This window comes from Paenibacillus shenyangensis, from assembly GCF_000346635.1.
GTDB classification, from domain to species: Bacteria; Bacillota; Bacilli; order Paenibacillales; family Paenibacillaceae; genus Saccharibacillus; species Saccharibacillus dauci.
In genome coordinates, this window is record NZ_AOIG01000008.1 from 115,343 (window position 1) to 173,013 (window position 57,671).

At 46.2% G+C, this 57,671-nt stretch carries 45 protein-coding genes and 1 pseudogene (1 of these 46 cut by a window edge); 8 read left to right on the plus strand and 38 right to left on the minus strand.

Annotation, left to right across the window (positions count from 1 at the left end; all coding sequences use genetic code 11):
- The 8 genes and pseudogenes from H065_RS0107245 to H065_RS0107280 form a co-directional block, all read right to left on the minus strand.
- Positions 1 to 758, minus strand: partial view of a TDT family transporter gene (locus tag H065_RS0107245; protein WP_017812366.1) — the 5' portion only. Its footprint begins 370 nt before the window's first position; the window shows 758 of its 1,128 coding nt (coding positions 1–758); the start codon lies at positions 756 to 758; its stop codon lies beyond the left edge, outside the window.
- An 87-nt stretch (positions 759 to 845) separates the two neighbouring features.
- Positions 846 to 3,266 (minus strand): molybdopterin-dependent oxidoreductase, encoded by a 2,421-nt coding sequence (locus H065_RS0107250; RefSeq protein WP_017812367.1) that lies wholly within the window; start codon positions 3,264 to 3,266, stop codon positions 846 to 848.
- Positions 3,263 to 3,760, minus strand: coding sequence for a hypothetical protein (locus H065_RS0107255; protein WP_017812368.1), 498 nt, complete (start codon positions 3,758 to 3,760; stop codon positions 3,263 to 3,265). Before H065_RS0107255 ends, H065_RS0107250 begins: the two co-directional genes overlap by 4 nt.
- Positions 3,761 to 3,973: 213 nt before the next feature.
- Positions 3,974 to 4,177, minus strand: a pseudogene (locus tag H065_RS0107260) (PfkB family carbohydrate kinase); the annotation flags it as partial.
- A 12-nt stretch (positions 4,178 to 4,189) separates the two neighbouring features.
- Complete coding sequence (locus H065_RS0107265) at positions 4,190 to 5,185, minus strand: Gfo/Idh/MocA family protein (protein WP_017812370.1); 996 nt, start codon at positions 5,183 to 5,185, stop codon at positions 4,190 to 4,192.
- Positions 5,186 to 5,503: 318 nt separating this feature from the next.
- A complete protein-coding gene (locus H065_RS0107270) occupies positions 5,504 to 6,400 on the minus strand; it encodes an aldo/keto reductase (RefSeq protein WP_017812371.1) in 897 nt (298 codons plus the stop codon).
- A gap of 211 nt (positions 6,401 to 6,611) precedes the next feature.
- Positions 6,612 to 7,946: a branched-chain amino acid transport system II carrier protein gene (brnQ, locus tag H065_RS0107275; protein ID WP_017812372.1), complete on the minus strand. Its 1,335-nt coding sequence runs from the start codon at positions 7,944 to 7,946 to the stop codon at positions 6,612 to 6,614.
- A 361-nt stretch (positions 7,947 to 8,307) separates the two neighbouring features.
- Positions 8,308 to 9,180 carry a helix-turn-helix transcriptional regulator gene (locus H065_RS0107280; RefSeq protein ID WP_017812373.1) on the minus strand — a complete coding sequence of 291 codons (873 nt, stop codon included), beginning with the start codon at positions 9,178 to 9,180 and terminating at the stop codon, positions 8,308 to 8,310.
- 248 nt (positions 9,181 to 9,428) lie between these two features.
- Here H065_RS0107280 and H065_RS0107285 point away from each other — a divergent pair, with 248 nt between their 5' ends.
- Positions 9,429 to 10,487: a pectinesterase family protein gene (locus H065_RS0107285; RefSeq protein WP_017812374.1), complete on the plus strand. Its 1,059-nt coding sequence runs from the start codon at positions 9,429 to 9,431 to the stop codon at positions 10,485 to 10,487.
- A 51-nt stretch (positions 10,488 to 10,538) separates the two neighbouring features.
- Positions 10,539 to 13,679, plus strand: coding sequence for an Ig-like domain-containing protein (locus H065_RS25460; RefSeq protein WP_017812375.1), 3,141 nt, complete (start codon positions 10,539 to 10,541; stop codon positions 13,677 to 13,679).
- A 158-nt stretch (positions 13,680 to 13,837) separates the two neighbouring features.
- Here H065_RS25460 and H065_RS0107295 read toward each other — a convergent pair whose 3' ends face one another.
- Positions 13,838 to 14,296 (minus strand): hypothetical protein, encoded by a 459-nt coding sequence (locus H065_RS0107295; protein WP_017812376.1) that lies wholly within the window; start codon positions 14,294 to 14,296, stop codon positions 13,838 to 13,840.
- Between the two features lie 322 nt (positions 14,297 to 14,618).
- On the opposite strand from H065_RS0107295, the gene H065_RS0107300 reads away from it, so the two are divergent.
- A complete protein-coding gene (locus tag H065_RS0107300; protein ID WP_017812377.1) occupies positions 14,619 to 14,987 on the plus strand; it encodes an iron-sulfur cluster biosynthesis family protein in 369 nt (122 codons plus the stop codon).
- Positions 14,988 to 15,129: 142 nt separating this feature from the next.
- Here the strand turns inward: H065_RS0107300 and H065_RS27320 are convergent, their stop codons facing one another.
- From H065_RS27320 to H065_RS0107340, 8 genes are all read right to left on the minus strand, one after another.
- Positions 15,130 to 15,795 (minus strand): YdcF family protein, encoded by a 666-nt coding sequence (locus H065_RS27320; protein WP_081604074.1) that lies wholly within the window; start codon positions 15,793 to 15,795, stop codon positions 15,130 to 15,132.
- Positions 15,796 to 16,040: 245 nt separating this feature from the next.
- Positions 16,041 to 18,731: a transglutaminase-like domain-containing protein gene (locus H065_RS0107310; RefSeq protein WP_017812379.1), complete on the minus strand. Its 2,691-nt coding sequence runs from the start codon at positions 18,729 to 18,731 to the stop codon at positions 16,041 to 16,043.
- 39 nt (positions 18,732 to 18,770) lie between these two features.
- A complete protein-coding gene (locus H065_RS0107315; RefSeq protein WP_017812380.1) occupies positions 18,771 to 19,877 on the minus strand; it encodes a carbohydrate-binding family 9-like protein in 1,107 nt (368 codons plus the stop codon).
- Positions 19,878 to 20,107: 230 nt separating this feature from the next.
- A complete protein-coding gene (locus H065_RS0107320) occupies positions 20,108 to 20,770 on the minus strand; it encodes an HAD family hydrolase (protein WP_017812381.1) in 663 nt (220 codons plus the stop codon).
- A gap of 76 nt (positions 20,771 to 20,846) precedes the next feature.
- Positions 20,847 to 21,404, minus strand: a complete 558-nt coding sequence (locus tag H065_RS0107325; RefSeq protein WP_017812382.1) for a GNAT family N-acetyltransferase — start codon at positions 21,402 to 21,404, stop codon at positions 20,847 to 20,849.
- A gap of 255 nt (positions 21,405 to 21,659) precedes the next feature.
- Positions 21,660 to 22,094 (minus strand): MarR family winged helix-turn-helix transcriptional regulator, encoded by a 435-nt coding sequence (locus tag H065_RS0107330; protein WP_017812383.1) that lies wholly within the window; start codon positions 22,092 to 22,094, stop codon positions 21,660 to 21,662.
- A gap of 312 nt (positions 22,095 to 22,406) precedes the next feature.
- The gene (locus tag H065_RS0107335; RefSeq protein ID WP_017812384.1) at positions 22,407 to 23,180 is read right to left on the minus strand and encodes an SDR family NAD(P)-dependent oxidoreductase; all 774 of its coding nucleotides are present in this window, start codon (positions 23,178 to 23,180) and stop codon (positions 22,407 to 22,409) included.
- Positions 23,181 to 23,208: 28 nt separating this feature from the next.
- A complete protein-coding gene (locus H065_RS0107340) occupies positions 23,209 to 23,706 on the minus strand; it encodes a GNAT family N-acetyltransferase (protein ID WP_017812385.1) in 498 nt (165 codons plus the stop codon).
- A gap of 171 nt (positions 23,707 to 23,877) precedes the next feature.
- On the opposite strand from H065_RS0107340, the gene xerS reads away from it, so the two are divergent.
- Entirely contained in the window at positions 23,878 to 24,960 is a 1,083-nt protein-coding gene (gene xerS / locus H065_RS0107345; RefSeq protein WP_017812386.1) for a tyrosine recombinase XerS, read from the plus strand.
- 98 nt (positions 24,961 to 25,058) lie between these two features.
- Here xerS and H065_RS0107350 read toward each other — a convergent pair whose 3' ends face one another.
- The 18 genes from H065_RS0107350 to H065_RS0107435 form a co-directional block, all read right to left on the minus strand.
- Complete coding sequence (locus H065_RS0107350; RefSeq protein WP_238557916.1) at positions 25,059 to 25,601, minus strand: GNAT family N-acetyltransferase; 543 nt, start codon at positions 25,599 to 25,601, stop codon at positions 25,059 to 25,061.
- A 197-nt stretch (positions 25,602 to 25,798) separates the two neighbouring features.
- Positions 25,799 to 26,341, minus strand: a complete 543-nt coding sequence (locus H065_RS0107355; protein WP_017812388.1) for an NADPH-dependent FMN reductase — start codon at positions 26,339 to 26,341, stop codon at positions 25,799 to 25,801.
- Between the two features lie 61 nt (positions 26,342 to 26,402).
- Positions 26,403 to 27,026 carry a molybdopterin-guanine dinucleotide biosynthesis protein B gene (gene mobB / locus H065_RS26905; protein ID WP_017812389.1) on the minus strand — a complete coding sequence of 208 codons (624 nt, stop codon included), beginning with the start codon at positions 27,024 to 27,026 and terminating at the stop codon, positions 26,403 to 26,405.
- A complete protein-coding gene (locus H065_RS0107365) occupies positions 27,026 to 28,327 on the minus strand; it encodes a molybdopterin molybdotransferase MoeA (RefSeq protein WP_017812390.1) in 1,302 nt (433 codons plus the stop codon). The genes mobB and H065_RS0107365 overlap by 1 nt, the downstream gene beginning before the upstream one ends.
- Before the next feature lie 469 nt (positions 28,328 to 28,796).
- Positions 28,797 to 31,463, minus strand: coding sequence for a beta-mannosidase (locus H065_RS0107370; RefSeq protein WP_017812391.1), 2,667 nt, complete (start codon positions 31,461 to 31,463; stop codon positions 28,797 to 28,799).
- A gap of 151 nt (positions 31,464 to 31,614) precedes the next feature.
- Positions 31,615 to 33,273 carry a response regulator transcription factor gene (locus tag H065_RS25475; RefSeq protein ID WP_017812392.1) on the minus strand — a complete coding sequence of 553 codons (1,659 nt, stop codon included), beginning with the start codon at positions 33,271 to 33,273 and terminating at the stop codon, positions 31,615 to 31,617.
- Positions 33,251 to 35,071: a cache domain-containing sensor histidine kinase gene (locus tag H065_RS0107380; protein ID WP_017812393.1), complete on the minus strand. Its 1,821-nt coding sequence runs from the start codon at positions 35,069 to 35,071 to the stop codon at positions 33,251 to 33,253. The genes H065_RS25475 and H065_RS0107380 overlap by 23 nt, the downstream gene beginning before the upstream one ends.
- Before the next feature lie 328 nt (positions 35,072 to 35,399).
- Positions 35,400 to 36,278 (minus strand): carbohydrate ABC transporter permease, encoded by an 879-nt coding sequence (locus H065_RS0107385; protein WP_017812394.1) that lies wholly within the window; start codon positions 36,276 to 36,278, stop codon positions 35,400 to 35,402.
- Positions 36,279 to 36,345: 67 nt separating this feature from the next.
- A complete protein-coding gene (locus tag H065_RS0107390; RefSeq protein WP_017812395.1) occupies positions 36,346 to 37,221 on the minus strand; it encodes a carbohydrate ABC transporter permease in 876 nt (291 codons plus the stop codon).
- Positions 37,222 to 37,447: 226 nt separating this feature from the next.
- On the minus strand, positions 37,448 to 38,758 hold the full coding sequence (locus H065_RS0107395; protein WP_017812396.1) for an extracellular solute-binding protein: 1,311 nt from the start codon (positions 38,756 to 38,758) through the stop codon (positions 37,448 to 37,450).
- Between the two features lie 591 nt (positions 38,759 to 39,349).
- On the minus strand, positions 39,350 to 40,126 hold the full coding sequence (locus H065_RS0107400) for a DUF4247 domain-containing protein (protein ID WP_017812397.1): 777 nt from the start codon (positions 40,124 to 40,126) through the stop codon (positions 39,350 to 39,352).
- A gap of 12 nt (positions 40,127 to 40,138) precedes the next feature.
- Positions 40,139 to 40,654 (minus strand): DUF4178 domain-containing protein, encoded by a 516-nt coding sequence (locus H065_RS0107405; RefSeq protein ID WP_017812398.1) that lies wholly within the window; start codon positions 40,652 to 40,654, stop codon positions 40,139 to 40,141.
- A 54-nt stretch (positions 40,655 to 40,708) separates the two neighbouring features.
- Positions 40,709 to 41,113, minus strand: coding sequence for a DUF350 domain-containing protein (locus tag H065_RS0107410; protein WP_017812399.1), 405 nt, complete (start codon positions 41,111 to 41,113; stop codon positions 40,709 to 40,711).
- Positions 41,114 to 41,301: 188 nt separating this feature from the next.
- Positions 41,302 to 41,973 carry a PspA/IM30 family protein gene (locus H065_RS0107415; protein ID WP_017812400.1) on the minus strand — a complete coding sequence of 224 codons (672 nt, stop codon included), beginning with the start codon at positions 41,971 to 41,973 and terminating at the stop codon, positions 41,302 to 41,304.
- Positions 41,974 to 42,374: 401 nt separating this feature from the next.
- A complete protein-coding gene (locus tag H065_RS0107420; RefSeq protein ID WP_017812401.1) occupies positions 42,375 to 44,072 on the minus strand; it encodes a copper amine oxidase N-terminal domain-containing protein in 1,698 nt (565 codons plus the stop codon).
- Between the two features lie 297 nt (positions 44,073 to 44,369).
- On the minus strand, positions 44,370 to 45,398 hold the full coding sequence (locus H065_RS0107425; protein ID WP_017812402.1) for an NADH:flavin oxidoreductase/NADH oxidase: 1,029 nt from the start codon (positions 45,396 to 45,398) through the stop codon (positions 44,370 to 44,372).
- 403 nt (positions 45,399 to 45,801) lie between these two features.
- Positions 45,802 to 46,524 carry an amino acid ABC transporter ATP-binding protein gene (locus tag H065_RS0107430; RefSeq protein WP_017812403.1) on the minus strand — a complete coding sequence of 241 codons (723 nt, stop codon included), beginning with the start codon at positions 46,522 to 46,524 and terminating at the stop codon, positions 45,802 to 45,804.
- Positions 46,511 to 47,965, minus strand: a complete 1,455-nt coding sequence (locus H065_RS0107435) for an ABC transporter substrate-binding protein/permease (protein ID WP_017812404.1) — start codon at positions 47,963 to 47,965, stop codon at positions 46,511 to 46,513. Before H065_RS0107435 ends, H065_RS0107430 begins: the two co-directional genes overlap by 14 nt.
- Positions 47,966 to 48,278: 313 nt before the next feature.
- Here H065_RS0107435 and H065_RS0107440 point away from each other — a divergent pair, with 313 nt between their 5' ends.
- Both H065_RS0107440 and H065_RS25480 read left to right on the plus strand, forming a co-directional pair.
- Complete coding sequence (locus H065_RS0107440; RefSeq protein WP_017812405.1) at positions 48,279 to 49,469, plus strand: M20 family metallopeptidase; 1,191 nt, start codon at positions 48,279 to 48,281, stop codon at positions 49,467 to 49,469.
- Between the two features lie 303 nt (positions 49,470 to 49,772).
- The gene (locus H065_RS25480; protein ID WP_017812406.1) at positions 49,773 to 50,855 is read left to right on the plus strand and encodes a UCP032817 domain-containing protein; all 1,083 of its coding nucleotides are present in this window, start codon (positions 49,773 to 49,775) and stop codon (positions 50,853 to 50,855) included.
- Positions 50,856 to 50,981: 126 nt separating this feature from the next.
- On the opposite strand, the gene H065_RS0107450 is transcribed toward H065_RS25480, so the two are convergent.
- From H065_RS0107450 to H065_RS0107460, 3 genes are all read right to left on the minus strand, one after another.
- Entirely contained in the window at positions 50,982 to 51,476 is a 495-nt protein-coding gene (locus H065_RS0107450) for a hypothetical protein (protein ID WP_017812407.1), read from the minus strand.
- A gap of 707 nt (positions 51,477 to 52,183) precedes the next feature.
- Positions 52,184 to 52,606: a DUF3221 domain-containing protein gene (locus H065_RS0107455; RefSeq protein ID WP_017812408.1), complete on the minus strand. Its 423-nt coding sequence runs from the start codon at positions 52,604 to 52,606 to the stop codon at positions 52,184 to 52,186.
- A 77-nt stretch (positions 52,607 to 52,683) separates the two neighbouring features.
- Positions 52,684 to 54,042 carry a S1 family peptidase gene (locus H065_RS0107460; protein ID WP_017812409.1) on the minus strand — a complete coding sequence of 453 codons (1,359 nt, stop codon included), beginning with the start codon at positions 54,040 to 54,042 and terminating at the stop codon, positions 52,684 to 52,686.
- 432 nt (positions 54,043 to 54,474) lie between these two features.
- On the opposite strand from H065_RS0107460, the gene H065_RS0107465 reads away from it, so the two are divergent.
- On the plus strand, positions 54,475 to 55,617 hold the full coding sequence (locus tag H065_RS0107465) for a tyrosine-type recombinase/integrase (RefSeq protein WP_017812410.1): 1,143 nt from the start codon (positions 54,475 to 54,477) through the stop codon (positions 55,615 to 55,617).
- A gap of 633 nt (positions 55,618 to 56,250) precedes the next feature.
- The gene (locus H065_RS0107470) at positions 56,251 to 57,483 is read left to right on the plus strand and encodes an MFS transporter (protein ID WP_017812411.1); all 1,233 of its coding nucleotides are present in this window, start codon (positions 56,251 to 56,253) and stop codon (positions 57,481 to 57,483) included.
- Positions 57,484 to 57,671 lie beyond the last annotated feature (188 nt).

Genomic DNA, 57,671 nt, shown 5'->3' on the forward strand with positions numbered 1-57,671 from the left:
GCCGTATCGCTCCAGGCATGGGTTGCCTGAACGACTGCACCGGTAATCGCCAGCGCACCGTACAGGATGCAGTTCGTATCGGTCCAATCTGCTATCAGGCGCTCCGGTCTGCGGCTATAACGATACAGAATCAGCGAAGCACTGATTAGATAAAATAATAATCCGAGCGCAATCATGGATTGATTAAGCCAGAATGCTACATACCCATTACTGAACACTTGATGAAAAAGCAGCACAATCGACTGCGTGGATACGGCTGACAGAAGCAATACACCATGAGTACGGTCATATTGCTTTTGCAGCAAAATCTGGTACCAGCCCAGACACATAAAATACAATAAAAATAACCACAGCCCTGCATTGAGCACAGCTATAATATGAATCGTCTCCTGCACCCAGTAGACACCAAATGAAGCAAATAAATTAATCAGCAGCGTGGACGTACCTGCCACCCAGGTACCGATCGCAAACCGCTGTACCGGATCAGCTAGATGATCCCGGTAAAAGCTGGATCGACGGATCGAAGCAATATAACTTACCAGCAAATATAACCAGATCAGAGCCGTACCGATTACCAGCAGTCTGGTCATCAGACTATGCGGTCCCTGTCCGGACATATGCTGCCATACTCCCTGGATGAAAATACCGAGCGCCATAACAATGCTGCCCGCTGCAGTGGGTGCAACATGTAGATTTTTATTTGCACTAAATGCGACCAGACCCACAATCATGCAGCACAGCAGCAAAATAATCAGCATAGTGATTCTCCTTTATAACAGATATAAGCTCTAGTATATCACATCACCAAGGTAGTGTACTCCCGTATTCCTGTACTGCACGTTGCTCTATCCGCGCTGTGGAATATACGGAGGAATCGGTGCATTAACAACCGAAATCGGTACTTCCAGTGTCTGTCCGCTCTGGATATCGTAAGGGGTAACCAGTCGATTCGCCTGCAGCAGATGCTCGACGGTAAGCTGGTACTGCTCGGCAATATAGTCCGCTGATTCTTCTCCAACTACAATATGCTGCTTGCGCAGTTTATCAATCCGGCAGGCAGCCTGCTTGAATGTCGGCTGCTTGGACAGCGGATCGGTAAAATCGGCAGTGAGATCATTAGCGGATTCATGACCTTCCCAGCTACCATAGTGGAATGGTACAAAGACCAGTCCTTTTTGTACGGCTGTACCGATACGAGCCGGTACTTCGATCCATCCCCGTGGTGAGCTGATCCGTACGACTTCTCCTTGCACGATGGATAATGCGGCTGCATCCTCTTCGTGAATCTCTACATAGGCATTTGGCGCAGCCATTTGTAGATACGGCGAGCGGGCCGTCTTCGTACGGGTATGCCAGTGCCATACGAGCCGTCCAGTGGTAAGCCAGGTTGGATACTCTTCATTGGGCTGCTCAGTCGGCGACAGATAGCGGGTAGCATGCAGGATTGCTTTACCATTTGCCTGCTTGCTGACAAATTCATCGCGGCTTAATGCGCGGCCGCTGAATTGATCCTTGGTATAGCTCTGGGAGTAATCTGCATCCGTAGGGAATTTGTAATCGCTGTATAGACGCGGGGTTCCTGTTGGATGCTGTTCATTGGCCGGCCAGCGCATACCGTTATGTTGCTCCAGCTTGTCATAGGTCATGCCGGTCATATCACATGGACGTCCGCGCGAGACAGTTTTCCATTCTTCAAAGCATTCTTCCGGTGTCGAGTAACCGATCAGCGGCTGACCATCCTTGTCTTTGAGATCCATACGACGGGCAAAGTCGATCAGAATCTGCAGGTCACTTTTGACACCCTGTGGTGCTTCTACGGCTTTGCGCAGTACATTGATTGTCCGGTCGGCATTCTCCATAGTGCCTTCCTTCTCTCCCCAGAGCGCGACAGGCAGGATGACATCCGCCACTTTGGCAGTCTCGGTCAGGAATGGATCCTGAACAACCACGAAGATGCTTTCCAGCGCTTTGCGAGCACGCCGACGGTTCGGCAGGGATACCATCGGATTGGTACCAATATTCCAGAAAAAAGTAACTTTGCCCTGCTCGATCATATCCAGCTGCTCTTCGATTCCTTTTTCGGGACCAGCCGGCAGTGTCGCTTCGTCTACATTCCATAGATCGGCCATCTCTTGCAGATGCTGCGGATTCATTGGATTACGCTGAGCCGGATAGGTACCCACCCCACCTGCTGTACGATTGGCAGAGGAGCTGGGCTGACCCGCCATATGCAGTGGTCCGCAACCAGGCTTGCCAATCTGTCCGCGGATGAGATGCATATTGTTGATGGCTACGCAGGCGGTAGTAGCATCTGCGCTCTGGAACGTTCCCTGCAAAGTCGTTGTTACCATGGATGGCGTCTCTCCCAGCACCCGGGCGGCTTCGTGCAGCTGCTCCACCGGAATACCGGTGATTTGTGAAGTCTTTTCCGGCGTCCAGTCAGCAACCGAATGCTCCATCTCGTCAAACCCAATCGTATACTGTTCGACAAACTGTCGATCAATATTCCCGTTCTTGATCATCAGATGAACCAGTCCATTGAGCAGCGCCACATTTGTACCCGGAATCAGCTGCAGATGCAGATCCGCATGGCGGGCAGTCAACGTGTGACGCGGATCAACCGCAATAATGTAGGGTTTGCCTTCCCGCTGCTTGCGCTGCATGATCCGTTCATGCAGAACCGTACCGGTCTCCGCTACATTATGACCGAACAGCATCAGCGTATCGGTTACGTCTACATCATCAAAGGAAGCCGGTGTTCCATCCGCACCAAAGGACTGCAGCAGACAGAATTCCGTAGTTGCCGTACAGAGACGGGTATTGGCATCCAACAGATGAGTATGCAGACCGGCACGACCGATTTTGGCAATCGTATAATAGTCTTCCAGATATCCCTGACCCGTAGAATAGATCGCGATACTATTGCTGCCCTGACGCTCCAGGGATTCTCTTGCTTTGGAGACAATCAGTTCCATCGCTTCTTCCCAGCTTGCAGGTTCCAGTTGTCCATTATCCCGACGAATCAGCGGTGTCAGCAGACGATCGGAGCTATTGTTGGCGTACCACTGATTTTCACCTTTGGGACCGAGCCGTCCGCGGTTAATCGGATGCTGGCCGTTACCTTTGATACCGACGATCTTATCGTCTTTGACTGCAATATGGCAGCCGCAGCCGATTGAGCAAATATTACAGGTGCTGTACACCCATTTGTCGACTTCACCCTGACTGTATATGTTCATATCTATACGTTCTTTTTGCCAACTCATAGGCTTACCTCCAGATAAAAGGTCGGCACGACATACTTGATCGCTGCCTGACCGTAAATTTCGCGCAGATTCACAGCAATCTCATCCAGCTGCTCGCGCATATGCTTATACCGGCTACGAATCTGTTCGGTATGCTCCGTCTCAAACGAAGGTATCCAATGGACAGCCCGTACCCATGCCCGCATAGTCGGTTCTGCCACTTCATTATTCTGATACAAGATCGATAGGTAGGGACGAATCTGATCAAGAGACAATGCAGACTGATCGGGATGCTGATCGGAATTTGATGACTTCTGATGACTTGCGTTATCGGCGGACGGTATTTGCTCCGAATCAGCGGTCAATACAGGAATCAGTTTTTTTAGCGCTTCCTGCTGTTCTTCAAGCGAATAACGAATAAGTTCAATAAGTGGATGCTTCATTGGAGCTGTCTGCTCCAGTACCTGATTAACATCTTCTGACAGGGCTTCGCAATAAGGCAATAATGGGTTCATGCTGTACCTCCTCTAATAGGCAGAGCCAAAATAAGCCGTTGCACAGGATCGTAATATTTATACAAGGTCATAAGCCATTACCCAAATTTTAAATATGCATACCTCTACATATGTATTCCTGCAACAATAACCGATAGATCTGCTGCTGTTACGGCAGATCTACCGGTTATTTATAAGTGCTCCATTTTACTGGAGTATGAGTGTATTATTCAGTCAGGAGGACGCAGCTTTCACTTCTTCGCATGTTGGCATTCCGCCCTGCGCTCCCAATTTGGTAATCGAGAGGGGAGCAGCACGATTACCAAATTGCAGAATGCCCTGCAGCGAGCGCCCTTCGGCCAGCGCTACTCCAAATAATGCAGCATTAAACGTATCCCCTGCTCCTGTCGTATTCATTGCTTCAACCTGGAATGTCGGACAACTTCCTGCCTAGCGAGCCAGCGCTTTCAATATACGGTCACAGAGTGCCATTGTAGCGATGTTATCCTGACCGCTGGACAAAGGTACCGTTCCCTGATTGCAGCAATCCATAAAATGATTCATCTCGCCAACAAAACCACGCAGATACAGATCACGATAGCTGCCCGACATCGGTGTCGCAGATGGCGTATAGATGGTATCTTGTTCCTGAAGTGATTTCCAGGGCAGATCGTCTGTTACCAGCGACTTATGTATACGCAGTTCATTAATCTCATGAGCAATGGCAAAGCCATTTTCAAAAGTGACCGTCACCTGTTCACTCTCCCGCGACCATGCCGTCATACTCGTAAAGTAGGCGCTGCCAATCACCCCATCATCCATACGCAATGAAATACTTTGCGAGAGATGACCCTGCTCATCCATACTCAGACCGGTGACGTCAACAGCTTCACCGAACAGATAGCGAATCAGATCTATCATATGAATAGCAGCCAGCTTGATAAACTGCTCTTCATTTTTACAAAAAGGAGTGCCATCTACCGCGAAGTTCATCTGAAAAGAACGTACACGTCCCAATTCGCGACGGTCAATCAATTCTTTCAACTGCTGATAGACAGGCGCATAACGCTTCATAAAGCCTACCATCAATATGGAATCGCTGGCTGCAGCGGCTTCGGCAGCCTGTTGGGCCTGTACTGCATTCCATCCAAGCGGCTTGTCGGTATATACATTCTTGCCTGCCTGAAGAGCAGTCATGGTCATCTGAAATTGATCTTCCGGCTGGGCTACAATCACAATATTGCGATAGTGCTCGTTATCCAGCAGATCCTGATACCGATCGTAAGCCTGCCCTTGACTTCCAAAACGCAGCAATGCCTGTTGTGAGCGCTCCAGACTACGTGTTGCGATTGCCTGAATCTCGGCTCCTGCCGCTACGGCTGCCGGATAGATATTTGTTGTTGCATGAAAACCTGCACCTACAAATGCCAAACCTGTTGATTGCATTGTTGTGACCACCCGTCTATTTGAGAATAGTTGCCTTTCAAAATATACCTATACAGATAGTGATTATACAGGAATTTGTTGCGGCCGTCAGGCTGTATGGATTTCCCTGCGCACAGAAAACAGAGCCTTTCGATTGCTTGTGCAGATCCTGCTTGCACAGCCGACCGAAAGACTCTGTAACAACTAATACCGGTAATTATTATAACCATACGTTGTATATGATATACCAGTTCATTCTTATACGACTGGATATAGACAACAGCAGATACAAAATGCACCACTGCTTCAACGATTATATTTATAGGTTATGCATTCATATCAAATCTGTCCAACCCATTCCGATTCGGCAGTAGCGAACCAGCGCTGACGGATATGATCGAACTCCTCCTGCGACAATACGCCATCCGCGATCAGAGCTGCATTTTCAGACCAGCGATTAGGCTTGGTTGTACCAACGATCATCGTATCCACACCGGGAATACTCAGGGTAAATCGCAATGCCTGCTTGATGCTATTCTGTACATCTTTATCCTGAAGGAATGTATAATTCAGATCGCGCAGCCGGTTCCAGTACACAAATGCATAATCCTGCGGTTCTACCTGCTCCCGTGTCCATGCTGCATTGGCAATCGGACGTTTGGCAACAATGCCCATACCACGCTCACGTGCACCCGGAATCGTCAAGGAAATCGCTTCCTGATCGGCAATGTTGACAGATGTCTCCAGACTGTCAAATACTCCTGTCTCAATCGCGTACAGTGCATCTGCACTATCTCCACTGTAACCGATATAACGCGTTTTGCCTTGCTGCTTGGCACGCTGCAGCACTTCAATCACTTCTCCCCGGCGCAGCACTTCTTCCGAGCAGCTATGCAGATGGATCATATCGAGATGATCGGTTTGCAGACGACGCAGACTGCGATCAATGCTCTGTTCCAGCATATTGCGATCCCAGTCAGGCGCTTCAAAGCCGGCTGCATGACCGCATTTGCTGAACAGATAATAATCATCACGCCGGTCTGCTAGTGCGTTACCGATCAACTCCTCGCTATCTCCATAACATTCTGCTGTATCAATAATATTCAGCCCTGCATCCAGTGCACTATGCAAAAGCTGATCAACTTCACTCTGTGAGATACCGCTTCCAATTTCCGAACCGCCAAATCCGAGTACACTTACTTGCATATCTGTATTGCCATATTTACGCTTTTCCATGATGTATAGCCTCCTCCGGTTATGTGGTCTGGAGTGTGTAACCAACTCCCAGAATGGTGCCATGCTGTATGTTCCAAGCTGCTGTACGTTATGTATTACCCTAATTGATGAGAAAATAGTAGTTTTGACCGAATTTATATATAGACAAAAAACCCGAACAGCTCTGAGAACTGTCCGGGCAGTGAGATATACCATAGAAGGCGGCTGTTAATCAGGAATTAACCAGTGAAGAATCCTTGCGGATAATGCTGATTACATATCCTCCTACCGCACCAATGATCGCCGGCAGAATCCAGCCGAGACCAATTGTATACATCGGAAGATAACTTTCCAGAAAATGATCCAGTGCTGCCAGATGGAATGGAGTTGCCTTCAGTCCATCTGCCAGACTGATGATGAAGACGAGCAGCATACTGCCCTGATATACAAGTCGCTCTCCTTTGAACAGGGAATGACAAAATGTCAGGAACATTAGTACAATCGCCAGTGGATAAATAATGGTCAGAACCGGTACCGAAATGGTAATCAGTTCATTTAGTCCGATATTCGCAATTACCGCACTGAACAGACACAGACCAACTACCAGCTTTTTATAGCTAAAGCGCGGCAGCAGTTTGTGAAAGTACGATGCACATGAAGTGATCAGACCCACACTGGTTGTCAGGCAGGCAATCGTGATCATTAGACCAAGGAAGATGCCACCGGATGTGCCAAAGTAATAACTGGACATTCTCGCCAGAATCTGACCGCCATTTTCCAGATAGCCAAAAGCCTGCACACTGGAAGCACTAATATAGGAAAGCGCCACATACAGAACCGAGAGAATCAGTGCTGCAATACACGCTGCTTTTAGGCAAACTGTAACAATCTGCTTGCGGCTCGTTGCTCCGCGCTCCCGGATCGCATTAATGACAATAATACCAAATACAAAAGCTGCCAGCGCATCCATGGTCAGATACCCTTCCTGGAATCCGTTAAACAGCGCATGTGTCATATACTTCTCGGTTGGAGCCTGGAATCCACCGATAGGATACAGCAGTCCTACAATGACCAGTACGCTGATAAAGGTCAGCTTGATGGGTGTAAGAACTTTACCGACAATATCCACAATACGCGCCGGATTCAATGAGAAGAAACAGGTAATCCCAAAGAATATAATCGAGAAAATAGCTGCAGCTGTCGTATACCAATCCGCAGACAGGAATGGCTTGACACCAATCTCGAACGAAACATTACCGGTCCGTGGAATAGCAAACAGCGGACCAATCGCCAAGTACAGTACAGTCGTAAATATAAGACCAAATACAGGATGCACCCGGCTCGCCAGCGACTGCAGATCATCCTTGCCGGAGAATCCCAGCGCAATCACGCCTAGGGTAGGCAGTCCTACTCCTGTAATCAAAAAGCCTATATTGGCCTGCCAAAAGTTAGTTCCGGCAGACTGACCCAGCATGGTTGGGAAAATAAGATTCCCTGCACCGAAAAAGAGCGCAAACAGCATTAATCCAATAACTACGATGAATGAAAATGGTATTTTTTTCTCCAAAGAACGAACCTCCGATAAATCGCTATGCAATTCTATTTGTCATCCGGTCCGGATCTATCTCTCCACTCCTACAGTGCTCCAGGTGCCGGATGCCATGCGTTCGAAATTCTTTTCATTTACGGAAGATACAGCTGTTCCGCTTCAACGCGCCGATGTGTATATGTACACTAACGCCTGATTAACTGCTGCTCCGTTCCTTTTGCCGCCTCCAGATCAATGTGATTAAAGTATATCTCACGCATAAGGTTATATTTTAACTCACTCTGCCCGATGCCTCAATGACAATTATTGAGAATTGCAAAATAATCTTTATCGATCCGACCTTTTATCCGTGCGCTCGGCATCACAATGCAGCAGTCAGCTATTGTATATTCCGCTTCTGTCGGTTCATGATCCGATACTGACTGGGCGTACAGCCAGTTAGTTTTTTGAAGATCACGCTAAAGTTGGCAGTATGTGCATAGCCGGTTCGCTCGGCAATCATGGCGACACTCAGCGTACTATGACGCAGTAGCTCACGTGCTGCACGCAGCCGAATCGTCTGCAAATACTCCCGAAAATGAAAGCCTGTAATCCGTGGGAAGATTCGGCACAGATACGATGGGCTGATATAAAACAATTCGGCGATTCCCTGCAGTGTCAGCGGCTCATCAAAGTGATCATTGATATAGCGGGCAATCTCGGTAATTTTGGTCTCCATGGGATGTATAACTGATGTTACTGCAGCAGGCTGACCGTGCTCTCGCCGTCTTATCCGGTACAAACGAATCAGAAGCCCGGTGAGCAGACAGCGACTGTATTCGATGTATCCGGCGTCCCGGCGCTGCATCTCTGACAGTAGTTCCTGCAGACACTGCTGGACGGCATGTTGTTCTTCGAACGGCAAATGATAGAGCGGATCGCGTCCCAGCTCCTGCAGCGGGAACAATAGCCCACCCCCTTCACGAATAAATTCCTCGGTAAAATTAACCAGAATCCGTTCGCATAATAGCGCATCTGTACTGACGGTACGATGCAGATCGGTAGGACAAATAAAAACCAGATCGCCTTTGGCTGCATGAATAGCCGTCTCATTAATAAAGTAGGTTCTCCCTCCATCCTGTACATAAAAAATCTCGTAGCTAGAATGGGAATGATAACGTGGCATAGCGCTGTAGCCAATCTGCCGCAAATAATGAATGCGCATACTCTCCTGTGGATCCACACTATAACCAACTGCTTCCAGAGTCTCCATCTTCATTCCTCCTTGCGCTTTTACAATCTATTCGTTCCTTTCTTACTCCAGTAAAAGACAACAAAAGCAAAATGTAAGCGTATTCCAGACAAGAAATGCAAAATTTCTTTGTTTTACTTGTACTATAATGGCTCTGTGATCACTTGTAAATTAATGGTTATATTGGCTATGTCCCACCTGCAGGTCTTCCGGAATCCGGCAGGTATCATCTGTTTTGCATTCTTTTATCCCAAAGGAGTTGTATTAGTATGAAATTAAAATTATGGCAACCATCTGCTCGTTCTGCCGGCAAGCGATCCTATTGGAATACATCAATGATTCTGGTGTGCACATGCGCAGTCGGATTATCACTGCTGCCTGTCCAGTCTACCCAGGCCCAGGATCAGCCAGCTACCTCCTCTCTAGTCGCCGACGCCAGTCAGACCAAAACGATTACTGTCGCCCAGGATGGATCAGGCCAGTACAGTAAGGTGCAATCTGCCATCGACTCTATTGCAAGCGGTAACAAATCACCCGTGACTATCTACGTCAAAAATGGAACATATCGAGAAAAGATTACATTTCCAAAAGATAAGCCCTATATTACGTTAACCGGTGAGAGTGCTACCGATACGATTCTTACGTACAGCGACACATCCGCATCTGCTGGCGGAACAACCAATAGTTCCAGCACCTTTGTTATGTCCGATCATTTTACAGCGCAGAATATTACATTTGCCAATACTGCCGGCAAAGACGCCGGACAGGCAGTAGCCCTGTACGTGCGCGGTGATCGGGCGATATTCAAAAATGTGCGGATGCTGGGCCATCAGGATACGCTTTATACACCTGGCAGCGGACGACAGTATTATGAGAATTGCTATATTGAAGGCACCGTAGACTTTGTCTTTGGCAGTGCTACAGCGGTATTCAATAATTGCGAGCTGAAAAGTCTGGGCAATGGCTACATAACTGCCGCGTCTACACCTGTCGAGCAGCCATATGGCTATGTGTTTTTGAACAGCAAGCTGACACGTAGTAGCGCAGTTGGCAATGCCTCGGTACATCTGGGACGTCCATGGCGCCCATACAGCTCGGTCACCTATATCAATACTACGATGGATAGTCATATCCGGCCCGAAGGCTGGAACAATTGGGGCAATGCAGCCAACGAGCAGACTGCCCGCTATTCGGAATATAACAGCAAAGGACCGGGTGCTGCCGGTACAAGAGTAGGCTGGTCCAAACTCCTTTCTTCCAGTGAAGCAGCGGCCATTACCATCTCGTCGGTGCTCGCTGGTAACGACGGATGGAACCCGGCAAAATGATCAGAAAATAATGCGAAGCAGATCATACTCATCAAGTGAGAGGAGAATCCAATGATCCCTATGATTTCACAGTGGACACGCTCCCTGCTGGCAGCAGCCGTAGCCGTCCCGATGATGATTCCTGCTACTGCCGAAGCTGGAGAGACGATTCCCCCAACGGATAACGCATCTGCAATCGGTGCACTTCTTCCTGCTTTTCCCGGCGCAGAAGGTGGCGGCATGTATACAACAGGCGGACGCGGAGGCAGCATTTATGAAGTTACCAATCTGAATGATTCAGGACCCGGATCTTTGCGTGATGCTGTATCCGTAGGCAATCGTACGATTATCTTCCGGATTTCCGGCAATATCCATCTTCAATCCCCGCTCAAAATCAAGGGTTCCAACCTGACGATTGCCGGACAGACTGCACCGGGAGATGGGATTGCCGTGCTGGATTATGATACGACAATTGATAGCGATAATGTGATTATTCGCTATATGCGCTTTCGTCTGGGCGATGCCCATTCTACTGAAAGTGATGCTTTCGGGCTGCGCAAACACCAAAATATCATGATTGACCATTGTTCTTTCAGTAATTCGGTAGACGAAGTACTATCCCCCTACCAGAACGAGAATCTGACGGTCCAATGGTCTATCGCCTCCGAGAGCATGCTCATGTCCCATCATTCCAAGGGACGGCATGGTTACGGCGGAATCTGGGGTGGACGCAACGTTACCTTTCACCATAATCTGATCGCTCATAATGCCAGCCGGAATCCGCGCTTTGCCAGTGATGCCGGCGATACAGTCGATTTTCGCAATAATATTATTTATAACTGGCAGTTCATGGCGACTTATGGCGGTGAAAATATTGCAGCCAATATAGTCGGTAATTACTACAAATATGGTCCTGACACCGCCCGCAGCGTACGCGGTATGATTCGGGATACTCCGTCCGCTACCAGCCAGTGGTATATTGATGGTAACCATGTGGACGGATATCCGGAACTAACGGCAAATAACTGGCTTAGTATGCCGGATGCCCCTCCTGCATCCCGCTTGGACGAACCGGTAACAATGCCCAATCCGATTCAGACCGAGAGCGCAGAGCAGGCCTATATATCGGTATTGGCAGAAGCCGGTGCGACGCTGCCCAAGCGCGATTCGATCGATGCGCGCATTATGAACGAAGTATCCCAGCGCAGTGGCAGAATGCTGAACTCACCTGCCGAAGCAGGCGGCTATCCAGAGATGCTAAGTATTGCTGCTCCTGTAGACCAGGATCATGATGGTATACCGGATGACTGGGAGATTGAGCGAGGACTGAATCCAACTGATGCCTCAGACAGTCTATTGATGGGTACAGACGGATATACGCATCTGGAGAATTATCTGAACGAACTGGCTGACCATGATACATCATTAAATCCAGTAGTCAATATCCGTACTCCGGAGAAAGATCAGCTGATTCAGGCCAATCAGTCGCTGACGGTAACAGCTGACGCCTATGATCTCGATGGCAGTATCGTAAGCGTTGATTTCTATGCCGGTAACAAACGGATTGGCAGGGATACTACTGCGCCTTATGAGTATCGCTGGGATGCCGTACCGGAAGGAACACATTATATAACTGCCCGAGCAGTAGATAATGCAGGCACTGCTACCAGCAGTTCAACGATTACCCTGCATGTGGTCGGACCTGAAGCAGATGACCCATGGACCACAGCAGATATTGGTCAAGTCGGTGTACACGGTACAGCGACAGCTTGGGCAGATCGTCTAATCGTACGCGGCAGCGGTCGTTATGGAGAAGGCGATTCCTTGAGTACCAGTCAGCGGCGAGATGACTTCTCGCTCACTTATCAGAAGTTAACCGGCGATTTTGAAATGATATCACGAATAGATCGTCAATCACGTATCGATAATAATGCCCAGGCAGGCATGATGATCCGCAGCAGTCTGGATGCTGATGCACAGATGGTTGCACTAACCCAATCTACCGTCAAATACGGTCAGGCCGGACGGTTTATTCATCGTCTGAATCCCGGAGCCAAAGCTGTCGACAAGCAGACCGAAGACTTTCTCGCTCCGGGCTATATGAAGCTGGTACGCACCGGAGATACGGTCTATGCTTTTCTCTCCCAATACGGAAAAGAATGGATTCAGGCTGGCTCCGTCACATTGCCTGATATGCCGGACACGATCTATGCAGGTTTTGCCGCTGATGCTGCAGCGATCGATAACGAGATTCACAATTACAATACTGCGCAATTTTCCGATATTTCCATACGTAATCTGGAACATATGCCGTCTGTACCGGATAATGTGTATGGTACAGCCGTCAATAAAGGTATCCAGATTCGCTGGACACCAGTCGCTGAAGCCGATACGTACACTGTTGAGCGTGCCAATGTCGAGACTGGACGTTATACCATTGTCGCCGACAAAGTACAACCGACGGAATATACAGATAATACAGCTGCTACAGGACAGCTGTATTATTACCGGGTCACTGCAGTCAACGCAGCCAATAGCAGTCTGCCTTCGGCACCTGTCTCCGCTGCAATGACTTCCGGAGAACCGGTGACTGCCTACTGGGCACTGGATGATTTTGAGCAGGATACAGCCGGCTCTCCTCCAGCAGGTTATACGCTGGAACCGGCACATCCAGGTACGGACGAGTATCATGTGCTGATTGGCAATCTCACCCCTTCTGCAGATACATCATCCGTAGAACATCCTGCTCTGGGCAGTCAGGGGCTGATTCTCTCGGATAGTGGTAAAGAGACTACCCGGATCACCAAGCGTTTCAAGGAACAGACCGGCCAAGTTATACTCGATACCCGTATTCAGCTGAACGAAAAGGCTTCCTATGACCGAATGCTGCAGCTGCTGAATACACCCGGTGGTTACGCCGCTGTCGCTATTAACGCCGGTCCGCAGGGCTTTTCCTATTATGCTTCTTCCAAGGAAGTACGTCCACTTGGTGACGAGATACCACAGCCAAGAAAGTGGTATCATATTATTGTTATTGCCGATATCGCGAGTCAGACTGCAGACATTTACATGAACGACCAGCTGGTGGCCAAAAAGGCTCCGTTTATGAACAAAGTTGCTACCATTGCTACTTTTACTGCCCAGACGCCGGAACAGGAAAAAGGTAATCTGAGTCTGGATAATGTCTCTATCCACTCTCCTATTCAGCCCTGAAATCAAGCGCATGATCATGTATTGCAGTATAGAGCACCTGCCGGAACCTATCCGGTAGGTACTTTTCATATGCAAAAAAAAGAAAATCCGCTGCCGGACTTTCTTTTATTGGTCGGTATATAGTGTTGTCTTATGCCTCAGTGATCTAATATCGAATCTCAATCACTCATGCCAAAATGCAGCAGATACAGCTTGCCATTGGTGAAGAACAGATAATCGTCCCATTCCAGCTCATAAAAGGAATCCGGTGTACTGGTTACTTTAAATACAGTTACCACATTGCCTACATTCGACAATCCTTCTTTGAGAATATGTATAAAATGACGGCTTCCATGCTCCTGATCGAAGGGGATGACTCCCTGTTGAGCGGCATCCGCGCTGCGCCAGCGATAATACAGCCAGCCAGGCAGCATTTGCAGCAGATGATCCTGCCAATCCTGCAACCGATCCAGACTTACCCGGTCAGGTGTTAGCTGCATATACCCGCAAACACTCTCTACCAATGTGCCAATCGCCGGAATCTCATCCAGATCATAATCGAGCGCACAGTTATCCATCATATTCAGTTGGGCAACTCCCTGTAGATAGCCCCGTATGTAATCCATTGTTATTTTCATAGGCAAAATCCTCTCCCGTCCATCCGTTCCATCACCATGATAAGCTGATACTTGTAACACTATGGCTATGTAATCATAATAGTATTAATAACCCGATTCTCTTCACCAGAAGCGTCAGCTGCTCTATTATACTGCAAAATGACTCGAACAGGATATGATTGCTGCTGTGTGACTATTTGTCTGCACGGGTAATACATATGATTAGAAATAAAAGAATACTAAAAGATAAATAATGTATTGTATACAATTTATATTCATGCTATAATAATATTGTAAACAATTTAATTTTAATAAATTAAATGTAAAAGGACCGGTGATTATCATGAGAATCCAATTAACCGAACTCGCAGATCAGAAATTAAAAGCAAGTCTTGGCGAACAACCAGGTATGTACAAATTACTGTACGATACTGGTGAAGGCTGTGGTTGTGATGGTATTCCGGTACTCCTGATTGTAGATCAGCAGGATGCCAACGATAGTGTGATCGAGACTAATTCCTTGCCTATTTTGATCGACCGTCAGCACGAGATTTATTTTGAAGCTGCAATGTATCTGGATGCAGAGCCTAACTTCACTTCTTTCAAATTGCGCAGTGATTCCATGCTATACAGCAGCAATGTCAAAATCAGAGATCTACGTGGCATGGATGTTCCTGCCAGCACCGCCTCCAACTCCTGTGCACTGCGTTAATAATAATATTTGAAATTCATTCTAATATAAAAGGCATCGGTATAAGAGATTAACTTCTCTTATACCGATGCCTTTTTCGATAACGGATGTTGATTTATTACATATTCAGATGCATTTTCAATCGATAATTCATGATCAGACGTTATACTGTCAGCACTGTTTTGATCATAGCGAGATATTCACGCAGCACACTAACCGGAATCAAGCGCAGCGGTGACGGACTGGAGATGCCATCGTATGCTGTATAGCCCAGATGTTCCGCAATATAACGGGCACGATACATATGATAGTTGCTGGTTACGATAATCGCATTATAGGTACCCGAGGCCGTATCACGATCTGCATCGATTACTTTTTGGCTGAATAGCAGATTCTCGTATGTACTGGTAGAGCGGCTTTCCAGCAGTATGGCTCCAGGTGGCACGCCCTGTTTTAGCAGATAATCCCTCATCGCTACTGCTTCCGGTACGGTCTCATCCACTCCCTGACCGCCGGAGACGATAATTTTGCTATCGCGGTGCTGCTGCCAGTACACCAGACCGGTGTCTACACGTTGACGCAAAGTGACTGGCAGCTGATCTCCTTCTTTAAGCCCAGAGCCTAGGATTAGAACATATGGATTATGGGAAGAGTTGCTATCATCCCGATCAAATTGCGATAACACCAGTGCTTCGCAAATGATGAATGATAGCAAAAACAGACTGAACACTGTTAATAATGTCCATCTTGTGCGTGGATGTGCACGCCATATTTTTTTCAAGCGGTGAAGCTTAAGGGAATGCCCCGTCTTGCTTTTCTTTGACTTCATAATGCTATGTACGCTCCTCAATCCTGCAAGTTCAATTATGATACATATTTTCCTTTTTAGCGTAACACAAGTCTTGTGACTGTTGCCAATCCTGCTCAGACGTGCCTGTGTTTTACAAGGAATTCCTAACGCCAAAAAGCTCTATACCCGGCTGTATGGGCAAGAGCTTTATGTGGTGCCAGCAGCATGGATCCATGGATCCACGTACTGCGTGTATAGGATCTTGCTATTGATCTCTGATCGTGTTATTCATGAGGCGCAGCCAATTGTTCCAGTACCTGCAGCAGGTCACTGCCGGTTCCCAACTTGTATCCCTGCTGGGCATAACGTATATTCTGATACGGGTCTACTACCAGTACGATCGGACGCTGTTCGCCGCGTATCTGCTGCATGGTTTCCTTTAACCCCGATAGCATATTCAGATTCTGATCTACCCGCAGATGTATCTGTCCGGATAGTAGATCTGTCGCTATCCGCTCCTGATCCTGCAATGTTGAAGTCAATACATACACCGGACCACCCCATGCCGACCATTCGGACTCCCGCTCGGATAGTTCTCTAAGCAAATGTTTGGTGGGTTCACGTTCCGGCTCCAGCCAAGTAATAATGCAGCCAGCCGGATGAGCGACAGACTCAGCTTCGTTGCCAGACAATATGCTCTTCACCTGATCCGGCAGCGAAGAATGGATCAGTGGGACCGTGTGCTGTTCACTGCGGAATAGCAGTTCAGCCTTCGTCGTCTGCTCCGGATATACATGGAAATGCATAAACCGTCCCTCTACACTCCCATCGCTGAGACGTGTTCCTGTCGTCAGCCGGTACGCTCCCGGTATGACGTCATACGGCTTGTCGCACATCTCTTTTTCCCCGTATGGAAAATGAACTGTCCGGTACGCTCCATCCTCCAGCCTTGCCAGTGTGAAATTACGATAATATCCGGCTTCTTCATCTGCAGATGCTGCTGCAAGACGGAAAATGACTTTACCTTTGCCGGAAGATACAGAAGTGAATTCAGCAGTATGTTCCGGTTCCGGTCGAATATTCTGAATATCGTTAGCCGCATCTTCAGCAATTCCGGTACTTCGATAACCGTCCACCTCATCTGCTTCAAGGTGCGGCGTAAACTGCACTTCTGTCCATCCACCATGCTGCCAGTACTGCGGTTGCAATTGCAGCGGCTCCAGCCGCGCCGGAATGCCCAGACTGCGGGCAGCAGCAACAAACATCATATCCCGGCTCAGCGCGTCCATCACTCCCAATTGATGGGCACCTGCCGGCGTCGCCATACCGGAATAACGATCCACCTGATTGTATATACGTACTTCAGCTTCCAGGTCGGCAGCCAGCTGCTGTGGATGACGACGATAATCTTCCTGCTTGTCCAAAGACCATAACGACTGAAAATAAGCCCGATATTCAGACAGCATCTCAAAATGAATCCGCGGACACAGCACATAGCGATCAAATCGCTCTCTTTCTGCTTCTTCCAGCGTGGCATAGACTTTGCTGCCATTTAGATGATCCTGCAGGACAGGTTCAAATGTATCCTGCCAATCTTTGGGACGCATCGATTCCAGCAGCCGCAAAGCCAGCGAACGTTCTTCCGATACCGTCTTTTCCAGAAAATCAGCCAGTTCCCGGCTGTTCCCCCTCGCCGTCTCCAGCACTTTCCAGATCCGCTCGGCAGGCAACTGCCATTTCGCTGCCAGCTGAGCGGATTCTTCGCGGTTCAGAAATCCAGCTTCATAGGCAGTACGAAGTGCAATGCCCTCCTGTATGCGCTGCTCATGTTTATGTTTATCCTCTGGAGAGACCGCCTGACCTTCATCGACTGGCGGAGCTACCGGGGCAGTCATTTTCCAGTCTATACTGCCTTCTGCAAAGGATGATAGACCGAGACTCACAGTTACTTCGGATTGATCTCCACGACACCATGTCTCACCCCAGCGCTGACCTGCACGCGCATGAATAAGCAAATCTCCATATCCGGTCGTCAGCTGGGCACGACCGGTGCTGTCACTCTTCATCGTTGCCAGCGGAGAGAATTCTGCTGCATTATACAATTGGAACTGCACTTCTGCAGAGATTGGCCGCTCTTGTTCATCTACGGTATGAACAGTAAGCGGATGAACAGGAGCATACCGCTTTAGCATATTAATTTCTGTATACCATGGATGTCTGGAGCAGACTTCCTCCGGTCCGGTATAGTCTGCAGAGACCCTCGTGTTGACCAGCATTGCCCGGCGCGCCGGCAGCCGGAACCATCCTTCATCCAGTACCGGCTCAGGTTCACAGGCACCCAGATAATGCCATTGTCCATCTGCCCATGTTTCAACCCACGCATGATTGGAATCGCAGTGCGCCCAACGCGGCGTATAGCACTGACGTGCCGGAATACCGATGCTCCGAAGTGCCGTTACTGCCAGCGTGGATTGTTCTCCGCACCGTCCCTGCGCTGTACGCATAATCGTCAGTGGCGAGACGGTACGAATATCCGTACCTACATAGGTAGCTCGTTCATGACACCAGTAATTGGTCTCCAGCACTGCCTCGGTCATCGGCAGATTACGAACCCGATCGACAAGTTCGCTATAAATGATTTGGCTACTATTATCGATATTCTCGTTATTCACACGGTAGGGCAGCACAAAATGTACAAAAATCTCATCCGGTACAGATGCTCCCCATGGCATTTGACTGCGTACATGCAGCGCATGCCGTACATGTCTCAAAAAGTATTCACCATCATAATCGGCCAGATCATGCAGCGGCATATAAGCGTACAGAAACCGAAGCAGCAGCTGTTCTTCATCCGTTAGCGACAGTTCGAATATGCTGAATAGAGATAACTTTCTCCGGGCAGCCTGCTGCCTTTTCCATTCGAACTTGTGATTCACCTTATCCAGATCCAATCCATACGATACAGTCACCGTCATGCAGGTAAGCCTCCTTTGTAAATGAGTATTACGACATAATCATTTTGCTGCCTGCTCCCGCCATACCCAGCCATCTTCACGAATACAGATCCGTGACTCTGCGTCTGTTAGCAGCGCGGATATCTGGAACATACTGCTGGTTGCTTCGATGTTCCATTGCTCGATATCATTCGAGCGCAGCTTCAACTCTCCAATCTGCAGCAGCTCCTCTATACTCGTACAGTAACATTGATGTGTCTGAGCATATAGACGCTGCTTGTAGTAGAGTACACGCAGATCCCATTTGATCTGTTCTGTTTCCAGTTCAGATGGAAGACCATTAGGAGCGTCTGCTGCTATCTGCGGTGCATGTTCTACCGATTCACTTTCTGCTTGTTCTTCATCCTCAAAAACCACATATCCCCATAGTTCCGGATAATGCATATTCACCACACCCTGCGGACTCCATACCCAGTTATCTTCAGGCAGCGGCTTGCCGGTCGCTGGATCGCATCGCTTCACATATTGACCATCTATTACATCCACCTCCCACTCGACCCGGGAAAAGTTCACCCGCCAGTACTCGCCAGGTAGCGGCGGACGTTTCTCTGCTGCACATTCCTGAAGAATTCGCCAGGACAGAGCGATCTCGACCGACCATACCCGGTTGCTGGCTTCAGGATTATTCAGTTCACCATCTACATATACTGCAGTACGCAATCCGCTGATGTCCCACCCATTAACTGCTGGCCCTTCATCGCGATAAGGCTTGACCAGCAGCAGATCCCATACGGTATTTAGCGCATTGATTTCAAATTCATAATATTGATGCGTATCCCCATCCGGATCGATGAATATCTCAAAGTCATTATCCTGAAAAATTACCGAGTCCCTTTCCGTCTGGTTAGCCCATATCTCATTTTCTTCCAGCTCGGCTCCTATGTAAAAGTATTGATCATCCCAGAGCATCTTCACCCGGGTTCTTTTGGCAGGAAGCGGCCTGTGATCTCCTTCTATATCTACAAAATCTTCTGTCCACTCGGCGGTCTGCCAGAAATCCTGATCCAGACGTCCGGTCCATTCACTTGTTCCCGAAGCACGCCTGCATCGATAGATTTTAGGATTGAATATAATTTGCGGCTCAGGAACAGCTGATAATTTGCGCATTCATGTGACCTCCTCTGGGCTGGTTATTGCACTTTTATTTGGCAATAGACATATGGAATACTGCTCATTGTAGGCAAGGATCATCAACGGGTAAATATGGCATTTCTATGATTGAGGATATGTAGTATATGATAATCATCGTTATCGAGTTGTTATCCGTATTATATGTAAGATGTAATATATGTTTAATGTATTGTCCATTGCCAGTCTTATACAAAAAGCTGGATAAACTATAACAGTTTACCCAGCTCCGCAATCGTATCGATAGTGTGTGTCGGTTGTACATGTTTGGCATCGTGCGGACCCAGATGCTGCCTGATCCAGACCGTCTGCATACCGACTTGGATAGCGCCCCCGATTCCGCTGATAGCATGATCTCCTACGTACATGCAGTCAGCAGGGTCTACCTGTAGCTGCTCAGCCGCCTGATAGAAGATTCGTACATCCGGCTTTGCTGTTCCGGCTTCTTCTGCAGTGAGTACCTTATCGAGCTCATCCCGGATCCCCAGTTGAGCCAGTTTCTGATGCTGCAGATCTGCCTGTCCGTTGGTTAACAGGGCGGTTCGATATCGCTGGTGAACATACTGCAGCGTTTCTTTGGCCTGGTGGGTCAGTACAGCACATTGAGCGTACTGCTGTTGACAGAATTCCAATAGATGCTGATCCTCGGGACGCTGTTTCCAGGGAAGCTGGTCAATATACGCGGCAAATACATGCCGCTGCTCTACCGCTCCATGCCAGTCCAAATGTACGATTCGCTCCAGTACATGGCGTCCTTCCTCCAGATACGCCGCGTACTCTTTAGCTAACCGATGAGCCAGTTTTTCCATGGTTTGTCTGCGATCCAGCAGCGTATCATCGAGATCAAAAATAACAGCCTTTATTGAATTCATCGCTTTCCTCCAGCAGCTTGATATGTCTGATTATATATAACCTATTCATATCGTACCCTGTTTTGAAGCCATGTATTCACTTTTGTTGCCTTTCACGGAACTCATGCTCCAGAATACTCATGCCAATAGCATCATGATACTGATAATCATAGTACAATACTTCCCGCTGAATGCCTTCCCTGCTGAATCCGAGCTTTTCGTAGGAAGCAATGGCCCGTTCATTAAATGAATATACCGACAGCTCTACCCGGTGCAGATTCAGATTACCAAAAGCATAATCCAACAGCATCTCCATCGCTTCGGTACCATAGCCCTGTCCACAGTTGGATGATTCAAATATGGCTATCCGGATATGTGCATTCCGGTTGGTACGATCGATATCCATCAGCGAGATTTCACCAATCACCTGTTCTTCAGGCTTGAGTGTAATCAGCAAATCGATCCGGCTGGAATCACCAGCGCTTTCTTCAATAAATTGCGCTACACCTTCACGGGTAAATAGAGCATGGGTACCGGTCAGACGACGCATTTCTTCATTCATCAGTGTCGGATAGTACATGTCGATATCATCTATAGTAAACGTACGCAGATATAGACGCTCACTTTCCAGTACACGCTTGTTGGCTTGCTTCATTCCAGGTAATCCCCTTTATTATGTATTGTTATACTTCTCCCTGTTCACTTCTTCATAGCTTGCTATACATAGATGATATTTTACTTTCTTTTGCATATTTGGGAGAATTCCATCTGCTTACTCAGTGTATCATATTCTTTTGAAGTTGCTCCAGCAAGTTCCCATGGGACAGTATCGCTCCATTGCATGACAAAAACTCTCTGCTATGCTAGCCAGAGAGTTCACTCAATCGATATTGTGAATATGCTGTAATAGTCAGGCCTGCAGCTTGCTGATCAGCTGACGCAGCTGTTGATTCAGTGTCTGCAGTTCTTCACTGGATAATCCTGTTGCATCCAATAGTGACTGCGGCAGACAGCGGGATTGCTCTTGCAGAGCCATTCCCTTGTCCGTAATCTTAATATTTACAACCCGTTCGTCCTCGGTAGAACGCTGACGGGTAATCAGACCATTCTCTTCCATCCGTTTGAGCATGGAGGTCATCGTACCGGAATCGAGATAGATCTCTTTGCCGAGTTCCTTGATTGTACACTCCTGCTTTTCCCATAAGACCACCAGCGTAATATATTGAGGATAAGTTATTCCCATTTCTTCGAGCATCGGCCAGTACATTCTCGTAATGGCTCGTGAACCTGCATAAAGGGAGAAGCAGATATGCTGTTCCAGACCTGTTACACTTGTTGATTCCATTCTTCTCACCTAATTTCTTTGTGTTTGGTTCATCATAAGCAGCACAGTGATTTAATATTATCGTACCGCCACTGTTATATATTGTCAACAATTAATTTGCTTAAAACTTAAATTTTACAAATAATTTATTTTATCAGCTATCACGATATTTTTTATGGATCACTTACTCTGCTGTCAACATTCTGAATGATACAAAAAAAGCCCCTGTTTACGCGGTCATTCCCAATCGGGTTCAAGACTGTGTACAGGGGCTTGTTTATTATATGATTTGCATTATCGAGCACTGCTGTATGATGAGACATGTTCCCATTATTAAAATCCGAATACGGACATACCACCATCGACCATCAGCGTCTGTCCGGTAATATAACCGGCTGCTTCGGAGGACAGAAATACAACCGGTCCTACGAGTTCTTCCAGATTGCCAACCCGTTTCATCGGCGTACGATCCAGAATCTCCTGCATATACTGCTCGTTCGCCAGCATCTGCTCGGTCAGCGGAGTACGGAAATACCACGGTCCCACCGCATTCACCTGGATACCATACTGCGCCCATTCCATGGACAGGATTTTGGTCATCTGGATCAGTCCTGCCTTGGTCGCACCGTAAGCGACACCGGTACGCAGTGCCACCTGCCCGGCTACAGAAGCAATATTGATAATCCGCCCACCGCCATTTTCTTTCATTTGCTCGGCAGCGAGCTGAGATGCGATTAATGCAGAATGCAGATTCGTCTGGACGATCGTGTTCCATTCCGAATCTGTTACATCAAGCGCTTTGCTGCGTATATTCATACCCGCATTATTGACCAGAATATCCGGCGCTCCAAAAGCCAGCTCAAACCGCTCGAACGCATCCTTCATCTGCTGGCGGTCTGTTACATCGGCCACCATGCAAATCGCCTGACGGCTGCTGTGCTTCTCGATCAGCTGCTTGGTAGCGTCAAGATCGGAGCCTGTACGCGAGATCAATCCCACATCCGCTCCTGCTTGCGCCAGCCCGATAGCAAGTGCCTGACCGATACCTTTGCCTGCTCCAGTAACGATTGCCTTTTTATTGGATAATGAAAATGATGGTAAATACATTGTAACGACTCCCTTTCCTGCTGTCCGCTTAATTCTGACGGAAGCTCGTAAAGTATTGACTGGGTCCCCCATGCTCCGGATGAAGAATCTCTTCGTACCGATTGGCTGTATATTCTCCAATCACCCGTCTCCAGAATGCCTGGGCAGCCGTATTATTGTGCACCTGGGTAACTTTCCAGCGGCCCGGATAACGGTTAAAAAGTTCCTCCGCTGCCCAGCGGCCGACCCCTGCACGCCTGTATTTGTGCAGGATAAAAAACTCAGTCATATAGTAGTCACTCTCACTGCTGTCTATATACCGGTCTACCAATGCAAAGCCTGCAATATAAGAGCCCGAATAAATTAGAAAAGGAAATTTGCGCCCCGGATAGCTCCAGAATTCATCCAGTCCCGGATACTCGGGGAAACGTCCTTTGTCATTCAATTCAATATTCAAATAATATGTAAAATCATAAAGATAGAATTGCATCATTTCGCGGATCACCCGCTTCTTGCTTCTCGGTACCAATTCCAGCGCCAGCGCCATCCTGTTCCCTCCGTTGTCTTGTCTAATCGTTGCAATTCGTATATATCATATCAGGAAAAATTTGTATATCACTTCGTGCCTTCTTACCACTATATAACGTTCCTGTATAGTGACGCAAATCATATTCCAGTCATTTTATGGTACAATCGGGACATGAGGTGAGCTAACGACATGACCATACAGAAGATCCATGACCGCCGCAAGCTGGATGAGAAATTGCCATCTATGCCCTGGTATATTGAACAATTTATCAATTACAAATTACCGGACTTGTCTCCGTCCACATTATTGGAATACATACGGGATTATGAATCTTTTTTAAGCTGGATGATTGCCGAAGGATTATCCGCTGCCAGTACCTATGCAGAGGTACAGCTGATCGAACTTGAGACACTGCGTATGGAGGATGTAACCAGCTATCGGCTGTATCTGACAACACGCGCCGAGAGCGCCAATACCCGTGTCACCGTATCCCGCAAGCTGTCTTCGCTGCGTTCATTGTTCCATTATCTCAGTCAAATTGCCGAGGATGAAGACTTCTATCCGCTTCTCAAACGCAATATTATGGCCAAGATCGAAGTTAAGCGCCTGCACAAGCCCAAGGACACTGCCGCCAAGCTCAAAGGCAAAATTCTCGAAGATGAAGAGTTGCTGGAATTTGTCGGCTATATTCTGGAAGGTCATCGTGAGACCATCGCAGGCAACAAGCAGGCACTCTACTCCTACGAGCTCAATCGTGAGCGGGATGCCTGTATTGCCAGCCTGATTCTTAACTCCGGTCTGCGCGTATCCGAAGTGGTCAATCTGAATATGAATGATCTGGATCTGAACCAGAAGATGCTGTATGTCTCCCGCAAAGGTAATAACGATGAGACGTTCAAGACACCAGTCTACTTCCGCGAGCAGGCACGGGATGAACTGCAGACGTATCTGCAGCTGAGGGAATCCCGTTATCGTACACCGCGTAATGAACAGGCGCTATTCGTCGCCAAGCCAAATGGCCAGACATCAGGCAACCGGATGACCAAGCGAGCGATTCAGGCGATGATTATCAAATACGCCAAATACTTTGGCAAACCTTACTTGACTGTACACAAGCTACGGCATTCTTTTGCTACTGATTATTATTTGCAAAATGATATCTACAAAACCAAGGAACAACTCGGTCACGCATCGACCGAGACGACCGAAATCTACGCCCATCTCACTGACAAGACAATGTCCGAAGCGATTGAGAAGCGTAACGAGGATTAATAGCTATATTGCCCATTATAAAAGTCTGCTGTTACAACAAATACTCAACTGTACCGGGATATTCAATCCTCCTCTGTCCACAAACAGCAGGAGGATTTTTATTTGCCGGTTATATCGATAATCCAGATCAGATGATCTGCACCTGGTCCCCATTGATCTTTCAGTGTATACGCAGGTTCGCCAAATCTACGCTTCCAGATACGCTGGGCGATTGGGTATCCGCTGTCCAGACAGAACTGGCTGCAGCCTTGCTCATGTAAGAATGAGACTATGCCGGTTAGCAGCCGGGTGGCAATTCCTTGTCTTTGTGCTTCCGGATGTACCAGAATCGTTCCTACTTCGGGCAACTGCTGATATTCAGGGCTGATGCTGCTACGAATTAGATCGTTGGCAGTACCGGCTTCAATCGTTCCTATGATTTGTTCTCCTCGCCAAGCTGTCAGAAAATATCGCCGCTTCCCCTGACTGCGCAAATCTTGTGTGAGGTAGAGTAGTTTGTTACGTATTTCCGCTTCCAAATCTTCCTTTTGTTCCTGAATGTCATTCTGTATAAACGTATCTGTAAGCACAAGGCGAAAAAAGGAAGCTAACTGCTCATAGTCTTGAACCTTCGGTCGACTAATTACGATTTCCTCCATCATGTTCTCTCCTTCTTTGCTTTATAGGCTAAAAAACGGCTTATGGAAGAGGTTTATTTCTCCTGATTCTATACAAAAAGCTGCCAGATTAAAAATCATGGCAGCTTTTCAGCTTTTATACAATTTCGCTATCTGTTCTTGCAGATGTCATACCATACAGTCTGGTTATGATCACGCATAGATTGACAGAGCAGCAGATTTTAGGACTGGGCGTTTTTCAGCTTCTCACCCAGTGTAACAAAAGAAGCAACGGCAGTACGAATACGCAGTTCTGTGCCTTCATCCACCGGGTCACCGTTTTCATTAAACTCACGCAGTGATCCACCAATCGAGATCCATTCCGGGCAGTTGATACCATGCAGGTTGCGTACGATATTTTGCAAATGCAGCAGAGAAGCTGTTCCAATCAGACCGCCTGCCGAGTTGGCAGACAATACGACTTTGTTGTTAAAGTATTCGCTGTTCAAAAAGTCGAGCGCATTCTTCAGTACACCGGACAGCGAACCGTGATATTCCGGCGTCGCCAGTACGAGAGCATCGGCGCTTTTGGCAGCGGCAGCCAGCTTCAGCACTTCTTCATGACCGTAAGCTTCACCCGGTCCATAGAGCGGCAGTGCATGTTCCTGCAGATTGAATACTTCAGCCTCATGGCCTTGTTCGGTCAGCAGTTTGGCAATATAGTGACATAGTTTGGTAGTTGATGCGTCCGGGCGCGTACTCCCGGCGATAAGTGTAACTTTCATGGATAGATTGTCCTCCTGGATCGTAGATTGGCAGCAGCCTGATTTCATTCACACTTATTTGTTAGTGCTTGGCATATGACATTATGTAAGCATTCAGTGCAACGAATAATTCCATAATACCATCTTTTCCAGCCGGAATAATAGGTGTTTCTTTCAAATTTAAAGTTTCGCCGGGTGTCTGCATAGCTGGTTCATTATTGTTCTCATTTCCGGATAACAGCGTTGTCCATTCCTCCGGCTGCAGGCGGGTATAGATCCAATGAAGCCCTGTCAGCTGTTCCAGTAGGGGTAAATCCGACTCACGAGCCATCAAGGCTACTTTGGGATAAGGCTCCTGCTTGAACCCTTCGACCAGAATCAGATCATAACTATCTATAGATGAGGAGGACAGCTCTGCAACCAGCTGCTGCAGCGTCGATGACTGCTCACGAATAATAGCAGTGCGGGTAGGCGAAGTAATCGCCACCGCGGCTGCACCAGCTTCGGTATGGGCAAATGTATCCGTACCTCGATGATCCATCTGAAATTGATGAGCATCATGTTTGATCACTGCCACCCGCATACCCTCTGCAGCCCAGAGACGAAGAAGTTCGGTGATAAGAGTCGTTTTGCCTGAATTTTTGTAGCCGACGATCTGGATAACCGGCGGCTGTGAAGCAGGTATGCTCTCTGAAGCTCCGTTCATTATTGCACCGCCAGCTTCAGCACCGATACAGGTGTACCAGCGGGCATAGGTTCTGTCGTAGGCGGAATGACAATCAGGCAATCGCTATCCTTGATCGTGACCATTACATTGGATTCATCAAGTAATGCCGGATAAGCGATGACCCGTCCATTTTCCACATCCACATGACCACGTACAAAACGGGTAAAGCTGTTGATCTTGCTATAATCACGTCCCAGTTCAGCGGTCCATTCCGGCAAATAGTCCCGTGTACTGTTCATCATCTGCCGGATCGTCGGACGCACAAGCAGCTCGCAACCGACAAAGCAAGCTCCTGGGTTACCGGATAGCGCAAACAGCAGCTTGCCATCCTTGACTGCACCGGTAGTGACACTGCCGGGACGCATCGAGATTTTGTTAAATAACATCTCTACTTCGCCGCTGCGTACCAGATCCCCCATAACATCATAGTCGCCCACCGATACACCGCCGCTGGATACGACCAGATCATATTGCGCCAGCGCATTCATCATCATCGTACGCGCCAGTTCCAGATCATCCTCTACTGCTCCCAGCAGATGCGGTTCACCACCTGCTGCACGAATCTGCTCAGCCAGCATCAGCGAATTGCTGTTACGAATTTTGCCGGGTTCAATCGGTTCTTCGACCGATAGAAGCTCGGTTCCTGTCGAAAATACCGCTACCTGCGGACGGCGGTATACCGTAACCGTATGTACGCCAAATGTAGCCAGAACCGATATTTCGCCAGCTCCGATACATACACCCTGCTGCAGCAGCATATCTCCTTCTTTAACTTCCAGGCCGATCGGCGTAATATTTCGGCCTGCTTCGACCTGACGTTTGAGACCAACCCAGGTACGTTCCTGCTCCATCTTAGTCTCTGTCATTTCCAGCATTACCACTACATCCGCTCCATCCGGTACCATGGCTCCTGTCATGATGCGCGATGCCTGTCCGGATCGAATAAAGACAGATGGAGTATATCCGCACGGAATGTTATCGACCACTTCCAGCCAGATCATATGATCACTGGATGCTTCTAGCAGATCGGCTGCGATCATCGCGTAACCGTCCATACCCGAACGTCGAAAATGGGGATATGGATGAGGAGCTGTTACGGTCTCGGCGAGAAATCTGCCACCCGCCTCCTCCAGTCTCACCTGCTCCGTATCCGAAGGGCGAACATAGCCGGCTATGCGCTTCTGGGCTTCGGCCGGAGTAATCGGTCTGCGATGGAATTTGCCACGATCCTGTTCCGCTGCTGATGCGGCCTGCGATTCCGGTTGATTGTGTGCTGTCATAATTATGATTCCTCCCTGTTTCTATAGCTGTCTGCCGGACAGCCTGGTCCGTTACTTTCCTTACAGTTATAGCTCATGCCTAACTTTCATGCAAGTATTGTACGGCGATAAGAGCATTCAGCCACGTCTATTTGGGATAAAGGCACATGGAATTTGATTTAACTTCTATTTATAAACAACAAAATGAATTCGATAGAGTATGATTTTCACAGAAAATGAATAACTCCTCCTTTTTACGTTAATAGAAGTATCGAGTTTGCTGTTAGTTAATGAGTATTGCGTATGATGAATCCGAACGAATGTATGTTTATTATTATGAATTTTTCATATGATTAAATAGTATAAATAACCTATCTATGGAGTGTTCTGAACAAAAAAGATGCCTGTCTTATCGACTGACATCTTCCTGCGAAAATATTTTTGGGGTTGTTAAAAGGAATCCTCGTCCTCACGGATGATTGCCTGCTTGCTATAGGGGACGATTCAATGCACTGACCTGTAGACTGCTCCAATTAATTGGTTCTTCGCCTGCATGACGGATATGAACCACTTTCCGCTGACCAGGCAGCAGGTCAAAGTAATTGTCGCTGAACCGCAGTCTTCCCTGTGCAATCTCCAACTTGACCATCCGGGCCAGTACAGCACTACCGATGAGCGTAACGGTCTGCTCCTGCTCATCCACCTGGATCTGCCAGTCAGCAGTCGGGAGATGAAGTTCCTTGGGCGAACGCAGATAATAATGATTATCCGGAATATCGGGATGATCCGCACTCAGCACGACAAATACCTCATGTGCCTGCCATCCTGTAATACTCTGTTCTTGACCCGACTCTGTTGTCTTGTCGGTGGAAGACAGGACTTCGGCTTCACTTATCTGCTCTACCTGAATAGCGCCATTCGCCGGCACTTCTGCTGCAAAGCTACGACGGAAGACCACTTCTCCTTGCCATGTCATCACTTTCATCTCCAGCTGTGTCGTAAATGCCTGAAGCGTATCGTTAATGATCCATAGATTCATATCCTGCCCCGGCTCATGATCCAGCGACAACAGCAGCGGATGATAGAATGTCCGGGCATAGAAATAGGCAGCCTTCGGCAGCAATTCATAATCCACGATTGCCCAGCTTGTACCCGGCCAGCTGTCATTGAGCTGCCAGATCAGACTTCCGCTGTTGCGATGTTTGAGACGGCGGTAATGTTCGATTCCATACTTCAACCCTTCTGCCTGGGTCAGCATGGAGTAGTCCAGATACTGATCGATATTTTGCGGAATGCCAGTATACCCTTCCATCAGCAGAATGCCTTTGCGATGATTGGTATCCTTGTTCCGATAATCCATCTCTTCGCTGCCCCAGTAAAAGGACTCCTCCGGAATATAACGTGACAGGGTATACCGGTTGGCTGCGGCATGCATGCCAAACTCGCTGCTGAACAATGCCAGATCCTGCTTATAGTGATGGAAGCTGACTCCTTCGATACTGTAATCCAGAATCGGCTTATCTCCATATTGACGCGGATACACCGATCCATGCCAGACCTGCCAATTATGCCGGTCTCCAATATCCGGATCATTCACATCATTGCCACCATAGGGAGAAGACGGCCAATACGGTCGATATGGATCGCTGTCCACCAGCACATCGGGAATCAGCTCATGATAGATTGCTTCTCCATAAAAAGGGCTGCGGATATCGCCGGCGGCTGTTTTCATATCATACAGCCAGTCGATCTCGTTGTTGCCACACCAGAGAGCCAGAGAAGCATGATTACGCAGCCTTTTCACATTATCCATTACTTCTGCACGTACATTTGCCATAAAGTCCTGATTGAAATCCGGGAATAGCGCATTGGCAAAAGCAAAATCCTGCCAGACCAGAATGCCTTGCCGATCACACTGCTGATAGAAAATATCCTTTTCATAAATGCCGCCTGCCCATACACGCAGCATGTTCATATGCGCTTGCGCTGCCAGTTCGATCAGCTCCACATAACGCGCATCGCCAGCTGAACCGATCAGATTATCAACCGGAATCCAGTTGGCTCCTTTGGCATAGATGCGTACACCATTCAGTACAAAAGCAAACAGGGGCTCTCCCTGTTCTCCCTCCAATTGCAGCTCAATCGTCCGCAGGCCTACTTCGTGTTCATACCGATCTACCAGCTCTTCGCCGGAATATAATAGAACCTGAAGATGATACAGATACGGCTCTCCCAGATCATGCGTCCACCATAGATGAGGCTGGGGAATATGTAGCTGTACGTTCCATGTATCTGTACGATTATGATCAACAGCGGTCAAGGTATGCTGGCGGGTGACTTCTCTGCCTTCATGATCCAGCAGAGCAACTTCTGCCCGCAGTGCCTGCGCTGTTGTCGTATCGGCTACAGCGTGTGTGTGTTCGTTATAACTCGTATAACGCAGACGGGATACAGCACGAACCGATGTCTGCACCTCCAGTACAGCTTCTTCCGAACTGACACTGCGTGTATACACATACACTTGATCCAGTCGGGCAATCCGGGTACGACGTATGGTGACACTGCCCCATATGCCGACCGTAATTATGCGTGGTCCCCAGTCCCAACCAAAGTTCATCGCCGCCTTGCGCAGCCACGGTCGTTCTTTGGTATAGGAAGACCAGTCAAATAGCTCTTTCTCCTGATGATGAGGTTGCAATGGATAGAATCGTACAGCCACGCTGTTCCATCCATTGCGGACCACACGGCTGATGTCAAAGATATACGTACGATGCATATTCGCTGTCTGCCCTACTTCATGTCCATTGACATAGACAGTCGCAAATGTATCCAGCCCCTCAAAAGTAAGTTCATGCCGCTCGGTGACCTCCTCGGACAATTCATAATCAAATGTGGTGCGGTACCACCATTCTTCCTGCTCGATCCAGCGACTCAGCTGATCCTGATGTCCATAGTATGGATGAGGAATCAACTCACGTTTCATCAGTGAAGTATGTATATCACCGGGTACAAGGCCCGTAATCCAGTAGCGGTCATCCAGTCCGGGTGCTGCTAGATCAACCGCTTTCATTTCTCCCGGTCGATAATGCTGAATTCTCCAGGTTCCATCCAGACTGAGACACGACAAGTCCGGATATGATGCATTTTTGTTGTCCATGACAGTATGCTCCTTCCTGTACGTTCAGATATTCTGTAAGGTTCATCGATATATATTACGCGTATTCCAATAGGATGGGAATTGTACGAATTACCGAAAAAGTATCCTCATTCATCTAATCTATTGTACAGATTGATGGACTGCAGACGTGTTAGAGCAGCGGATACAAGGCAGCGTCAGACGGTGGGTGCAACTGCAACGGATAACGTTCCCGATAATCGGTTGGCGTACAACCGTTGTATTTTTTGAACAGCTTGCTAAAGTATTTCACATCTTCATAGCCAATTTGACCGGCGATGTCTGCAACTTTGGCCGAGGAGATCGTGAGCAGTTCGGCCGCATATTCCATCTTGCGTTTCAGTACCAGATCGCTGTAGGTCAGACCCGTTTCCTTTTTGAAAATTTCGCTCAAATGACTGGCATGCAAATGAACATGACGGGCCGCTGCGGCCAGACTGGTATCTCCTCCCAGGTTCTCTTCAATATAGACGAGTGTTTTTTGCACATGCATACGTGGACCTTCACCACAGCTGGTATGATATATTCTGGAAATCCGGTATAGCTGCTGGAATAGTTCTTCTTTGATAAAGGTACCTGCTTGCCACGTAATAGTCATAGCAGCTCCAGAAGGAACTGTAGCCATACCTGTATGAATACTGCTCATTGCCCGCTCCAGCCAGCGGCTTGCGCCGATCATCACTGACTGTAGCGCATTCTGAACCGACTCGGGTGTCGCTTCGTTGTGTTCCATCAGCTGTTCGACCCAGTGATCAATCCAGCTGCGCAGCGCGATCGTATCTTCCCTTAGCAAAATAGAAAACAGCTGCATTTCTTCCTCATAACTGCATAGACGCTGTGCACCCCGACGTCCGGCAATCTGTCCATAATTCCAGACTGCAATTTCTGGCAGCAATGGGGCATAATCGCTCGCTTCTATCGCTTCACGACAGGAATTATGCAGTTTTTCTGCGGTATCGACCGGTTCTCCCAATGCAGCAGTTAGTCGGCACTTGAGCAAATGCTCTATACGTGTCACTATATGCTGCCACTCCTGCAACGAGCTTTTCTGCACCCGATTCGTCGATTCATCTGTAACCCTGCTTAACACCACTATATACTGCTGATGAATACATGCCGGCAGGCCCACTATATCCTGCAGCATATTATGAACAGCAAACAGGAGCAGGGCATGATAGTTTTTATCCTGTCCCCATCCTTCAGCCTGCACCACTACAATCTGCCAACGAGCAGGTTCTACTGTACACAGGACAGCATCTGCAAGATTACCTTTCCCATTATGAAGCTGCAGCATCTGCCGGAACCATCCAGGTTCGGTGCCCAGACTTTCTTGTGCTGGTTCATCTATGATCCAGCGGCGAAACAGCTGCTCAGTCGTCTGCCTATGATAATCCCGCTCCTGCTGACGCATCGAGATTTGCTGTTCAATGCTGTGTTTGACACCCAGTACCGTTTTGATAATTTCTTCCGGTGGGCTTGTTTTGAGCAGATAGTCCGCAATATTCTGACGGATCGCCTGCTGGGCATAATGAAAATTGTCATACCCCGATAAAATAATGACTTTCAAATCCGGCAGCAATTGCTGAGCTTCCTCTGCCAGTTCCAATCCGGTCTTACCGGTCATGCGAATATCGGTCAGCAAAATATGGGGCTGCTCATCTATCATACGTTCCAGTGCTTCTTCTGCCGATGCAGCAGGTTCCAGCAGTTCCAGGCCAAGCTCTGACCACTGGATCACCGAAGCGAGTCCAGTACGGATAATTACCTCATCATCCACAATCAAGATTCTCACGGTACCCCTCCTCCAATGGAATCGCAAATGATATTTGTGTGCCTGCCTGTGGTCTGCTCTCTATGTGCAGACAGGATTTGGCTCCATAATGCAGTAGCAGACGTTCATTTACATTGCGCAGCCCGTATCCTGTATCCGAATATGAATGTTCCATGGGTTGACGTTCTTGTGCTGCTGAATCAATGGACTGACTGATCATGGTTCGCAGCTGCTTCAGTCTTTCCGGCTCTATACCTATACCGTCATCCAGTACCATAAAGCGAATCCAGCCGCTTTCCTGTTCCAAATGAATCGTGATCGTTCCCGGCGTATCCTTTTTCTGAATACCATGAATCAGCGCATTTTCTACAAGAGGCTGCAGCAGCAGTTTGAGCATAGTATGCCCATAGAGACTCTGATCTACAGCCCAGCTCATTCGCACCTTATCCGGAAACCGGATCTCCTGTACCTGCATATAGTTACGGATATGGTTCAGCTCCTGCTCTACAGAGCAGTAATCTTTGCCCTGATTGAGACTGAGCCTCAGAAAATCGCTAAGTCCCTGCACCATGGCTCCAATCTTTTTCTCGCCTGACATCAGGACAATCCAGTGAATCGAGGATAATGTGTTATACATAAAATGGGGATGAATCTGCGCCTCAAGCGCGCGCAGATCGGCTTCTTTTTTGCGGGCTTCATTACGGATTAACTGCTGCTTGAGCTGGGCGATATGATTGCCGAATCGGTGATAACTTCGACTCAACCTGCCTATCTCGTCATGGGATTCAATCTCAAAAGCCGGCAGCGGATATGCAGGATCACTGTGATACAGCAGTCGGGTCAGATGACGCAGCGGCTGCACTACACGGCTAACTACGAGCCAGATCAGTGCCGCACTAACCAGCATGGATAGCAGAACAACAATCAGGGTAAGCTGCAGAATAAACCGGTTCTGGGCTGTATATTGATCCGAAGAAATCATCATGAACAGCGTCCAGTTAGCAGCGCGATTATGCTGGTACATTACCGTCTGCTTGGCTTCTCCTTTTCCATAAGACAGGGAGCCATCTTTTGCGGTACCGGATGCGGACGGGGCAATCTGTGCTAACAATCCGGGATAGCTGCTCTCCAGGGGTACGGCAAGTTGAGATTTATCAGCAGTAGATAATATGTGTCCCTGCTCATTAATCAGCCATACTTGTCCCTGACCGTCTCCAATTCTTGGCAGCACGGACCAGGACTGGGCCAGTACCTTTTCATTAAGGCTGATCGACAGCCAGCCCAGCGGACGATAATCATGAGTACTGCGCAGCGGACGGATAAAAGTAATTACCGACTGGCGTCCAGAAGCATTCTCTACTTCATAGACTCCTGTCCACTGCTTATGCTTAACTTCGCTAATCTCCACCTGACTGGACAATTCTGAATGATACAGCGCCGATGTCGATAAAGAAGTATCAAATCGCGGAGCATAAATGGTAATATCAGCGATATATTTTTTGGAGGCGGCGAGATTGGTCAACAGTCCGATAATCTCGCTGCGGGCAATACTATCTTCGCGGGAACTGCTCATGTATCGCTGAATCTCCTGCTGGCTGATCATGAACATCGATACATTCTCCACATCCCGGATTACAAAATCCAGATTATTGTTCATCTGTGTCAGTGTATCCATACCCGACAAACGTGCTTTGTCCTCGGTGATATGGGTCGAGATCGTAAATGCAAATACGCCGAGCAGCAGCAGCGGTACAATCATGGACAGTATGATGATGACAGACAGCTTGCGCTGCAATGATGACTGCATCCATCGTCTCATTGTGATTCCTCCCTGCCTGTTGATACCCGGCTTGTTGATTTATTAAGATGGTCACTTAATCAATGTCGTTTAGCGTTTTGGCTTGTAGCCGGTTGCTGTTGTTCGTAGAATTTGATTATTGAACCAGAATGTACGTTATTGAAGATTGAAGGTTGTTCTTTTGGGAGAGCAGATTTTTGCAGTATACATTTTTATACTTTTATAATTGCACTTTTATAATTTTGTATCGTTAATGTTCCTTTTTTCATTTGGTATTGCTCAGACAGTTACTACTTCGATAATCAGCAGGATCTACACTCAATAACTTTATGCTTGCTACTGGCGCACGTTATCCTTTTACCGCTCCCGCTGTCATTCCCTTCATAACCTGTTCCTGAAATACCAGATACAGAATAATAGTGGGCAATACAGACAGGACCATTGCTGCAAGAGTCAGTCCATAATCTGTCTGATATCCATCCGAGAAATTAGCAATACTCAGCGGGAGCGTTTTCAGACTTGTTTTACTAATAAATACAAGCGCAAATGAAAAGTCATTCCACGCATGCAAAAAGCTGAGTATCGTCACTGTCGACAAAGCCGGCAAGGACATGGGCAGAATAATACGGAAAAATAATCCCCAAAGACCCGTACCATCGATAAAGGAAGCTTCCTCAATCTCTTTTGGAAAAGACATCAGATAAGCAGACAGTACGAAAATCGCGGTTGGCAGAGCAAATGCCGTATACGGCAAAATAAGCGCCCAATACGTATTCAGCAGCGAGATCTGTTTCATCAGAATGAACAGCGGTACCAGTGTACTGTGAATCGGAATCAGCATCCCAACCACAAAGAAAGCAAACACCCCTCCTTTAAGCCGAAATTGAAATCGAGCCAGAATAAACGAAGCTAGCGCTCCGATAAACAGCGTCAGGATCAGCGAGCCAATCGATACAATTAATGAATTAGCAAATGCCGTATCCAGTTTGGCTGTCTCCCAGGCTCTGCTAAAATTAGCGATATTCCACTGGGCTGGCAGCCCGAACGGATGGCTATAAAAATCTTCATTGGTTTTGAATGCGCTCACAATCAGCCAAAAAAACGGATACAAGGTAAAAATACCATAAACCATCAGGATCGTCCAAAAAATAATGGATTTACTTCTGCCTATCAGACCAGATATCCCTGATACCTGACGATGAGAACCGGCTGCTGCCGTCTGATTCATCATATCTCCTCCTTTTGCCTATTGATATGTCCCGTTATTGTTCATTATTCATTAAATGCATATGCTCTCAGCTGCGGCTTTTGCGGCTCGTTAGCCACTGACTCGTTCCAATCAATACCAGACTGATCAGCACAATCATTGTCGAGATCGCACTGCCGTAGCCATAACGATATGAAGTGAAAGTCGAGTTATACATATAGGTAGCCAGCAGTTCTGTCGCATGTGCCGGACCTCCACGGGTCATAATATAGACCAGATCGAATGATTTGAGACTACCGGAGATACACAGTACAATCGCTACCTGTACGGTCGTCCAGATGATCGGTAGCGAAATATAAGCCAACCTTCGCCAGCCAATAGCGCCGTCAAGCTCGGCAGCATCGTGAATCTCGCCGGGTATATTTTGCAGCGCCGAACTGAAAATGATCAGGTACAAACCAACAAAGCTCCAGATCAGCGGCGGAACCAGCGAATAGATCGCTATGCCTGAATCGGACAACCAGTTCAGCTTCCAACCGGATAGCCCTACCGCATCCAGCAGAAAATTCAGAATCCCGATCTGAGGATGGTAAATGTACTGCCAGACCATTCCGATAACGACTGTCGACATCACCATCGGCAGAAAAATAGCCGAGCGCAAAAATCGCTGCATCCATGTATTTTTGTGCAAAATGACTGCCAGTGCGAGCGCGATAGGTACCTGACCAAATACCGCAGCCAGCACGAAAATAATATTGTTTTTCAGAGAACGCCAAAATGTAGAATCGTGAATGATCTCTGTGTAGTTAGCCAGACCGATATACTGCTTATCCCCGAACCCGGACCAGTTAAAAAATCCATAATATGCCGACCAGACGACCGGCACAAATACAAACAGACCGTAGATCAGCAGCGCCGGTGCCAGACCAAACATAACAAACTTGCGGCTGCTCATAGCATTCATATCATCACTCCTTGCCCTCGATTTTGCCTGCTGCCTCATTCCTTATTATGATTTGCTGCTGTCCATGCTTGCCTGAATGGCATAAGGATATACAGCAGATGATCCGGCACCTTATTCTGCTGGATCATCTGCTGTACAGTTATTCTTAACGACAGTCTGCTTCATCATTTCACTTTGTCGTCATGCTGGCTTCTGCAGCCAGCATCGTATTCCGTAGGAGCCCCAGCTATTTGCCGAGTGCTCCAGCTTGTGCACTTTGGATTTTGGCTGCAATATCCTGCGGATTACCACCCATCATCAGCTCCTGTAGACCATTATTGGTAACTTCCACGGCTGCCGAACTGAGCTTGGAATCATAGACCGGGCTGATCTTTGTTTTCTGGATCAAATCATACAGCTCCACGAATAACGGATGGGCTTTGCTCTTATCCAGCTCCAGTTTATAGCTGACAAGCGTACTGCTATCCAGCGTAGCCTGCTGACCTTCCGGACCAGAAAGTGCATACAGCAGCTCCAATGCTGCTTCTTTTTGCTTGCCTTCCAGCTTTTTGTTTAATCCCATTCCTGTTCCGACGACACCGGCAGTAGACTGGGCTTCTCCTTTGCCACCGGGTACAGGCGGCAGGATAGTTACATGGGTCTGATCCAACACTTCAGCAGGTGCGTTATTTACCAGATTCGCCAGTGCCCATCCGCCGTTAATAACCATGGCACTTTTCCCCTGGAAATAAAGCTGCATCATCTGGGTCTCATCAATACTGTCAAATCCACTCTGGAAGGCATTGGCTTTACCCAGATCCTGCATCACGGTCAGCGCCTGTACAAATTGCGGATCGGTAAAAGAAGCTCCATTCTGCTCGGCAGCCTTGAGGAACCAGTCTGTACCGGTAACACGATCACCAATCGTACTGAAAATGGTAGATTGGGCGACCCAGTTTGCTTTGTTACCCAGCGCGATCGGAATCACTTTATTCTGATTAAAGGTATCGATTGCTTTCATTAATTCTTCCCATGTTTCCGGTACTTTTACCTTGTATTGATCAAATATTGCCTGGTTATAAAAAAGTAACGAGGAGGGTGCCAGGTTCATTGGTACCGAGTAAATCTGCTCGTTGACCGTATATCCATCGAGAGCATTTGGAATGAAATTGTTTTTCCATTCCGGCTTGCTGTCCAGGAATTCATTAATCGGCTGAATCAGATCTCCTTTGACAAATTCCTTGGTCATCGCATCGGGCCACATAACGAACAGATCTGGCATTTCATCTGCTGCAGCGGCTGTACGAAGGCGGGTCTTCAGCCCATCGGTAGGCAGCGGCTCATCTTCCAGTTCGATCTCCGGATGAGCTGTGCGGAAGTCATCCAGAAGCTTGCGCATAGCAATCGATTTGGCATCCTGTCCCGTCCAGTTATGCCATACGGTCAGTTTGACCGGTTCATCTGCTGTACCTGAACCTTGTGCGTTCTCTTTGCCTCCACAGCCGGACAGCAGAATCAGTAATATAATGGACAGTGTCAAAGCAGTAATCTTTTTCATTATGTCCCTCCTCTGATTATTGAATATCCAAAGTGTAATGGAAACGCTATCATTTTATAAGGTGAATCTGTTCGGTACCAGGGTAGACAATCATCGGATGTAGTCACCAGTCACCAGTCACCAGTCACCAGTCACCAGTCACCAGTCACCAGTCACCAGTCACCAGTCACCAGTCACCAGTCACCAGTCACCAGTCACCAGTCACCAGTCACCAGTCACCAGTCACCAGTCACCAGTCACCAGTCACCAGTCACCAGTCACCAGTCACCAGTCACCAGTCACCAGTCACCAGTCACCAGTCACCAGTCACCAGTCACCAGTCACCAGTCACCAGTCACCAGTCACCAGTCACCAGTCACCAGTCACCAGTCACCAGTCACCAGTCACCAGTCACCAGTCACCAGTCACCAGTCACCAGTCACCAGTCACCAGTCACCAGTCACCAGTCACCAGTCACAGCTGATTATCTCTGGCAAGCACAAAAAAAGCCAGCTGCCTATACACAAATTGTGCATATACAGCTGGCCTCTCTTTGTATTATTTCTCAATAACGCTCAATCATTTCTGAAGCGCATATAATAAGCAAAACTATTATCGTCGTCCACGTTTGCGAATCTTGCCTGAACCAAAGCTCGATTTGGGTGCGCTGTTACCCGATGGAGAGAAGAATCCTCCACTTGAACGATTGGACGAATTGCCACGATTGATTGTCCCGCTGGAAGAAGGCGAACCGCGGCTTGGTGTATTGCTGTCATACTGTGATCGTTTGGAAGTCGATGAATTGCCACGCTTGAAAATGGAGCCCGACTTGTTCACCGTCATCGGCGGAGCCTGCTGGATATCCTGCATCGTCGGCTTCTTGTACTGGGTCTGCGGCGGATAGGTTTTCTGGCTGGCATAGCCGCGATAATGACCGCCGCCATAATAACCTCCATATCCACCAAAACCACCGAGCGTACCGAACAGCTGATTGATCAGCGTTGCTGTCAGATAACCCTGCAGGAAGCTGGAATCATAGTTACGACGCACATATTCATGCGAATCCACTTCAATAATCGTATCTTCCGGTTTGTTCGGGTCCTGCTGTACCTGAATCAGTTCATTCTCATAGACGAGGAACATCCGCTTCGGGTCTTCAACGGACATGTTTTGCGGAGTACGCTGGTCAGACAGCTGCTCTGCTACTACAGGTACGGTCTGTCCGGCTGCCCGATATACATAGGAAGTCGAGTCACCTTCCCGACTGACCGATTCGAGCGGATAATTGAGCTTGGAATTGTTCGAGCCTATACCACAGCCGGAGAGCAGCGACGTCACCAGGCTGAGCATCAGCACGATTTTGATCAACCATGATGCGCGTGATTTCATTGGACTTCGCTCCTAACTGGCACGGATGACACGAACATCCCCGTTAAGTACAAATTCACCTTCATATAGTGTAAATCGTCCGCCCTGCCATTCAATGCGCAGCAGTTTACGATTATCCGATTGATACTGCCATACATGCTGTTCTCCGTTTTGTACTCCCGGTAGCACCGGTGTACGACCGCTTGCCAGTACACTTCCATGATACTGCTCATCCATATAATAATCGGTTTCATCCATCTCGATATGTGTAGGTACCTCATTTGGATTTTCCAGACCACCATCGATAGGTTGATAAAGCGTATAACGCAGCTTTTCTTGCAGCTCTACATGCAGATACGAGATGTTCGTTCCATCTTGAAGAGTCAGCATTACCGCATTGCGCGCACGATTACGGGCCGTTCCGACGACCTCATATGTAACCAGCGACACTTCACAGATATCTCCTGTCTGTAAATCCAGTGGTCCCTTTTCCGGTTTTGGAGGCTCCGGCTTGGAGACCAGATTCGTAATACGTTTCCATAATCCCATAACCTGTAACTTCCTTTCTTTGCTTAAAGCTTATTTCTCTGCATACTTCTAAATTTACAGGGAAGCTGAAATAATAAAGGCACCTACCAGCTGCAACGCGCCACCAATCAATCCATGACTAACCATTCCCTGACGCGTTCCTTCGTCCAGATCCAGACCTGCTATCTTTTTGAGCAGCAGACGGGCAATCTGCTCCAGAACAAGCAGAATAATAAAGGAAACTACCGATACAAGCACAGCTTCCCACAGACTCCATGACGTATTGATGGATACGGATAAAATGTATCCCTGCGCAAACAGCTTCATCGCCAGTCTGATCGCGACTGCCGTATTGCCTGCCTTGATCTCGGCGATATCCTTGTATTTGGTGAAAAATGAATCCAGGTACATGAGTGCGAACAGCAATACTGCGCCTACGCCTGTCCATACCAGAATTTGCAGTACAATATCCCAGCTCATAATTTGCCATCCTCCACTTATTTAGCATAATTGGTTACAGACCATCTATTCATAATCCATAGATAACCCATTTGCACGAAACAAAAACGAAGGAAGAACGGAATGTGCTGTTCTTGCCTTCGTTTCGTTCCAGGCTGCTGTTATTTTAATCTATCTTATCTTTCTTTAAATAAAGGAATACAGGTTGCTTAGGATTTGTTCTCGTACTGCTTCATCAGAGCGGCCAGTTCATCTTCAACTTCCTTGTTGGCACCCAGTGCATCGATCTCATCATCGAGCGACTTGCCTTTGCTGTTCATCTCGTTGCTCGCTTCTGCTCTGGCTTCCATTTGCAGCATTTTCTCTTCCATACGACTGAGGCCGGCTGTTGCAGAGTCAGCACTGAATCCGTTCATTGTTTTGTTGATTTCAGTCTGGGCTTTGGCTGCATTATAACGTGCTACCAGTGTTTCACGTTTGTTTTTCATATCGCTCAACTGTTTGCGCATCTCTTCCAGCTTGCCACGCAGATTATCGGCAGCTGCTTTGTTCTGGTCGTAGTTGGCTTTGTATTCATCACGCTTGGCTTCTGCATTTTTCTTTTCTTCCAGTGCGCGGCGAGCCAGATCAACGTTCTGATTCTGAGCAGCAATATGCGCCTGTTCTTCACGTTTTTTCACCAGGGCATCCTGTTCTTCATACAACTGCTTAAAGCGTTTTTCAATAGCAATCTGTGAAGCTACCGCTTTCTCGGCATCCTCCAGATCGGCTGCCATATCACGAATATACTGATCTGTCATTTTAATAGGATCTTCCGCTTTCTCGATCAGAGCATACACATTGGACAGAGTAAGATCACGCAGACGTTTGAAAATTGACATAAATTAGTTCCCTCCACTTGAATAATAAAATGATCATCGTAATACGTTACATGCGCTACTATGCATAAGCGTTGTTACTAACAGGTATTACGAAGAAATATACATAAGGTTTCACAGCGGCGGCAAATAATTTTCCTCCGATGTTGATCCGGTTATTGTATCAATAACCCATATGAGCGATTTATACGCAGCTTGCTGTACATCTTCTCTGCCTCAATATGAAAATTATATAAAAACCCCCTGCTCCAAAAATGGCAGGGGGTTTACTATTCAGCCTATAACCTGAATTTATCGCAATATCATGGTTAGGATACTTAAAATATTGTAGGTAATTTTGAAATATTTTATTGAGATGGATCTTGAAGCAATTTTAATGAAGTTACACAAAATAGAATAGCAGCTTACATCGATTTGGTCAGTGTAATAGAACCATCATTCTTGTCCCATTTCACATTCCAACCCAGCAATTCGGTAATCGAACGAAGAGGTACAACGGTACGTCCATCTTTGTTGACCATAGCTGCTGCATCCAGCTGTTTGTTTTGTCCATTTACACTTACTGTGTCTTTGCCCACCCAGAATTTCATTGTATCGGAGCCTGCCATAACAGTAGCTTCACCGGTTTTGGCATTCCAGCTTACTTTGGCACCGATGCCTTCACCCAGGTAACGAAGCGGGATATAGGTCGTACCATTCATTACCATTGGCATGGTGTCCATCATAGTTGTTTTGTCATTGATTTTTAGCGATTTGCTGTTCAGCTTCATCCAAATCGTCATCATAGAGCTATCGGAAGCGGCAGGCTCGGTCGCTGCAGGTTGCTCCATCGCTGGCTGCTGTGGTGCTGGTTGTTCCATCATAGGCTGTTGTGGTGTCGGTTGTGCGGCACCAGTCATAAATTTGTCAGGATTCTGCTTAACGATAGCACCACCTAGTGCTTCACCGATACCAAACATGGTTTTGTAGCCTTCACGATCAGCCTGATAAGCTGCAGTGTAATTTTTCGCAGCATAGTTATCGATGACTTTTTGTACCTGACCTTCATGCGTCATTAGTGCTTGTTCGGCTGCGGCTGCAGGCAGGTTATTGGCTGTCGCTGTACCCAGGAATGCTGCAAATTCCTTGGTGAAATCGTTAATACGATTTTTTACTATTTCCAGTGCTGGTTGATCGCCTTTTTTGAGTGCGTCTACATAATCGCTCTGGGCTTTGATATGATTGGTTACCCAGATTTTCTCGAATTGATCGGCTCCGGCATTGCCATAAATGGAAGCAATCGCCGCTTTGAAATCAGCGGTATTACCTGCTTCGGCATCAATCAGTGCCTGGGAATCCGCTTTGCCATCGTATTGCTTTTGCATTTGCAGCACAGACAGGGCAAAATGTTCAGCTGCCAGATGGTTCAGTGCAGAGCGCAGATCGGCTGCTGGTGTATCTACCGTGGTGTTATCGAACATCGACGGATTCTGGGAGACGATCGCACCAGACAATGCTTTGCTGATTGTAAACATTGTATTCAAACCTTCACGATACTCGGTGTAAGCGCCTGTATAGTCACCGGCTACATATTTCTCGAATACATCTTGAACTTCGTCTTCATGCAGGCGAATAGCCTGTTCAGCTACCTGCCCAGGAAGCTTGCCACCGGTCGCTTTGGACAGGAAATCAGCAAACTCATCCACAAATCCCTGCACATTGGCTTCTGCCTGTTTTACAGCTTCCTGGTTGTTCATTTTGGTCGCTTTGACCAGATCATCTGTGTATTTGTTGTGAGCCCGGAAAATACGTTCAAACTCGGCAGCTGCTTGTTTGCCGTAAATAGATTCAATAGCCGGCTGCATATCGACAGCATTTTGATCCAGTGCATCATAAGCTTCCTTGGCATCTGGTGCACCTTCATAGGCCTTGGTCATTGCTGTTACAGCAAGAGCAAAATGCTCGGATAACAGGTAATCCAAGCCTGCACGTAAATCCGCTGCTTTGGTACTTACTGTCGGGGCCATGGAAGTAGATGATGTGCTGTCTGCTGCAAAAGCACCTGCTGCGGGAACAAGTAGAGATAAGGATAGTACGGGTGCGATAATTTTTTTCATCTTCATAAATAGTCTCCTTTGTAAGTCAAGTTGGTGTTGATCATTCTTACTCCTATCAACGCGGAGAGATGAAAGATGGATCACTTTATAATTAAAATTTTATTCAATTGGTTATTTCGGGAGATATCAAAATTTTCAAAAACCATGATATTCAAAGGATTTTTAGCTCGTTAGCTTTCTGTATTCTTTTTGAATACTATTTTATTTTGCAAACGAGAAATTTAAAAAATGCAGTAAAAAAGCCATTATTTCCTAATGTATAGAAAATAATGGCTTCGACGATTCTAATATAAATGAACAGGATCAGTGACGATATCCACGTAAATATTGTACAGGTACATCTGCTTCTGCATTTAATGCTTTGGCTGCATGAACTGCCCAGTACGGATCACGCAACATCGCTCGTCCGATTGCTACCAGATCAGCCTGATCATTCTCCAGTACTTTCTCGGCATCTTCATACTCATCCAGAATACCTACAGCAATTACCGGCATATCCAGCGCCTGCTTCAGCTGGGCAGCCATCTCTACCTGGTAACCTGGACCTACCGGCATACCACCGGCACCGACAGGACCTTCGCCGCCAGAAGATACATGCATAATATCCACACCGGCATCACGGTAACGGCGGCAGACTTCGGTAATATAATCCACATCATATCCGCCATCTACGTATTCACGGGCCGAGACACGCATGATCACAGGCATATCAGCCGGTACTGCCTGACGTACTGCCTGTACGACACGTTCGCCAAACAGTGGCAGATCCTGACCATATTCATCTTCACGCTGATTGACCAGTGGAGAATGGAACTGGTGGATCAGGTAACCGTGTGCGCCATGAATCTCTACTGTATCAAAACCGGCTTCTACAGCACGGCGTGCGCCTTCGGCATAAGCCGTAATCATCTCTTCTACCTCTGCCGTGGTCAGTGCGCGAGGTTCTTTGTATCCTTCACCATCATAACGAACAGCGGACGGGCCCACCGGTGGATTTGCATCTTCTGCTTTGCGGCCAGCGTGACCAAGCTGAATGCCGATCTTCGTTCCATAGCTGTGTACTTCATCTACCATTTTGCGATAGGCAGGGATAAAATGGTCATCCCAGATGCCTGTATCCTGATCGGTAATCCGTCCATCCGGATGTACAGCTGTCATCTCTACGATGATCAGACCGGTGCCGCCTACAGCGCGGCTAATATAATGAACATGGTGCCAATCGTTTGGCATACCGTCTTTGGTATCTACTGAATATTGACACATCGGCGGCATGACAACGCGGTTTTTGAGCTCCATATTTTTGAATGTATAAGGGGTGAATAATTTGGCCATTGTTCATTCCTCCAATAAAAAATAAGGTGATGATACTTTGCTTCATAAACACTTCTTTTATATAATTTCGTTTTCTACTGCTCAATATCTGCATTGAACAATAAAATCAACAGTTATCATTATATAGCATATTACGAAATATAACAAAGGTTTCGAGAGTTCAAACAATACTTTCATCCTATCTTCATTTATTCAACTTTGCGTTCATCTTGCTACTGCAAATAAAAAAGCATGCCGTACCCGATGAGAATACTCTAACGGATACAGCATGCTGGTCAGGGATAGGTACATCATTTTCCGAACATCCCTTTTATGCATAGTTTTATTCATTTATACATCGATACCTATTCATCAATCGTCTGTATAGCAACCGATTATCGGTATCTTCCACTTATAGTCTGCTTTACAATACCTTGCTCAGGAAATCCTGGGTACGCGGGTGGGTAGGAGCACCAAATACCTGTTCAGGGGGCCCCTGTTCCACGATCTGTCCGCCATCCATGAAGATGATACGATCACCTACTTCACGGGCAAAGCCCATTTCGTGTGTAACGATCACCATCGTCATTCCTTCATGTGCCAGCTTCTGCATAACTTCCAGTACTTCACCGACCATCTCGGGATCGAGTGCAGATGTAGGCTCATCGAACAGCATCACATGCGGCTGCATCGCCAGTGCGCGTGCGATCGCGATCCGCTGTTTTTGTCCGCCGGACAGTTGGTTCGGATACGTATCGCGTTTGTCTTCCAAACCTACAGTATGCAACAGATCCATAGCGATTTTTTCCGCTTCCGCCGGATTAGTCTTCTTGACCTTAATGGGAGCAAGCGTCAGGTTCTGCAATATTGTCTTGTGAGGAAACAGATTAAAGTGCTGGAAGACCATACCCATTTTTTTGCGGGCATTATCAATATCATACTTGCGCTGGGTGATCAGCTCGTCCTCGAAATAAATCTCGCCAGCAGTCGGCTGTTCCAGTAGATTCAGACAACGCAGGAACGTACTTTTCCCCGATCCACTCGGTCCGATCACGACGACAACTTCACCTTGGGCAATATCTACATCTATACCGGTCAGTACTTCATTTTTACCAAATGACTTTTTGAGTCCTTTAACGTTTATCACTTACACTCCATCTCCTTTCCAGCATTCCAAGCAGCTTGGAAAGCACGAACGTCATGATAAAGTAAATCGCTGCAGCAATCAGCAGTGGGTTCAGCGCCGAATAGGTAATGCTTCGAACAGCCTGTGCCTGGAACATCAGATCGGCTACCCCGATAAAGGAGACAATCGACGATTCCTTGATAATAACGACAAATTCATTACCGATCGCAGGCAGTACACTCTTGACTGCCTGTGGAATAATAATGCTGCGCATCGTCATTCCGTGAGACATACCGAGTGAACGGGCGGCTTCCATCTGTCCACGATCCACACCCTGAATACCGGCGCGGAAAATCTCGGCCAGATAAGCAGAACTGTTAATGGACAATGTAATAATACCCGATTCCAATACGCTAAATTCAATATGGAACGTCTGGGCAATTCCATAGTGGATAATTAAGAGCTGTACCAGCATTGGCGTACCACGCAGAATCTCGGTATACGTTACAGCGATCCAGCGCAACACACCTACATTGGACAGGCGGAACAGTGAAACGACCAGACCAATCAGGAAACCGAACAATACGCCTGCCGCAGATAGCAGCAATGTATACTGGATTCCTTTCATATAATACTGACGGTAATCCCAGAAGATTGTAAAGATATTATTGGACTTTTGTTCCCCCGAGTTCAGGGCAGTTGCATCCTGAACAAATTTCTTCACTTGATCTCCTTGATTCAATTTAGCCAGAGTGCCATTGATATGCCCGAGCAGCTCGGTATTGCCCTTTTTCACGGCAATGGCCATCTCGGTATCGCTGTCCGGAATCGTTGCGGATGTGATTGCCAGATCATCATGATTCGCGACCTGACCCTCGGCAACCGGGCCTTCCATGACGGCAGCATCTACGCGGCCGGATTCAAGAGATAATACGATATCGGCGATGCGATCCACAGAAGTCAGTTTGGCATCTTTGATACCTTTAGCGATTTCTTCCTGGATAGAACCTTTTTGTACACCGATAGATGCGCCTTGCAGGCTGTCAACCGATGTATATTTATCTTTGTCTTCCACACGGGTCATAATCACCTGGCGGGAGATATAGTACGATTCGGAAAAATCTACATTCTGACGACGTTCTTCCGTCGGTGTCATCCCCGAGATAATCATATCGATCCGGCCGCTGTTTAGCGCCGGCAGCAGACTGTCAAAGGGAATATCCTGGATCTGCAGTGTTGCTCCCATATCCGCAGCGATCTGTTTGGCAATTTCTACATCGGAACCGACAATCTGGTCTGTTCCGTCAATCTTTTTGTGGAATTCATACGGCGGGAAGTCTGCGCTCAGACCAACCGTGATGACTTTCTGGTTGTCCTGTGCAGCAGAAGCCAGCGGAATCACTGTAAAGAACAACATAAGCATGCTCAGGCAGCATGCAAACCATGGTTTTAGTGCTTTCAACCTTCTATCTCCTTTACTCTGTTAAAATAATTTGCATTTTGTTGTACATTTTACGGCTTACTCTCATATTACTCAACCGGGTTATTATAAATGAAATTGTATGATTATTCAATCATTTTGTATATATTTCATTCATTTTCGAAGAGAACGGTTTCATTGATAGACTACCTGTATGCTATACTCAGGTTATATCCAAAGTAGCATAATAATCCGTTATAATGAGGTATAGTCGGAATCAGACTATTCAATAATAGGACATCTTTACTGTTATTGGCACTATTTATACCATTATACATAAAAGGAGTATACATCCATGAATCCTACCCTACTCAAAATGAAAATAAGCGAGCATATTCAGCAGCATGCGGAAGCGTTCAAAGCGGTATCCACCTATATTGGGCAAAATCCCGAATTGGGTAATGAAGAATACAAAGCTTCTACCCGGCTCAAACAGGAGCTGGAATCCCACGGATTTCGTATCGAAGCGCCTGTGTTGGATATTGGAACTGCTTTTGTTGCTACCTATACATCAGCCAAGCCTGGACCTATTGCTGCCTTCATGTGTGAATATGATGCGTTGCCCGAGATTGGTCATGCTTGTGGCCACCATCTGATTTGCATGATGAGTGCCGGTGCTGCGATCGGTCTTAAATCGGTTATCGACGAGATTGGCGGTACAATTCGCGTCTACGGTACGCCGGCCGAAGAAACACGCGGTGCCAAAGTACCCATGGCAGCAGCGGGTCTGTTCGATGACTGTGACTTTGCCATGATGGCTCATCCTTATTATGCCTATGAAGAATCAGGGATCTCACTCGCCATGGATGCCCTGCAGTTTGAATATTTTGGTCAATCGGCTCATGCCGCTGCCAGTCCGCAGCATGGCATTAATGCACTGGATGCTATTTTACAGTTGTTCAATGGTATTAATGCGATGCGTCAGCAGACTCGCAGCGATACGCGAATTCATGGCATTATTAATCATGGCGGTGTTGCAGCCAATGTGATTCCCGATTATGCTTCCGCGCAATTCTATGTTCGCTCCGGTAGCCGCAGCTATACAAATGAACTGGTCGAACGGGTCAAGCAGGTGGCTCAAGGTGCTGCCCTGCAGACAGGCTGCCGTCTGGAAATCTCTAATTATGAATATTCCTATGATGAGCTGATTACCAACCAGACGCTGTCCGAGACGTTTACTCATAACCTAATGAATCATGGTATAAGCCGCGAAGAGATCCATTACGGCAAAGATGCCGGTTCACTCGATCTCGGTAATGTATCGGTACGCTGTCCAGCGATTCATCCGTATGTGAAGATTACAGACGAAAAGCATGAACTGCACAGTATTGGATTCCGCGATTGTGCCCAGGAGCCGCAGGCGTTGGAAGCCATGATCTTCACTGCTACCCTGCTCGCCGAGACTGCCTTTGATGTGATGACCCAGCCGGATCTTCTGACACGTATTCGTGCCGAATTTGATGCTACCGTGACTGCTTCGCAATGATGCGAGCAGGACAATAGCAAAAAATATAATAAGGCTTTTGAAAGCAGTCAAATTCTGTTCAAACCACTATTTTAATTTAGGGGTTAACCTTAATATATTAACTGTTAGATTAATTTTGTATTGAGTGTACTGACTGTGTTGACTCTTTTATTCACTTGGATTCAACTACCGTTTTCTGCATAGAACAGCTATTATCTACCCGATTAAAGATTTATTCTATTTTAACCGAATACCGATCCGTCCCTACAGCCCTAACGCTTGCTTTATTTACAGTGAGGGTTTAACAAGACTGGAGGTTTCTATATGACAATTGTATTTTTTATTCTGCTTGCTGTACTCGTCATTATCATTGTACGTTCGAGAAATCTTAGGGGGTATGGCCGTACAGGCAGAGTAAACGGACGCTTTTTCCAAAAGGTTGGCATGCCACCAACAAATCTGGTGCCATCAGGGCATCCCTGTGAACCGTTGGTGCGTCGACTGGAACAGTCCCTGCCATCTGACTATGAACACCAGCTTCGCCAGCGCGTATTAACCGAGCATGCTGAACTGAGCGAGGAAGAATGGGCTTGGCGCTGGATCGAGATGAAGCGCTATCTGCTGATGTGCGCCCTGTTCCGCCAAATGCCCATGTTCAGTTCAAGAGTAGATGATATCTGGCATGAAATGCTGATGTTCACCAGAGAGTACCAGCAGTTCTGTGATCGGTTCTATGGATATATGCTGCATCATTCTCCGCATGGCGGATCGCTATTCCAGCCCGATCAACGGGCACTGTTCGATTGGGCCTATGCGGAATTGTTCCCGATTACAAGGGCCAATGCCTATGTATGGGCAGGATTTTTCCAGTATCCACTGGATAAGGATATGATGAACAATATGCTGGCGTTTAACCCGCATCAGGCAGAGTATTCGCTATTTAATGGAGCGGCTTATACGAATATTCCGGAGGCACGGGATGGTATCGATTATCTGATTCAGCGCTTCCGCGCTCACAGTCAGGCGGTACTCGACCGTATCCCACCTAATTCGCGTACAGATCGCTCGCGCCAGGATAGCAGTGCAGACAGCAGCTATGTACCTGCATATGCAGATAGCTATGGACTCGGTACAGCAAGTGCGGCAGCTGTCTATTATTCTCATGACAATCCATGGAGTTTCAGTTCCGTGATGAATCCCCATCTCCCACCAGATGTGCAGCAGCAGTATAACAACTCGGGTTCTTCATGTGGTACCGGGTATTCGGCAACGAATGATACGTACGGCCATCACTCCCATCATGGACACGATCATTCTTCGGGAAGTTCGTGCAGCAGCAGTTCATGTAGTGGTGGAAGCTCTTGCAGCAGCGGGGGGAGTTCCTGTGGTGGAGGCGGCGGTGAATAACTGCTGCTGATGCTGTTAATACTATGTGTTATCATTTATTACTTTGAGAACTTTAGCAAAATAAATAACAAAAGGACACTGATGATCTTATTTGATCACAAGTGTCCTTTTCTATAATCTATCCTCTTATTCGGCGGGTAATCTCGCATTTCCCAGCTTGATCCAACCATTGGATTCATCGTAACCATTAATATCAGCTATTATCTCTACGCCTGGGTAAATATTTTTCGTTTGAGCATTCTGAGCAAATTCATCATAAGAAGCCAAGCCGGGATATTTGGTGTGATTCAATCGTACGATTATTCCTTGGGGATATATGACTTCGATCATGGCTTTTACTTCTTGTCCTATCCCATTTTCTTTTTTGGCATGTTCCCATTCACTCATATAATCGGCATTTAGTTTAATCCATTCATTTTCAAAATCTACCTTTTGTAATGAATCAAGCATAGGATCTTCTACATCAATAGGATGTTCGGCCATATAAAATTGAGATTCTCTTTGGTTGGATAATTTGGGATTTTTGCTGTGTTCCTTAACTATTTGTCTATATACAATGCCTTTAGTATCTGATTCATAGTACCATTCGTCGGCAAGTTCTTTATAGATAAAATAAAGCATGGATAGCCTCCTCTTTCCTCCCGAGCACCAGAAATTTTGAAAAGCACCCTACTGATTAAATAGGGATAATATATCTGTTGCTCAATACTTTACATCAAATAAAGTTATTTTATCCGAAAAAATCTTTACAAAGCTTCCAGAAGGAATAGAACTTTTTATCTCCAGGGAGATTATAGATTCTCCCAACCTTAAAATGGCATATCCATCCTCTTCAATCGATTCGAGATAACCTGTCAGATAGACTACTCTCCACATATAAAACGTCTATTTTGATCTAGTGATATATATTTAAATAAACATAAGTAAAAAGACTTCTGTTTATAATATAGAAGTCTTTTTTTGATGTAGTCTTCATTCCATTAACGCATGGATACCTAGTCTATAGCTTTAGATTATGCTCCTGAAGATTTTTTTAAACACTTTTCGTTTCATCCAAATCTTTTTATAGTGATGGACTTAGTTCATTTAGGTCACAAGATGTACCCCTTCGATTTAGTACGATTTCCAATATAAAATTTAATGATTTTTACTGTTTTACTATAGCGAATAGAACACTCTGTATTTGTCATTCAGTCAAAAATTCTTAAACATATTTGTGAGACTTGTGATACATTACAGCTCTGAAAAGAAAAATAAAGGATCTTCAAGCGATTAAAACTGCTCAAAGATCCTTTAGTCTAATCTATACGTTTACTACATTTCTAAAATCAACTTATATTTAATTTTTTGACACTCTTATCCACTTCGACACGTTCAGCTGCTGCTTGCGAAGGGAAAGAATCATTGATAGTTCCCGTCGTTTTAACCTTGATCTTATCTCCCAATTGAATATTCTTAGCAGTAGCTTCTGGAATACTTATCCACATTGCATCAGGATCGGCTGTTTTGAGGATTTGATCAACGGTATGGTTATTCATACTTGCAGCTTCTACCCCCCATGCCATTAAATATTGGTGGCCACCTTGCATGTCTTTTTTATAATCAATGACATATCCTTCAAATTGCCAATTTTCTTTTTCCTGATCTTGTTTTATTGCCATTTCCTTCTCCGAGGCTATGTTATTTTGATTTGAACAAGCAATCAAAAGAAAAATACAACAAAGTAAAATAGACGTTATTTTTTTATACACCCTTTAAGCTCCTCTCTTATTTGTAAAATAATTCCATATATCTTTAGACGGAATAATTTCAAATAAGTTGCAGGATACTACCATGTTTTAGGCGTTAACCCTAATCTCTTTGTTACATTACCTACATGACTATACACTCCATAATAATTTCCACCAGTTTCAAATCTTCCTTTATTTACTCCCATAAGCGTGTTACGATGAAAAACCGTTCCCCCACTATCTCCACCAGTACTATTGTAAGAAGCTAATCTTAAATTATTGAACCAAACTTCACCAATATTGGGATTATTCCAAAACATACTACTATTTTTACTTTGTAGCGGTCCACATGAACTGGATTCTCCACGGTTTCTACCTGACATACATACAGTTTGACCAATAACATCATTATCAGGTGTCTCTACTCCAGTAAGAGTAAATACTTCATTATAGACATAGTTGCTTAAAAGAGTATTCGAACTAACTCGAATGGCTACAGCATCTGCATCATTACCATAATGGGATATATTACTACGTGTGCCTATATAACTCCCACCTTGATAAATGCCGATATTTTCACCATACCAACAATGGCCTGCAGTAATAACATAAGGATTTGAATTAGAGTCAATAGCTGAATATCCTAAAGAACATTCTCCGCTAGTGGATGCTTCCCTACCTAAAGTGATTCCACCCTGTAAAGGCCTAATCGTACTGGTTCGTGCAAGATCCTCTGTTTTGTAAGAGTCATCTAAAAGATCAAAGCTGAATACTGATTTGTCGTAACCTGTTATAGACTCTAGTTCATTTTGTAAAGCTGAAATTTTATCTGCTGTATCTAAAAGACCGATCGCGATATGTTGATCAACAAAATCTAAACTAACATATTTCACATTAGCAATAGGTGTCAATTCATTAATATGATCAGAAACAATATTTGTTAATTTATTTAATTCTTCTTCTGTATATGTAGCTTGATATACCGAAATGGGTATACTGTCATCTGCAACTCTTTCTAAATCTTTGATTACGTTACCTTGATTTGATCTTAAAGATACAGCAGATGAAGTATTTTTAAATCCTACATGTATTTTCCCGTTGTCTTTCTGATCAATATATATTCCTACAAAATCATTTTTCAAACTGGGATTTGAATCAATATACTTTCTGATTTCCGGGATTGTAAGATCTTGTGCTTCAAACCTAGCAGTAAGTTCTTGTTCTTCAAGTGGAGACAAATAGATTCCGTATTTGTTTGAAATCCTCATCTCATTACTTGTTTTTAAAATCGAGGCCTTAGTATCAGGTAAGCCATATTGTTTTCTTTGCTCAATCGCCTGGTGTAGCTGTTCAGATTCCAAACTTTGAGATTCTTGAGCATGAATAATGGCTGGGAAAGCAAACATCAAAGATAATAACGAAATATAAAGCAAATTCCTTATAATCATTTTCTGCATGATACTCCTCCTAATGGTAATTTGTATTCAAACTAAATTTTACATTATTATCAAAATAAAGAAAATTATGTAAGTATTTAAATATATTAATGATATGAAAAAATTGTTTACATTGAATAAAGCTGATATTTGTAATTAAGAATAATGGAAAACCATATTCATCATTTTAGCCTGTAAAATTGCTTATCAACAGATTGAGAACTCAACAGACACATGCTAAAATCAAGAACAAAAGTTCCCAACAACACGTTATCGTTTCACGCTGCCCCTTCTGCTTGTTACTATTCCAAAAACTCTATATCTTAAGAACGATATAACGAAGATATTATTTTAAATATAATCACAAGCAGATATGAAGATGGATTTAATAACACTGGGAGCCATCGGGTGATTCACATCCCTGATCATCACATCGTAAAAGGATGATGATCTATGGCGACCTTTCATAAACTTCCGAGTTGTAAATGGCAAGCACGCGTTTCTCGCGATGGCAAAGAACAGAGTATTGGAACGTTTCGTTCCAAAAAAGAAGCAGAAATCGAAGCCCATCGGGTAGAAGAGCGAATTTACTATGGACATATTCTCAATCAACCTCATCTCTTGTTTGAAGAAATGGTCGATTCATGGTTTCGCCACAAACAAAACGAATTAAAATACTCTAGTGCAGAACAGCTAGAAGTCACATCGCGACTTCATATCTTACCTCGATTTGGTAATATGAAATTATCCAAAATTTGTCGATTAGATGTGAAAGAATGGATACAAGATTGCGTTGATCAAGGATATGCCTCTAAAACGTGTGACAAATACCTCGGTACGCTAAAAAGCATTTTTCATTTCTGTATTCATGATTTGGAAATTTTAGAAAAGAATCCGGCAGATCGTCTGCGTGTTCCGATCAAGGATGCCGTCGATTCGAATCGAAAAGTGAAATACTTTACCTATAATGAACTTCATCAGCTTTTAGAGTTCATGAAGCAGTATAAACCCAAACGCTTCAAAAATTATCCGCTGTACTACACTCTGATGTTATTTTTAAGTCGTAGCGGCTTGCGGATCAGTGAAGCGCTTGCTTTGTGCTGGGATGATCTATCTTGCAATCGATTGACCATTGAGCGCCAAACGAACCGGGATAAAAACAATCTGCTCACAATTACGTCACTGAAAAGTTATTCTTCGTATCGTACCATTCAACTAGACGATGACTTGCTTTACTATTTAGAACAATTTAAAGAAATCCAAAAGAAGATCGTCTTAAACCCACATGGAGATAACTTAATATTCCAAAATGGATGGGGCCAATATTTAATGCCTTTGGTTGTTCGAGAAGCATTTGAGTCTTATTGCAAACAAGTGGGCGTAGAATATAAAGGAACGCATGGCTTTAGACATACTCATGCAGTCTTGTTATTAGAATCTGGCGCAAGCTTACTTTATGTATCCCGTCGACTAGGTCATCGAACCATTAAAACAACTACCGATACGTACCTATCGATCACGAAAAAAATCGTAATTTGCTCGTTTCGCTATGCATATCCTATCATTACATATGTTGCTTCGTTAGCATACGATTAAGATAGGTTTAATCCATTACTATTTTTAGCATTTTTTTAATCTGTATAAAATAAAGAAGAGAGTATTCTAAAGACGTTATGCACTATACAAGAGAGTAAAAGAAAGACCTTGAGGATTCTCAAACTCAAGGTCTTATAAGATTATTCATTATGGCTGCAGTTTAGACTTATACAAAATCCTTTCAAATAATTGCTTCTTCGGTTATTCCGCACTTTATAACATCCATTAAGAAAAGCGGGTAAATTATAGCTGCTATACATTGATAAACCCTATAATTGTGCTAAAATCAAGCATAATAACTCTGAATATAGGAGGTGGCTGGCTTAATCTATCTTAATAAAAACAGATGATTCTATCATCAGTTAAAACAAAGTGAAAATAACACTATACATATCTAACAATCATTAAAACCAAAGAAAATGAACAACAATGTGTTACGGATTATATTTCTTTATAATCTTGGTTGGCACGAAATCGGCACGCCGCTCAAATCAGCTCTTTGCAACACCTTAGTAAGGTTATGTTCATTCATCTATTCGTGGGCAACATTATTCTAATCTTGTATACATTGATTCATCGAAAAACCCTTATCCGCTTTATCATCCCACTACCCAACGGAGGATTACACACATTATGGCACGCACCTGGTTCCCCCGACTTCAAGGCAATAGCCGCGGCTGCCTTGCTTTTGAACCCTTTTTTCTGATTCCCTACAGCATGGTTATGACCTATGCTACCTTGTACATGTATGAACTTGGTGTAAGCGAGACGGCTATTGGTTGGATTACGACACTCAGTCTGATTGTACAGGTATTCTCGTCTTTTATCAGCGGTTATCTGACCGATCGGATGGGTCGTAAAAAGGCCGTATTGTATTTTGATCTATTAAGCTGGAGCCTCGCTGCTATTTTATGGGCAGTCTCGCAAAATGTCTGGTTTTTCGTTGCCGCTGCACTGGTGAACGGGTTTCAGCGTGTGCCTTCCACTGCTTTTTATTGTCTGGTCGTTGAAGATACGAAGCCCACAGATCGTACATATGTCTTTACCCTGCTGCAGATTATTAGTGTGATTGGCGGTTTGTTTGCTCCACTGGGTGGTCTGCTGGTATACGCCTATGGCCTGGTACCCGGTACGAGAATTATGTATGCGCTCGCATTCCTACTTATGACATTCCAATTTGTTGGCCGTCATCTGACTACCCGGGAGACTGAGATGGGCTACCGTAAAATGAAAGAAACCCGTGAACTGGGCTTAAGCAAAAGCCTGATTGATTACGCGGGAGCGATCAAGGAGATCACCGCCAGCAAAACGCTGCTACTAATCTTCAGCGTCTATGTATTGTTTAACTTTCAGACTACGCTCAAGACAACGTATCTCTCACTCTACATGGCCGATTATCTCAATGTAGACAGCGATCTGATCTCGCTTGTGCCTGCAGTGTCTTCAGTCGTGATGCTGCTGGTACTCTGGCTGCTTACACCGCGTATTCCGGAACAGGCTATTTACAAGTCCATGATGGCCGGATTCCTGCTGTCGGTATTGTCCAATCTGATGCTGGTGATCGGGCCGATTACGAATCTGGGATGGATTGCTGCCAGTACCGTAATAGCTGCTGTCGGCATGATGATCAGTTCTCCTTATCTGGAAGCTGCTGTCGCCAATGCCATCAATGATGAAAAACGAGCCAAGATTTTCTCGATGCTATCTGTGCTGATTCTGCTGATCACTTCACCTGCAGGTATTATTGGCGGCTGGGCATATACGTTTGATCCGCGTATTCCGGTTTGGCTAATTATTCTTGCTTTTGGAGCAGCATATCTATTAATTATGCGCTACCAGAACCGCAATATGCAAAATGCGCTATAAGAGCCGGCTAACATTGATAAGTCTGACCCAAGTATGCCAAGTATGCCAAGTATGCCAAGTATGCCAAGTATAAGAATGATAATCTAATTCTTAATAATGAAGCAGCACCACTCTCTATACATAAAAAGTGCGCCGTAGCCTGTTGAACAGGTAACTGCGCACTTTTTATATAAAATGATCCCATCTCT

Coding starts and splice junctions, on each gene's coding strand:
- H065_RS0107250 (WP_017812367.1), bottom strand. CDS start 3,266: ATGAGTTGGCAAAAAGAACGTATAGATATGAACATATACAGTCAGGGT.
- H065_RS0107255 (WP_017812368.1), bottom strand. CDS start 3,760: ATGAACCCATTATTGCCTTATTGCGAAGCCCTGTCAGAAGATGTTAAT.
- H065_RS0107265 (WP_017812370.1), bottom strand. CDS start 5,185: ATGCAATCAACAGGTTTGGCATTTGTAGGTGCAGGTTTTCATGCAACA.
- H065_RS0107270 (WP_017812371.1), bottom strand. CDS start 6,400: ATGGAAAAGCGTAAATATGGCAATACAGATATGCAAGTAAGTGTACTC.
- H065_RS0107280 (WP_017812373.1), bottom strand. CDS start 9,180: ATGGAGACTCTGGAAGCAGTTGGTTATAGTGTGGATCCACAGGAGAGT.
- H065_RS0107285 (WP_017812374.1), top strand. CDS start 9,429: ATGAAATTAAAATTATGGCAACCATCTGCTCGTTCTGCCGGCAAGCGA.
- H065_RS25460 (WP_017812375.1), top strand. CDS start 10,539: ATGATCCCTATGATTTCACAGTGGACACGCTCCCTGCTGGCAGCAGCC.
- H065_RS0107295 (WP_017812376.1), bottom strand. CDS start 14,296: ATGAAAATAACAATGGATTACATACGGGGCTATCTACAGGGAGTTGCC.
- H065_RS0107300 (WP_017812377.1), top strand. CDS start 14,619: ATGAGAATCCAATTAACCGAACTCGCAGATCAGAAATTAAAAGCAAGT.
- H065_RS27320 (WP_081604074.1), bottom strand. CDS start 15,795: ATGAAGTCAAAGAAAAGCAAGACGGGGCATTCCCTTAAGCTTCACCGC.
- H065_RS0107310 (WP_017812379.1), bottom strand. CDS start 18,731: ATGACGGTGACTGTATCGTATGGATTGGATCTGGATAAGGTGAATCAC.
- H065_RS0107315 (WP_017812380.1), bottom strand. CDS start 19,877: ATGCGCAAATTATCAGCTGTTCCTGAGCCGCAAATTATATTCAATCCT.
- H065_RS0107320 (WP_017812381.1), bottom strand. CDS start 20,770: ATGAATTCAATAAAGGCTGTTATTTTTGATCTCGATGATACGCTGCTG.
- H065_RS0107325 (WP_017812382.1), bottom strand. CDS start 21,404: ATGAAGCAAGCCAACAAGCGTGTACTGGAAAGTGAGCGTCTATATCTG.
- H065_RS0107330 (WP_017812383.1), bottom strand. CDS start 22,094: ATGGAATCAACAAGTGTAACAGGTCTGGAACAGCATATCTGCTTCTCC.
- H065_RS0107335 (WP_017812384.1), bottom strand. CDS start 23,180: ATGTATTTACCATCATTTTCATTATCCAATAAAAAGGCAATCGTTACT.
- H065_RS0107340 (WP_017812385.1), bottom strand. CDS start 23,706: ATGGCGCTGGCGCTGGAATTGGTACCGAGAAGCAAGAAGCGGGTGATC.
- xerS (WP_017812386.1), top strand. CDS start 23,878: ATGACCATACAGAAGATCCATGACCGCCGCAAGCTGGATGAGAAATTG.
- H065_RS0107350 (WP_238557916.1), bottom strand. CDS start 25,601: ATGATGGAGGAAATCGTAATTAGTCGACCGAAGGTTCAAGACTATGAG.
- H065_RS0107355 (WP_017812388.1), bottom strand. CDS start 26,341: ATGAAAGTTACACTTATCGCCGGGAGTACGCGCCCGGACGCATCAACT.
- mobB (WP_017812389.1), bottom strand. CDS start 27,026: ATGAACGGAGCTTCAGAGAGCATACCTGCTTCACAGCCGCCGGTTATC.
- H065_RS0107365 (WP_017812390.1), bottom strand. CDS start 28,327: ATGACAGCACACAATCAACCGGAATCGCAGGCCGCATCAGCAGCGGAA.
- H065_RS0107370 (WP_017812391.1), bottom strand. CDS start 31,463: ATGGACAACAAAAATGCATCATATCCGGACTTGTCGTGTCTCAGTCTG.
- H065_RS0107380 (WP_017812393.1), bottom strand. CDS start 35,071: ATGAGACGATGGATGCAGTCATCATTGCAGCGCAAGCTGTCTGTCATC.
- H065_RS0107385 (WP_017812394.1), bottom strand. CDS start 36,278: ATGAATCAGACGGCAGCAGCCGGTTCTCATCGTCAGGTATCAGGGATA.
- H065_RS0107390 (WP_017812395.1), bottom strand. CDS start 37,221: ATGAATGCTATGAGCAGCCGCAAGTTTGTTATGTTTGGTCTGGCACCG.
- H065_RS0107395 (WP_017812396.1), bottom strand. CDS start 38,758: ATGAAAAAGATTACTGCTTTGACACTGTCCATTATATTACTGATTCTG.
- H065_RS0107400 (WP_017812397.1), bottom strand. CDS start 40,126: ATGAAATCACGCGCATCATGGTTGATCAAAATCGTGCTGATGCTCAGC.
- H065_RS0107405 (WP_017812398.1), bottom strand. CDS start 40,654: ATGGGATTATGGAAACGTATTACGAATCTGGTCTCCAAGCCGGAGCCT.
- H065_RS0107410 (WP_017812399.1), bottom strand. CDS start 41,113: ATGAGCTGGGATATTGTACTGCAAATTCTGGTATGGACAGGCGTAGGC.
- H065_RS0107415 (WP_017812400.1), bottom strand. CDS start 41,973: ATGTCAATTTTCAAACGTCTGCGTGATCTTACTCTGTCCAATGTGTAT.
- H065_RS0107420 (WP_017812401.1), bottom strand. CDS start 44,072: ATGAAGATGAAAAAAATTATCGCACCCGTACTATCCTTATCTCTACTT.
- H065_RS0107425 (WP_017812402.1), bottom strand. CDS start 45,398: ATGGCCAAATTATTCACCCCTTATACATTCAAAAATATGGAGCTCAAA.
- H065_RS0107440 (WP_017812405.1), top strand. CDS start 48,279: ATGAATCCTACCCTACTCAAAATGAAAATAAGCGAGCATATTCAGCAG.
- H065_RS25480 (WP_017812406.1), top strand. CDS start 49,773: ATGACAATTGTATTTTTTATTCTGCTTGCTGTACTCGTCATTATCATT.
- H065_RS0107450 (WP_017812407.1), bottom strand. CDS start 51,476: ATGCTTTATTTTATCTATAAAGAACTTGCCGACGAATGGTACTATGAA.
- H065_RS0107460 (WP_017812409.1), bottom strand. CDS start 54,042: ATGCAGAAAATGATTATAAGGAATTTGCTTTATATTTCGTTATTATCT.
- H065_RS0107465 (WP_017812410.1), top strand. CDS start 54,475: ATGGCGACCTTTCATAAACTTCCGAGTTGTAAATGGCAAGCACGCGTT.
- H065_RS0107470 (WP_017812411.1), top strand. CDS start 56,251: ATGGCACGCACCTGGTTCCCCCGACTTCAAGGCAATAGCCGCGGCTGC.